At 40.6% G+C, this 57671-nt stretch carries 50 protein-coding genes and 1 pseudogene (1 of these 51 cut by a window edge); 42 read left to right on the top strand and 9 right to left on the bottom strand.

All coding sequences use genetic code 11. The annotated features are described in order from the left end of the window. Positions 1 to 1323: the 5' portion of an anthranilate synthase component I family protein gene (locus tag F944_RS04695; RefSeq protein WP_004987469.1), read on the bottom strand. 9 nt of this gene lie to the left of the window's left edge; 1323 of the gene's 1332 nt are visible here — the first part of the coding sequence; the start codon lies at positions 1321 to 1323; its stop codon lies beyond the left edge, outside the window. 262 nt (positions 1324 to 1585) lie between these two features. Here F944_RS04695 and filA point away from each other — a divergent pair, with 262 nt between their 5' ends. From filA to filF, 6 genes are all read left to right on the top strand, one after another. Beyond that, positions 1586 to 2500: a putative pilus system protein FilA gene (filA, locus tag F944_RS04690; protein ID WP_004987467.1), complete on the top strand. Its 915-nt coding sequence runs from the start codon at positions 1586 to 1588 to the stop codon at positions 2498 to 2500. Between the two features lie 196 nt (positions 2501 to 2696). Then, complete coding sequence (gene filB / locus F944_RS04685) at positions 2697 to 3530, top strand: putative pilus system C39 family peptidase FilB (RefSeq protein ID WP_004987466.1); 834 nt, start codon at positions 2697 to 2699, stop codon at positions 3528 to 3530. Positions 3531 to 3559: 29 nt separating this feature from the next. Beyond that, on the top strand, positions 3560 to 4729 hold the full coding sequence (gene filC, locus F944_RS04680; protein ID WP_004987464.1) for a putative pilus system protein FilC: 1170 nt from the start codon (positions 3560 to 3562) through the stop codon (positions 4727 to 4729). 14 nt (positions 4730 to 4743) lie between these two features. Then, a complete protein-coding gene (gene filD, locus F944_RS04675; RefSeq protein ID WP_004987461.1) occupies positions 4744 to 6408 on the top strand; it encodes a putative pilus system OmpP1/FadL family transporter FilD in 1665 nt (554 codons plus the stop codon). Between the two features lie 2 nt (positions 6409 to 6410). After that, positions 6411 to 7664, top strand: a complete 1254-nt coding sequence (filE, locus tag F944_RS04670) for a putative pilus assembly protein FilE (protein WP_169331938.1) — start codon at positions 6411 to 6413, stop codon at positions 7662 to 7664. Between the two features lie 19 nt (positions 7665 to 7683). Then, complete coding sequence (gene filF / locus F944_RS04665; protein WP_004987459.1) at positions 7684 to 9615, top strand: putative pilus system protein FilF; 1932 nt, start codon at positions 7684 to 7686, stop codon at positions 9613 to 9615. Positions 9616 to 9699: 84 nt separating this feature from the next. Here filF and F944_RS04660 read toward each other — a convergent pair whose 3' ends face one another. Further along, complete coding sequence (locus tag F944_RS04660; RefSeq protein WP_010588995.1) at positions 9700 to 10248, bottom strand: NUDIX hydrolase; 549 nt, start codon at positions 10246 to 10248, stop codon at positions 9700 to 9702. A gap of 121 nt (positions 10249 to 10369) precedes the next feature. On the opposite strand from F944_RS04660, the gene F944_RS04655 reads away from it, so the two are divergent. The 9 genes from F944_RS04655 (at position 10370) to F944_RS04615 (ending at position 18632) form a co-directional block, all read left to right on the top strand. Continuing rightward, a complete protein-coding gene (locus F944_RS04655; protein ID WP_004987457.1) occupies positions 10370 to 10975 on the top strand; it encodes a CoA pyrophosphatase in 606 nt (201 codons plus the stop codon). Positions 10976 to 11010: 35 nt separating this feature from the next. Continuing rightward, positions 11011 to 11538, top strand: coding sequence for a gamma carbonic anhydrase family protein (locus tag F944_RS04650; RefSeq protein WP_169331939.1), 528 nt, complete (start codon positions 11011 to 11013; stop codon positions 11536 to 11538). Between the two features lie 125 nt (positions 11539 to 11663). After that, positions 11664 to 12344, top strand: coding sequence for a tRNA (adenosine(37)-N6)-threonylcarbamoyltransferase complex dimerization subunit type 1 TsaB (gene tsaB, locus F944_RS04645; protein WP_004987455.1), 681 nt, complete (start codon positions 11664 to 11666; stop codon positions 12342 to 12344). Further along, positions 12344 to 13168, top strand: a complete 825-nt coding sequence (locus tag F944_RS04640) for an undecaprenyl-diphosphate phosphatase (RefSeq protein ID WP_010588997.1) — start codon at positions 12344 to 12346, stop codon at positions 13166 to 13168. The genes tsaB and F944_RS04640 overlap by 1 nt, the downstream gene beginning before the upstream one ends. Before the next feature lie 22 nt (positions 13169 to 13190). Beyond that, positions 13191 to 13991, top strand: a complete 801-nt coding sequence (locus F944_RS04635; RefSeq protein WP_004987450.1) for a class I SAM-dependent methyltransferase — start codon at positions 13191 to 13193, stop codon at positions 13989 to 13991. Positions 13992 to 14110: 119 nt separating this feature from the next. Next, positions 14111 to 15547 (top strand): C13 family peptidase, encoded by a 1437-nt coding sequence (locus F944_RS04630; protein ID WP_004987447.1) that lies wholly within the window; start codon positions 14111 to 14113, stop codon positions 15545 to 15547. Beyond that, a complete protein-coding gene (fghA, locus tag F944_RS04625; RefSeq protein ID WP_004987446.1) occupies positions 15516 to 16352 on the top strand; it encodes an S-formylglutathione hydrolase in 837 nt (278 codons plus the stop codon). Before F944_RS04630 ends, fghA begins: the two co-directional genes overlap by 32 nt. Before the next feature lie 141 nt (positions 16353 to 16493). Next, the gene (locus F944_RS04620) at positions 16494 to 17585 is read left to right on the top strand and encodes a YjgN family protein (RefSeq protein ID WP_004987445.1); all 1092 of its coding nucleotides are present in this window, start codon (positions 16494 to 16496) and stop codon (positions 17583 to 17585) included. Positions 17586 to 17603: 18 nt separating this feature from the next. Then, complete coding sequence (locus F944_RS04615) at positions 17604 to 18632, top strand: M48 family metallopeptidase (RefSeq protein WP_010588998.1); 1029 nt, start codon at positions 17604 to 17606, stop codon at positions 18630 to 18632. Positions 18633 to 18677: 45 nt separating this feature from the next. On the opposite strand, the gene F944_RS04610 is transcribed toward F944_RS04615, so the two are convergent. Further along, the gene (locus F944_RS04610) at positions 18678 to 18953 is read right to left on the bottom strand and encodes a DUF2218 domain-containing protein (RefSeq protein WP_004987443.1); all 276 of its coding nucleotides are present in this window, start codon (positions 18951 to 18953) and stop codon (positions 18678 to 18680) included. Between the two features lie 194 nt (positions 18954 to 19147). Here F944_RS04610 and rpe point away from each other — a divergent pair, with 194 nt between their 5' ends. The 9 genes and pseudogenes from rpe (at position 19148) to F944_RS04565 (ending at position 26911) form a co-directional block, all read left to right on the top strand. Then, complete coding sequence (gene rpe / locus F944_RS04605) at positions 19148 to 19834, top strand: ribulose-phosphate 3-epimerase (RefSeq protein WP_004987442.1); 687 nt, start codon at positions 19148 to 19150, stop codon at positions 19832 to 19834. A 682-nt stretch (positions 19835 to 20516) separates the two neighbouring features. Beyond that, positions 20517 to 20918 (top strand): hypothetical protein, encoded by a 402-nt coding sequence (locus F944_RS04600; RefSeq protein ID WP_227546608.1) that lies wholly within the window; start codon positions 20517 to 20519, stop codon positions 20916 to 20918. A 46-nt stretch (positions 20919 to 20964) separates the two neighbouring features. Beyond that, a complete protein-coding gene (locus F944_RS04595; RefSeq protein WP_004987440.1) occupies positions 20965 to 22830 on the top strand; it encodes a copper resistance system multicopper oxidase in 1866 nt (621 codons plus the stop codon). After that, the gene (locus tag F944_RS04590) at positions 22817 to 23695 is read left to right on the top strand and encodes a copper resistance protein B (protein WP_004987437.1); all 879 of its coding nucleotides are present in this window, start codon (positions 22817 to 22819) and stop codon (positions 23693 to 23695) included. The genes F944_RS04595 and F944_RS04590 overlap by 14 nt, the downstream gene beginning before the upstream one ends. Positions 23696 to 23777: 82 nt before the next feature. Then, positions 23778 to 24731: a cation diffusion facilitator family transporter gene (locus tag F944_RS04585; RefSeq protein ID WP_004987436.1), complete on the top strand. Its 954-nt coding sequence runs from the start codon at positions 23778 to 23780 to the stop codon at positions 24729 to 24731. 8 nt (positions 24732 to 24739) lie between these two features. After that, positions 24740 to 25291: a hypothetical protein gene (locus F944_RS04580; protein WP_004987433.1), complete on the top strand. Its 552-nt coding sequence runs from the start codon at positions 24740 to 24742 to the stop codon at positions 25289 to 25291. 124 nt (positions 25292 to 25415) lie between these two features. Beyond that, positions 25416 to 25736 (top strand): DMT family transporter, encoded by a 321-nt coding sequence (locus F944_RS04575; RefSeq protein ID WP_004987432.1) that lies wholly within the window; start codon positions 25416 to 25418, stop codon positions 25734 to 25736. Between the two features lie 11 nt (positions 25737 to 25747). Continuing rightward, positions 25748 to 26233, top strand: a complete 486-nt coding sequence (locus F944_RS04570) for a methylated-DNA--[protein]-cysteine S-methyltransferase (RefSeq protein ID WP_004987431.1) — start codon at positions 25748 to 25750, stop codon at positions 26231 to 26233. A gap of 40 nt (positions 26234 to 26273) precedes the next feature. Beyond that, a pseudogene (locus F944_RS04565) lies at positions 26274 to 26911 on the top strand (nuclease-related domain-containing protein). Positions 26912 to 26962: 51 nt separating this feature from the next. On the opposite strand, the gene add reads toward F944_RS04565, so the two are convergent. Both add and F944_RS04555 read right to left on the bottom strand, forming a co-directional pair. Then, positions 26963 to 27979, bottom strand: a complete 1017-nt coding sequence (add, locus tag F944_RS04560; protein WP_004987428.1) for an adenosine deaminase — start codon at positions 27977 to 27979, stop codon at positions 26963 to 26965. A gap of 175 nt (positions 27980 to 28154) precedes the next feature. Beyond that, the gene (locus F944_RS04555) at positions 28155 to 29438 is read right to left on the bottom strand and encodes a carbohydrate porin (protein WP_004987427.1); all 1284 of its coding nucleotides are present in this window, start codon (positions 29436 to 29438) and stop codon (positions 28155 to 28157) included. Positions 29439 to 30148: 710 nt separating this feature from the next. Between F944_RS04555 and F944_RS04550 the strand changes: the two genes are divergently transcribed. The 4 genes from F944_RS04550 to F944_RS04530 all read left to right on the top strand — a co-directional run bounded on the left by F944_RS04550 (position 30149) and on the right by F944_RS04530 (position 35507). After that, a complete protein-coding gene (locus F944_RS04550) occupies positions 30149 to 30856 on the top strand; it encodes a hypothetical protein (RefSeq protein ID WP_004987426.1) in 708 nt (235 codons plus the stop codon). A gap of 284 nt (positions 30857 to 31140) precedes the next feature. After that, positions 31141 to 32279, top strand: a protein-coding gene (locus F944_RS04540; RefSeq protein ID WP_104794622.1) for an IS3 family transposase whose coding sequence is annotated in 2 segments (ribosomal slippage) — positions 31141 to 31399 and positions 31399 to 32279 — 1140 coding nt in all. Because the reading frame shifts where the segments join, the coding sequence is not laid out codon by codon here. Positions 32280 to 32344: 65 nt separating this feature from the next. Next, entirely contained in the window at positions 32345 to 33679 is a 1335-nt protein-coding gene (locus tag F944_RS04535) for an ATP-dependent nuclease (RefSeq protein ID WP_227546664.1), read from the top strand. Beyond that, positions 33666 to 35507 (top strand): UvrD-helicase domain-containing protein, encoded by a 1842-nt coding sequence (locus F944_RS04530; protein ID WP_004987421.1) that lies wholly within the window; start codon positions 33666 to 33668, stop codon positions 35505 to 35507. The genes F944_RS04535 and F944_RS04530 overlap by 14 nt, the downstream gene beginning before the upstream one ends. A gap of 123 nt (positions 35508 to 35630) precedes the next feature. Here F944_RS04530 and F944_RS04525 read toward each other — a convergent pair whose 3' ends face one another. The 3 genes from F944_RS04525 to F944_RS04520 all read right to left on the bottom strand — a co-directional run bounded on the left by F944_RS04525 (position 35631) and on the right by F944_RS04520 (position 40070). After that, complete coding sequence (locus F944_RS04525) at positions 35631 to 36914, bottom strand: ribonucleotide-diphosphate reductase subunit beta (RefSeq protein ID WP_004987419.1); 1284 nt, start codon at positions 36912 to 36914, stop codon at positions 35631 to 35633. A 141-nt stretch (positions 36915 to 37055) separates the two neighbouring features. Next, the gene (locus F944_RS16700; RefSeq protein ID WP_171063255.1) at positions 37056 to 37187 is read right to left on the bottom strand and encodes a preprotein translocase subunit YajC; all 132 of its coding nucleotides are present in this window, start codon (positions 37185 to 37187) and stop codon (positions 37056 to 37058) included. 57 nt (positions 37188 to 37244) lie between these two features. After that, positions 37245 to 40070: a ribonucleoside-diphosphate reductase subunit alpha gene (locus F944_RS04520; RefSeq protein WP_004987414.1), complete on the bottom strand. Its 2826-nt coding sequence runs from the start codon at positions 40068 to 40070 to the stop codon at positions 37245 to 37247. 546 nt (positions 40071 to 40616) lie between these two features. Between F944_RS04520 and bfmR the strand changes: the two genes are divergently transcribed. Further along, positions 40617 to 41333, top strand: a complete 717-nt coding sequence (gene bfmR, locus F944_RS04515; RefSeq protein WP_004987412.1) for a response regulator transcription factor BfmR — start codon at positions 40617 to 40619, stop codon at positions 41331 to 41333. 42 nt (positions 41334 to 41375) lie between these two features. Next, a complete protein-coding gene (gene bfmS, locus F944_RS04510; protein WP_004987410.1) occupies positions 41376 to 43037 on the top strand; it encodes a sensor histidine kinase BfmS in 1662 nt (553 codons plus the stop codon). A 31-nt stretch (positions 43038 to 43068) separates the two neighbouring features. Here the strand turns inward: bfmS and F944_RS04505 are convergent, their stop codons facing one another. Continuing rightward, positions 43069 to 43425, bottom strand: coding sequence for a hypothetical protein (locus F944_RS04505; protein ID WP_004987409.1), 357 nt, complete (start codon positions 43423 to 43425; stop codon positions 43069 to 43071). Positions 43426 to 44108: 683 nt separating this feature from the next. Between F944_RS04505 and ndhC the strand changes: the two genes are divergently transcribed. From ndhC to nuoM, 12 genes are all read left to right on the top strand, one after another. After that, entirely contained in the window at positions 44109 to 44660 is a 552-nt protein-coding gene (gene ndhC / locus F944_RS04500; protein ID WP_004987406.1) for an NADH-quinone oxidoreductase subunit A, read from the top strand. Positions 44661 to 44666: 6 nt separating this feature from the next. Further along, positions 44667 to 45344 (top strand): NuoB/complex I 20 kDa subunit family protein, encoded by a 678-nt coding sequence (locus F944_RS04495; RefSeq protein WP_004987404.1) that lies wholly within the window; start codon positions 44667 to 44669, stop codon positions 45342 to 45344. Positions 45345 to 45431: 87 nt separating this feature from the next. Next, positions 45432 to 47219 carry an NADH-quinone oxidoreductase subunit C/D gene (gene nuoC, locus F944_RS04490; RefSeq protein ID WP_004987402.1) on the top strand — a complete coding sequence of 596 codons (1788 nt, stop codon included), beginning with the start codon at positions 45432 to 45434 and terminating at the stop codon, positions 47217 to 47219. A gap of 12 nt (positions 47220 to 47231) precedes the next feature. Then, positions 47232 to 47741: an NADH-quinone oxidoreductase subunit NuoE gene (nuoE, locus tag F944_RS04485; protein WP_004987397.1), complete on the top strand. Its 510-nt coding sequence runs from the start codon at positions 47232 to 47234 to the stop codon at positions 47739 to 47741. Next, on the top strand, positions 47738 to 49069 hold the full coding sequence (gene nuoF / locus F944_RS04480) for an NADH-quinone oxidoreductase subunit NuoF (protein ID WP_004987395.1): 1332 nt from the start codon (positions 47738 to 47740) through the stop codon (positions 49067 to 49069). The genes nuoE and nuoF overlap by 4 nt, the downstream gene beginning before the upstream one ends. 11 nt (positions 49070 to 49080) lie before the next feature. After that, positions 49081 to 51762, top strand: coding sequence for an NADH-quinone oxidoreductase subunit NuoG (nuoG, locus tag F944_RS04475; RefSeq protein WP_004987393.1), 2682 nt, complete (start codon positions 49081 to 49083; stop codon positions 51760 to 51762). A 3-nt stretch (positions 51763 to 51765) separates the two neighbouring features. Then, positions 51766 to 52782, top strand: a complete 1017-nt coding sequence (gene nuoH, locus F944_RS04470; protein WP_004987391.1) for an NADH-quinone oxidoreductase subunit NuoH — start codon at positions 51766 to 51768, stop codon at positions 52780 to 52782. A gap of 18 nt (positions 52783 to 52800) precedes the next feature. Next, positions 52801 to 53343: an NADH-quinone oxidoreductase subunit NuoI gene (gene nuoI, locus F944_RS04465; protein ID WP_004987388.1), complete on the top strand. Its 543-nt coding sequence runs from the start codon at positions 52801 to 52803 to the stop codon at positions 53341 to 53343. Continuing rightward, positions 53343 to 53858 carry an NADH-quinone oxidoreductase subunit J gene (nuoJ, locus tag F944_RS04460; protein WP_171063253.1) on the top strand — a complete coding sequence of 172 codons (516 nt, stop codon included), beginning with the start codon at positions 53343 to 53345 and terminating at the stop codon, positions 53856 to 53858. Before nuoI ends, nuoJ begins: the two co-directional genes overlap by 1 nt. 2 nt (positions 53859 to 53860) lie before the next feature. Further along, positions 53861 to 54169: an NADH-quinone oxidoreductase subunit NuoK gene (gene nuoK, locus F944_RS04455; RefSeq protein ID WP_004987386.1), complete on the top strand. Its 309-nt coding sequence runs from the start codon at positions 53861 to 53863 to the stop codon at positions 54167 to 54169. Continuing rightward, the gene (nuoL, locus tag F944_RS04450) at positions 54166 to 56061 is read left to right on the top strand and encodes an NADH-quinone oxidoreductase subunit L (RefSeq protein WP_004987385.1); all 1896 of its coding nucleotides are present in this window, start codon (positions 54166 to 54168) and stop codon (positions 56059 to 56061) included. Before nuoK ends, nuoL begins: the two co-directional genes overlap by 4 nt. 1 nt (position 56062) lies before the next feature. After that, a complete protein-coding gene (gene nuoM, locus F944_RS04445) occupies positions 56063 to 57670 on the top strand; it encodes an NADH-quinone oxidoreductase subunit M (protein WP_004987384.1) in 1608 nt (535 codons plus the stop codon). The last annotated feature ends 1 nt before the right edge of the window (position 57671 follow it).

The raw sequence follows: 57671 nt of genomic DNA, 5'->3' as shown, positions 1-57671 counted from the left end.
GATCTGCCATGTATTGAGTAAGTCGAGCATGGCGGACACTTTATCAAAACATTCCTGATATTCTGCATCGCAATCAGACGCAATGGTAATTCCACCCCCCGCCCAAACCGAAAGCTCATCCTGAAACTTTTGAATGCTGCGAATCAGGATATTCCAACGACCAGAACCATCAAAATTAAAATAACCGAGTGAACCACAATACGCTCCACGTGGTGCCCCTTCGAGTTCTTCGATAATTTGCATCGCACGGATTTTAGGTGCTCCAGTGATAGAGCCACCCGGTAACGCGGACATCAATACTTCAAACGGATTGACGTCTGGCTTTAATGTCGCTTCAATTTCACTGACCATGTGATGAACCTGATTAAAACTTTCAATTTCAAACAGTTTATTGGTTTTGACCGAACCTGTTTCTGCATAAACACTTAAATCATTACGAAGCAAATCCACAATCATGACGTTTTCAGCTTGATCTTTTTCGGAAGCTTTTAATTTTTGTTTCGATGCAGCATCCAGTTCAGGATCATCAAAACGCGGCATCGTACCTTTAATTGGACGTGTAATAAGTTGCTGTTGATTAAATTCAATAAATAACTCTGGAGAACAACTGAGCAATTCAAAATCATCCAGTTTTAAATACCCTGCGTAAGGTGCATCGGTAAGGCTCCAAAGGTGTTCAGCACGGCTTAACAGTGAACCTTGCGCTTTGGCGATAAATTCTTGAGTTAAATTAATTTGATAGCAATCACCTGCTAAAATATAATCTTGAATCCGTTGAAATGCTTGACGATAAGTTGCGGGTGACCAACGTGGGCGTAGTGTTTGTTGTAAAGATAAAGTCTCAATTTGAGTCTTTTGATTGAGTAAGATTTCAAGTTGTTGCCATTGTTGTTCAGCATCATCCGCATCACTATAAAAATACCAATGATCATCGTGAAACTTTAAAAAGCTATCGTACTGCCCGATATAAAAAGAAGGCTGTAAACGTTCTTTGACAGGAGTAAATTGATGGGCTGCATAATCATAAGAGATGAAGCCAATATAGCCACCTGAAAAAGTTGCTGCTGTTTGAGGATTATTTGCAGAATGGAATTGAATAAAATTGTCAATAGTGAATTCATCCATCATTTCATATTGATAAATTGAATTAATTTTAAAATATTTAAATTGTTTATTGTTATAAACTACATAATGTCGAGGGTTAAATGCTATCACTGGATGATTTTGATCCTCTAGAAAAACCAGTCCATGTGTAGAGTGAAGTTTGAATAATATTTCAGAAGTAGATCTAATATTTTGATTTAACTTACAAAAAAACTTCACTGAGACAAGCCTAAAAATATGAATAAAGATGAAACCGTGATTTTACTACAGAACGCCAACAGACATAAGCTACCGAACCGTTTATCGGGTAGTTCATCAAATTTGATTAACAGCAGTTGAACAAAAATTAACAGAGTTGTAATTTAGAGAGGCAAATTCAGCTACTCATGGATAGGACGTTTCTACTGGGGAAATTCAAAAAACCGTAGAAACATAGAGTAGTGAAAACCAAAAAAAATAAATGCTCTTGGGAGAGTACGGAATGAAAATGTTTACTAAACTTGCTTTGGTGTCTTCAATTGCGATCAGTGCAAATGCAATGGCAATGCAGTCAATGGATGATGCTGCGCTTAGCTCGACCACAGGTCAAGATGGTCTGAATATTGGTATCGGTATTTCTAAAGTAACCATTGATCAATTAGCGATCCATGATAACGATGGTTATTCTGATACAACTAAAGGTGGTACAAGTACTGGTGGTGCTATCGTAATTAAGGCAAATGGTGATGGTACAAACGGTACAATTACACATGGTATTGAAATTACACCAAATACTGCATCTCTTTTAACATCGCATAACCTTGCTGATTTAGTTATTGATACCGATGGCGGTGGTGCTAATGGTGCATTCTTGAATATTGCGGCGCAAGTTTCTGGTTTGAATATCAAAATTGGTGAAATTGGTATTGCGAAAAGTAAAACCTATACAGCAGGTTCAGTAGCTCGTGGTGTTGAAACTACAGGTTATAATAAAATCTTGAATGGTTTGACTTTGAAAACTGGTAAAATGGATGCCAATATCCAATTAGGTACAGCTCCACAAGGTGCTATGATTAATCTTAAAACAACTATGGTTGGTGGTCTAGAGCTGGCTAACCTATCAATTCATGACGGATCAGCAGGTGCTGGTGGCGACATCGTACTGGATAGCATTAAGGTTGCTTCTACTGGTAGCACAACAGGTGACTTAAATGTTGATGCATCTGTGAAAGTATTAACGACTGGTCTGCAAATTACTTCAAATGACGCTGCTGGTAATGATATTTATATTAAAGGTATCCATCTAGGTAGCTCATCAGTTGGTTCAATTGGCGATGTTGAAATTAGTGGTGTAAAAACTTTCTATGGTGCTGCTGGTACTACAGCGGGTTCACAAATTACAATTTCTGGTCACTAATCTCATTTAGATTTATCCATAAAGAAAAACGCGCATTGATGCGCGTTTTTTTATTTACATCAGTTACAAAAAAAGACGCATTCTGTCAAAAAAATAAAAAAAAAGGTATCTTCAACAGACAAGGAACGTAGAGTACTTACTCTAAAAATAATAGCAACGTAAGGGCATCAGATGCCAAAAGTAGAAAAGTCAGATTATGTTAGAGATTACATTGGGGTCGGCACTGATTTATTACTTTGCGACTCAAGCCTTTGATATTAAGGAAAAGCCGCCGGGTACTGTCAACTACACAGAAGTTCTCGATTCACGTGAACCTTCATTCACTCGTTTTCACCGCGAACAGGTCAATATTAAACCTGCGGTTGAAGATCAATTCCGAGGCATCGTCCGTCAAGCCTATGACTATAGTTGTGGTTCGGCCGCATTAACGACTTTGTTAAATGGTTATGTGGGTACTCGTTTAACCGAGCAGCAAACCATGAACGGGCTTTTACGCTTTGGTGAATATAACCGTATTGTAGAACGTCGAAGCTTTTCACTATTGGATATGAAGCGTTTTGTGACTGCGTTAGGTCTAGAGAGTGGGGGATATCGGGGGGAGTTCTCTGATCTGATTAAACAAGGACAACCTGCAATTGTTCCAATCTCTTATGCGGGATTTAAACATTTTGTCGTTTACAAAGCTTATAAAAATGGACGCGTTTATGTAGCTGACCCCGCTTTGGGAAACATCAGCTTTGATCAGGAAAGATTCAAAGAGATTTGGGAAAATAACACTTTATTTTTAATTAATGTTCCTGAAGCTCAAAGACAAAATATGTTGGCACTACAAGATGCTGATATGCGTCATGTGGAAGATGCAACTGTTAATAAATATGCACTTGTTGATATTCAATATCCGACTTTTTATATGGAAAAGATTGCAGATAGAGCATCAACTGTACGCAGAGGGCCTGATTTAAATAAAGAATCAGATACTTATGGTCAGAACATTAATACTTTTATGCGCTTGTATTACAAGCGTAAATAGTCAGAAAAAAAATAAGTGGTAGGAAATAGATGATGAGAGCTCAATGGATGAATAAAACTCTACTTGCAGTCAGTATTCAAATTTTTATGATGGGTGGTGTATATGCGGCAGATGTAAAGGCACAGGATGTGCCAACAGCATCTAAGCCAGCAACTGCATTTACAGAACCTGATCCAAATGCAACAGCTGTACAACCTGAGGATGCACCTGCGATTGAACCTGCTCCAGTTGCTCCATCTCATACAGCTCAAACTGTTCAGTCAAACGGTGCAGCTGAGGCATTACAGAAACAAGAAGGCGATGCAACACAGGAAAGTAACCTGCAAGAAGTATTTACTTCAAATGAGCGTCAGTACTCTTTGATCAAAAGAGGCGAGATCTCGACATATTATGATATCGATTATACCTACTATCGAGATAGTCAGTTAAACCTTGCCATTCAGGATGGTAGCGTTGCACAGCTAAGAGTGGATGAAGATGCAACCCATACCCTGACCAATACCTTTACCTTGCAATACGGTCTACGCGATAATTTGACATTATCGACCTCGCTTCCATTTGTTGCGAAATCAGATAATTTAAAAGATACGACCACCGCAGGATTGGGTGATATTTCATTTGGTGCACGTTGGGAACCGTTTCCTTTAAAAGCAGGTCGTTTACCTCTGATTTTATTTGGTAATATTTCGACTAAAACAGGTGATAGTCCATATGAAGTCAATCCAACCAAGGATTTATCAACAGGTAAGGGTTATTACTCAGCAGGGATTGGCGCAAGTACTCGTAAATATATTGATCCAGTCGTATTATTTGCCTCGGTTTCTGCCAACTATGGTTTCAAAGAAACAGGTTTAAATCAGATTCGTGGTACACGAATTATCGATGAGTTTGATCCTGGGATTAGTGGTGGCTTTGCTTTTGGTTTCGCGTATTCGTTTAACTATGACGTGTCTTTGACGATGTCCTATCAGCAAAGTTTTAATACTCAAAGTGAGTTCACCTATAACACTGGTGAAACTTATAAACCCGCGGATCAAACCAGTGCAACATTCTCGATTGCACTCGGTGTACGTGTTTCACCAGATACCATTGTAAATGGTACGTTGGGAATCGGTCTAACTGAAGATGCGCCTGATGTTTCATTAGGTCTATCTTTCCCATTGGATATTGTTGGTTTTGCCAAGAAAATTCGTAACTAAAGGGAGTAGTCGGTATGTTATACCCAAGACTACGCCCGTTAGCTGCTGCAATTTTCTTAACGGGCTTTTCAAGTGTGGCTTTCGCTCAGCTTGGACAAAACTTATCAGTTGATATTCGATCATTATCTTTGGGAAATGCGGTGACGGCTGATCCTCCCGGGATTAGTGCGATTCACTTTAACCCAGCAGGGTTGGCTAAAATTGAAGGTTTACAAACTGATGTACAAGGCATTGTTGCAAACTTTAACGTAAAACGCGATTTATCTGCCCCAGCAGGTTATAACGTATTTGGTTATTCAGATGACCCATTAGTGTGTAATGACGCGCCTGAAAATCCATCCAGTTTATGTACAGACTTCAAAGGTACAGTGAATGCTGATGTTGAATATGCCAGTATTTATGTGCCTATCTTAAAAAAGATGGTGGATTTAGGTGAGGGTGTTCCTATTGCTGCACCTACAGCAGGTATTGCCTATAAACCACCGGGTTCAAAAGTCACATATGCAACCGCAATTTATGCACCCTTGATCGTAGGTTATGGTTCTGAAAATGGCAATCCCGGCAATTTTATGGGGCAACAGGTTGCATTTGAGCGCATTACCTATCTATCACCATCATTTGCATTCCAAGTCAATGATGAGTTGTCTCTAGGTGCATCATTGGGTATGTCTTATCAGGCAATTTCCTTAAAAACAGATTTACGCTTCCCTAATGAATTGATTGGTGTGTTGCGTATGGTGGATGATGTGGTCTGTTCGCCATTTCGTGATAATTCAGACATTATTACCGATCTTTTACTATTAGGTCTATGTAATGCCAATGAAGGTCTCAATCCATTTGGTAAATTTGGTCAACTCAAAGCGACCATGGAGCAATCATTAGCGCCAAGTTATAACTTGGGCTTAATGTGGGAACCTTCGGATGATTTTGCTTTTGGTATGGTGTATCAAAGCGAAAGTAAAACAAGAATGAAAGGCAAATATTATATTGATAATGCCAATGCTCCGCGTGAATTGATTCGAGCTTTGAACTCATCTGCGACGGGCCAAATTTTTGCTGCTATTTTAGGATTTCCATCTTACATTCCAGCCAGCGAATCAGGTTTGGTTTCGATGGATTTAAAATATCCTGCGCATTTTCAGGCAGGGATCAAGTATAAAGTTTTTCCAGACTTACAAATTAATTTTGATGTGGGCTGGACAGATTATAAGCAGTGGGATCAATTCAGATTTGAATTTGATCGTCAAGTTTCGGCGCTTAAAATTGCAAAATTACTTTCGAGTGGGGTGACGGATAGTACTTTATCTGTACCTTTAAAATTTACCTCTCCATGGAGTTGGGGGATTGGTGTGGAGTACTCGGCAACGGATCGTTTGAAGCTACGTGCTGGGTATGAGCCTCGCGCTTCTGCAACACCAGATGATAAGCGTAATACATTGATTCCAATCAATAATGCACAATTATTTGGTTTGGGGTTAGGTTACCGATTTGATGCGGATACAGATATTGATTTGACCTTAGCTTTCTTACGCAGTCGTGACAACATTCCTGCATGTTCAAGTTCGTTGTCAAATGCTTGTGGGATTGATAATTTAATCTTGAACCCTTATGCAGGATTAAACGTTCGTACTAATACACAAGTTACGATTTTAGGGATTAACTACAGAACAAGATGGTAAGTATGTTTAAAAGTAAAAAATCAATGGCGTATGTTTCAGGGGTATTGTTTTCATTAGGAACAGTACCGATGGGATATACTGCCGATTTTTTTACAATTATTGGGCCGGATGGTCGTCCTTTGGTGATTCCACGTGATCCCGTGGAATCTAAAAAGGCAACTTATCGGAAAGTAGTTGCCGAGCCAGATGATACGTCTAAGGTGGTTGAATCTAAACCAGTTCAAGCGACTCGCTCAGAGTCTATAAAAATCATTCAACCACAGGTTATACAACCAGATCATTTACAAAAAGAAGCTGTTCCTATAACAGCAAAAAGTGTGACTAAAACTTTGCCTGAAACAATTGTTCAGCAAAAAGAATCTTCTGAAACAAAAAATATAGTGCCTGCACAAGTTCAGTCAAAGCAAAAGCAAGGAAAACAAGCACAGCCTGCACAGTCAGCTTATACTCAGACTCAAGCCAAAGTATCCTCGACAACGCCACAAACTCAAAAAGTAAAGACCGAAACTCATTTAAACTCAACTGATCAGCCACCTCATAATGAAGCTGATCAACACATCGATGAGTTGAATGGCGAAAAATATATTGATAGCGAATATTTAGAAGAGAAAGAGTTTAATCTTGAAGGTAAAAAACGATTTTACGTGATGCCTGAAGGCATTGTTGATGCCCGACTTGGTGCGGTGCGTATGCAGCCAGAACAGCGTGAAAAAGGGGTAAGTAAGTCTTTTTTACAGTCGATGTTGAAAAAGAATCAAAATGAAAAAGCAGAAGAAGTATTGGCCTTATCTTCAACCTATTATCGCATGCCGAAAGAGCAAGTGGTTGAAAGTCTAGAGACAGCATGCTTTACAGGTAAGAAGATGAAAGATGCCAAACTCTTCAATGTTGAAAAGCAAATAGGACTATGGCCAAGAAAACCTATCAAAGACACTTTTGATTATGATGTGGTTAAATTATCTGCGCCATTGAAACAACTGAAACTGACCTCTTATGCTACGACTGAACAGAATCCAACATTTTACTGGCCTTTTGTGGTATTTCTGGATCAGAAAGGATGCATACTTGAAGGTGTAAGTGGCTACAAAAATCAGGAATTTCCAGCCACCATGTTGCAACATGCGGCAATTGAAGGAACGATAAGACTTCCAGATCAGACATCTTATATATTGTTGACCCCATTGGCTTCAGCATTAGATGTTCAGGAAAAATCTTTATCAAATCAAGGACAAATAAAATTAACGGCGATCCGTTAGGTAATAAAGTGATTGTATTATGAAAAAGCAAATATGGATTCCTTTTACATTAACAGCTCTCATGGCTGCTTTAAATGGTTGTGGTGGAGAGGGTGGCAATATTCATGTTGATCCTCCAGGAAGTACAGGCGTTACTGCAAGTACCAGTTGTTCTACCACTTCTACGGATTGTCTTGAGTTTGTTTTTGATTATCCAGTAGCAGGTTTAAACTTTGATTGTAGTAGCGATACAACGAATCACTTTATTACTCAAAATAGCTCTAATGCGGTCTCTGGTGCGTGTAAATTAGGTGATACTGTAACATTCTCGATCAAGGGACAGGGAACGGATAAGCAGATTAAATTAGGTGCGGTCGATTTAAAAACGATCACTTCTTTGAAAATATCAGATGCTCCTATTTCTTTAGTTGATATAGCTATAGCGATGGTTGGTAAAGCCCCTGCCAGTCTAGATCCAAATGATGAAACCATTAAAGTTGCGATGGGCTTAGTTAAAATTTTTCAGGCTGCGGGAGCGGTGAACGAAAAGAATGCGATTGGTGATCTTCAGCCGATGGAGTTAGATGAAGATTATAAAAGTAATCTGAAAAATATTAGCCAGTCGATTGATGTGAGCAATTTTAAAGATGGTAGTTATGCGGCACTATTAAAACCATGGGTTGATGTTTCAGAAGTCAGTGATCAGACCGCTTTCGATATTGTGGTGAAAATGCTGAATATGCAAAATGCGGGTAGCTTCCAATCTGACTTTTTACCATGGCCACTCCCTGCCGAAAGTGGTGTCGATCAGCAATATATTGAAGGTTTCCATGGTAAGAGCTTATTAGGTAATGAAATTATTGCCAATATGTACTTATTGTCTGATCGTACTGGACACACATTTGGTTATGGTTTGCAATGGAAAGGCAAGCCTGATGATAAGACCAGTGAGGGGACGATCATCAGTGATTCCTTAAAACGTCTGACACTCATTAGTAAAATCGCACCAAAGAAAATGAATGCTGAGGCGCAAACGAACTGGATTAATCCATTAACTAAAAAGTTGGCAAATAGTCCTTTTGTATTTTCTATGGCGGATCAAAGTGGTGATCCACTCAAAATTACCCAAGGCCGTTTAATTAACGGTTACATCATCACAGGAACAGAGGCTGTCTATAAGCAGGCAACTGGTTCTAAAGAGGGTGATGCGGCCAGCTATGGTAAATGGACGCAGCAATTTAGTCCAGAACAGTTTGATGGCAGCATTGATGTCTCTAAAACCAATCCAATTACCTATCTCGACAAGAAAATCTTAACGACACCAAATAATGTGAAGTCGGGCGAATATTATGTTTTCCCAATGTATGCAACTTTGAATTTTAAATTTAGTGATACCAGTGTTAAGGATGTCAAACTGGGAATTGTGATTGATGAGAATGGTGATATTCGTTCGGATATCCGACCTGATGCTACAGCGAATGATATGTCGGGTACTTGTGCGAGCATAAATCCAGCGACAATGGTGGACAGCAATGGCGTTCAACAGTTTAGAATTGGGACTACGGGTACAGGTAATTATGCTGAAACCGATAAATCATTAACTATTCGAATGATTTTAACCAATGCAAAATTTGGATTACTGGAAGGAATTATTTTAGGATTGAACCAGAATCTCTCTGTTCGAGCAGGAAGTGATACAGGACAATCCTCTCAAACATTGACTTCAGGCGGCGTAAAAATTAACTTACACAACCTATTAACCGATCATAATACGACGCGTGGCGTGAATATTACGAATTTTAGTAATGCAGAAGCGAACTGGATTAATATTCATGCGGCTTATCAAAAAGTCTATAACAATATTAAAGATATCTCGCCTGCACCAACTCCTGTACAGCAAGACTTGGCCAAACGTGTTAATGGTACTTTAAGTATCGATTTGCCAAGCTGTTATACGATTAAACAAAAGTAATCAGTTCTAAAATTAAAACAGGGGAATCATCATGATTTCCCTGTTTATATCGACTTATCTCTAGGATTTTTAAATATTTTAAAGTTAACCTGTATGATCTAAGCGTGTACCTAATGTTTCCAAATGAACTGGAAATTTTTGTATTTTTCGGTCTTCAAAATAATGTCTTAATGTGCGTTCTACACTTGGAAAAGCCAATTCCCCCCACGGAATCTCATGTTCTTCAAATAAGCGACATTCAATACTTTCTTCGCCAGCACCAAAATAACCTTCTTTCAAGTTTGCTTTAAATAGAACATAGATTTGGCCAATGCGGGGAATGTTGTACATGCAATATAAATGTTCAATGTCGATCTCAGCCTCAGCTTCTTCGCGAGTTTCACGTGCCGCACCTTGTTCCATGGTTTCAAATAACTCCATGTATCCCGCTGGCAGTGTCCATAACCCATAACGAGGTTCAATGGCACGACGACATAACAAGACTTTATTTTCCCAAATAGCCAAAGCGCCACAAATCAGTTTTGGGTTTTCATAATGAATATTCCCACAATGTGTACATACACGACGAAGCTGATGGTCGCCTAACGGAATTTTATCTTCAGTTTCATGTCCACAAACGGTGCAAAAACTCATAATGATCATCAACGATAAGGATGCCTCAGCATAACTGAAATTTTGGACTTTCGCATCATTTCTATACGAAGCCACGCATTTTTCAGCTATGATGAAAAGATAAGAAAACAGAGAGAGAAGCATGGTAGAGCAGGAACTCACGCATCTTTTGCAGCAACGCTTACGGTTCTCAAAACGTACTTCGCCTGCACAGGCTGCAGTGTTAATTGCGATTACCAATGAACACCATCCTAAAGTTTTGTTGACGCGCCGTTCCACCCAATTATCCAATCATGCGGGTGAAGTTTCATTTCCAGGTGGGAAACGTGATGCTGGTGATACCAGTAATATCGTAGTCGCATTAAGAGAAGCTCAAGAAGAAACGGCTCTCAATCCTTTCGATGTTGAGTTGATTGGTGATTTACCGATGCAACGTGCGCGTAATGGGATGCTAGTTAAACCCATTGTAGGACTCATTCCTCCTAACGTTGATTTGATTGCTCAACCGACCGAAATTGATCGCATTTTTTTTGCATCTTTAAATCAACTCCTCAGTGCGCCTGCAACGCCATATGAAGTGAAATATGCACATCAATCACTATATTTTCCAAGTCTACAAGTAGAAAATGAGGTCATTTGGGGATTAACTGCAAGAATGTTAATTTCATTGTTTCATTACGGGTTGAATTATCAGAAAGACTGGCCTTTTCTTCTAAATTCGCCACATTTTCAGCCCCGCAAATTTTAATTCCACCACCAACTAAACAGGATGCTGCCATTATGATGTACAGCTTTGAAGGACATTCACCAAAAGCATTGATTGAACCGTGGGACGGATGGATTGCAGACAATGCCACAGTGATTGGTCAGGTGGAATTAGGGCAACAGGTCAGTGTCTGGTTTGGCGCCGTGATTCGTGCAGATAATAGTCCAATCCGTCTAGGACATTTTACCAATATTCAGGAAAATGCTGTATTACATACCGATGCAGGGATTGAGCTTCATATTGGAGATTATGTCACGGTTGGACATCAAGCCATGTTGCATGGTTGCACGATTGGTGAAAATAGTCTGATTGGGATCAATGCTGTGGTGTTAAATCATGCGGTCATTGGTAAAAATTGTATTATTGGTGCGAATGCATTAATTCCAGAAGGTAAGGTGATTCCAGATAACTCAGTGGTCATGGGTTCTCCAGGTAAAATTGTTAAAACACTGGACGAAACTGGTGCTGCAAAATTACGTCTGAGCGCTTTACATTATGCAGAACACTATAAAAGATTTATGCAACTCAAGCCGTTTTCATTTTAGTGCGTGCTTTTCGTTGTATTGCTAGAGCACAGTTTTTTGTATCAGCAAAACTCAAATTCTCGCCTAAATTAGTGTTGTAGAGTATGATAGCCCACGTTTTTTAAAAGATAATGGCGTGAAGTTGCATGAACGTGCTGGCATTGGAAACGGCAAATGATCATTGTTCAGTTTGTTTGATTGATGAATCAAATGAGCTTTTTTTTCAACTGGATACGCAAGCGAAGGCGCAAACACGTACCATCTTGCCGATGATTGAGCAGGCATTGCAACAGACACAACTCAGTTATAGCGATCTAACTGCGATTGCATTTAGTCGTGGGCCAGGTTCCTTTAGTGGTGTCCGTATTAATGCGGCAGTAACGCAAGCTCTGGCTTGGGCCAATGATTTGCCTGTGATTCCAGTTTCTACTCTGCAAGCTTTGGCACAAGCGGCTTATCGTGAATTACAACTCAGTCAGGTGACGGCGGTTTTGGATGCGCGGATGCAGGAAGTGTATCTGGCAAATTTTAGCTGTGATACAGATGGCATCATGCAACTGCAAGGCGAAGAACAACTGTTAAGTTACGACATGGCAACGTCTTTTGCCCAGTTTAGCTGTGTGGGGTCGGGAGCTAAACTTATTTCCTCTCCAATTTCAGAACAACACAGTATGATCAGCCCGTCTGCCCGAGATATTGCAATACTCGCCCGATATTATGCCAAACAAAAGCACTGGGTTAGTGCTGAGCAGGCATTACCCGTCTATTTAAGGGACAATGCTTGGAAAAAAATTGCAGAACAAGGTAAGCCGAACGAGAAAAAATGATGGATTTTTTACTGCTTTTAAAAGCGGCGATTATGGGAATTGTGGAAGGAATTACAGAATTTCTTCCAATTTCAAGCACTGGACACCTAATTTTAGCCTCTGAATTATTAAATTTTTGGACACCTGAGAAAAGTGCAGTTTTTGTGGTTGCGATCCAGATGGGCGCAATTGCCGCGGTGATTTATGAGTATTGGTCACGCCTTTGGGGTGCAGCTATTGGTATGGTGACAGGTGAAGCCAAAGGGCGTCATTTGGCGATTAGTCTGATCATCGCTTCTATACCGATTATCTTGGTGGGTCTCACTTTTGGGCAAACCGTAAAAGATTTATTATTTAATGATATTGCCGTTGCCGTGGGATTGATCGTGGGCGGTTTGATCATTATGTGGATCGAAAAAAATCCACCCAAAGTCAATGCGGTTGAAGTTGAAAATATCACCTTTAAGCAAGCCATCTGGATTGGTTTAATTCAAGTATTGTCTTTGATTCCGGGGACTTCACGTTCTGGTGCGACGATTATTGGTGCGATGTTTTTAGGTGTATCGCGTAAAGCCGCCACCGAATTCTCTTTTTTTCTTGGAATTCCTGTGATTATTGGTGCAGGGTTGCTTGATTTATATCAAAGTCATGATGTATTTCAAGGACAACAGGACTGGATCGTTTTAGCTGTAGGACTGCTGGTTTCATTTATTTCCGCGCTATTATTGATTCGTGCTTTGGTGGCTTATGTGGCAAAACGTGACTTTATGATTTTTGCATGGTATCGAATTTTTTCTGGGCTCATTATTTTACTTTTTGCTTTTACGGGCTGGAAATTGTGGTAATCAGGAGTTTTAGTTAATCATCATGCAATTATTTTCTACTGCCTCTTATTTAAATGCTGCGCATCACTATCAGCAAGTCTTGTCTCAGCGAGGGGTAGAGATTGATGTGTGTGAAGTGGAACAGCTCAATGCGCGTTTTTTTAGACAGCATCCTGATTTGGCACTTTGTGTAGATGAACAAGGTTTGTGGTTATGTGCCAATGGCATGCGAATGCAACCAGACTGGAAAGCGGAAGTTTCTCGTTTAAAACGCGCCAGTATTAAGTCAGAAATGATTGCACGTGCCTGTCAACTTAGCGAAGCGCCACAATTGATCGATGCGACAGCAGGTTTAGGTCACGATAGTTTACTGATGGCGCATTTGGGTGCAAAGGTGACATTGCTCGAACGACATCCGATTTTATTTACGTTGCTTGAAGATAGCCATTTTCAAGCACAGAATGATCCATTTTTAAAACAGATTGTTGATCGGATACATTTGGTTTTCATAGATTCTGCGGATTACTTGCAGTCATGTATTCAGCAGCATCAACAGGTAGATGTGATCTATCTTGACCCTATGTTTCCACAGCGTGATCAACATCAACAGGCCATTAAAAAACAGGCACAGGTTAAAAAACAAATGCAACTTTTGCATTTACTTTTACCAGAGCAAGGTGAAATGGATTTAGGCGATGCGTTACTGCCTTTGGCGAAACAAGTGGCGAAACGGGTCATTGTAAAACGTCCGCGACATGCTATTTTTCTTAATCAACAAACGCCCGATCATCAATGGTTGGGGGATGCTTGCCGTTTTGATGCGTATTTTCAGCTTGCTCTGTGATGAATTGTGATCATTGCTTCAATAATATCCAAATATTTGTTATATAGATAAAAGCATTATTGATATAATTCCACGCAAGCATAAACTGATTATGCATTATCACTCCTGAATAATTTTCTATGATTGACCTGAAGCCCTCCATCAATTTTTGGCATGATTTCAAAAGCAACCAAATTGCTGGGATGTGGTTATTTTTAGGGTCACGCCGTTGTTTACAAATTGTCCATCCCTCGATTTTTCAATTGTTGGTCTGGGGAGTGCTTGGCGGCGCGGCTAATACATTATTTAGCTGGTTGGTCGCTGGGCAGGATGGTCAGTTTAATTCTCAAGGTTTAGTGAGTTATGCGCTTTGGCCGTTTCTTGCTCTTATTGTCGGGATTTTTCTTTCACAGCGAACCAATAACGCCCGCTTGATGTTGGTGCCTGCCATTTTATGGTTAGTGCTGGATACCAATATCGCCTTACTGCAAAGTTTTATTCAGTTTCTGGGACAGCTCGATTACCTCCCTTACATTACTTATGACTATTTACCGACACTCTTTATGGTGTTATTTGTCTGGCAAAGTTTGGCTGTGGTTTGGGTATTTGCACGTGAGCTAAAATGGCCGTGGTGGGAACGTGCTTTGATTATGATTGCCACGCTAGTCACACTGGTGGTTTGGCAAGGTTCGGTACGTAGTCAGCCGATCTGGAAAGTTGAAGATGTTGCGCCGACGTTTACTGAAGATGCTTTTTATGCCCAGAGTCGCTTACTCAATCAGTCGCTTGAACAGATCCAATATGGTGAGTTTGCGCAAAGCCACTGGTATTTTCTCGGTGTTGCGGGTGCTAGCTATCAAGATGTATTCAAGTCGGAAATTATGCGGATCAAGGAGCAGTTTGATACACGTTTTGGCACGTTTGGCCGTTCGATGATGTTAATCAATAACCCAGATACCCGCACAGAGGTGCCTATAGCCTCTCAAACAAGTATTGGGGCAGCATTACGTCGTATGGGCCAGCAAATGAATAAAGAAAGCGACGTTTTGTTTTTATACATGACTTCGCATGGTGCGCCCAACGAATTTGAAATGGAAAATGCGCCGTTGGACTTGCATCAGGTCGATCCAAAATGGTTACGTGAAACTCTTGATAAATCAGGGATTCGCTGGCGAGTGATTGTGATTTCGTCGTGCTTTTCTGGAAGTTTTATTCCTGCACTTCAGTCACCTGATACGCTGATTATCACAGCTTCTGCGGCAGATCGTCAGTCGTTCGGCTGTACCAATGAAGCGGATTATACTTATTTTGGTCGTGCCCTGTTTGATCAGGCGATGCGTGATCAACATACGATGAAAGATGCATTTAAGCAAGCTCAGGATACTGTTGCCAAGTGGGAGTCTGCACAAGGCTTTGAACCTTCAGAACCACAATGGGTCATGGGTAAAAATATGGAATTGATGTTGCCACAACTTGAACAACATTTATTCCCTCAACAAAATCTCCCTCAAACTACGACTGCTGCCAAACACGAGGATAAAAAACATGCAAATGTTGCAAAAAAATCGCTGCTTTGATGGTGAACAACGTATTTATCAATGCCCATCCAACGCATTAAAAGGTACAAGTAAATTTGGGGTATTTTTGCCACCAGCGGCATTGAAAGGCGAACAATGTTCGGCATTGTTTTATCTTGCAGGTCTGACTTGTACTGAGGAAACCTTTGCGATTAAGGCGCATGCACAACGATTGGCTGCTCAACTTGATCTGATTTTAATCACGCCAGATACGTCGCCACGTGGTGAAGATGTGGCTCAAGGGGATCATTGGGATTTGGGGTTGGGTGCAGGGTTTTATATTAATGCGACTCAAGCGCCGTGGGCAGAACATTATCAAATGGAACGTTACTTGCTTGAGGAACTTTATCCTTTAGTGCAAGCGGAATTTCCTGTGATTCAAGATCAAATCGGAATTTTTGGCCACAGTATGGGCGGGCATGGTGCCTTAACACTTGCACTCAAATATCCTGAAAAGTTTAAATCAGTTTCTGCTTTTGCACCGATTTGTGCGCCAAGTCAATGCCCGTGGGGTGAGAAAGCTTTTTCAAATTATTTGGGCGATGATCGTGGTGTCTGGAAACAACATGATGCAACCGCTTTAATTGAACAAAAAGGGGCATTATTTGCTGAAATCTTGATTGATCAGGGTTTAGATGATCAATTTTATAGTCAGTTAAATCCCGATTTATTCGAGCAAGCCTGTCATAAGGTGGGACAAAAACTGAGTTTAAGACAGCATGCTGGATATGATCACGGCTATTATTTTATTCAGAGCTTCATGGATGACCATTTGCAGTTTCATGCGGTTCAATTGAAAAGTTAAATTTACAAATAAGAACTATTTTCATTTAATAGCCTCGTCTGACTAGAAATTGCCCTGTAATATGAGTAACATATCGGGGCTTTATTCATTTTACTCTGTAAAATTTGTTCAAACGATCAAAAATAAAATATTAGGCAAACAATGCAAAACTCAGAATCATTTCCTTTAAATCAAGATGAATTAGATTATCCTTCTGCACCAGTACCTCCTGAAAAAACAGGATTAGAATATTCAGGTAAACAGTATCGCTTTCAGTTTCATGGTCAGGCGATGGAATATTTTGGTATTTGGATCGTAAATATTGTATTAACCATTATTACTTTAAGTATTTATGCACCTTGGGCAAAAGTACGCCGTCTTCGCTATTTTTATGGCAATACCGAATTTTTTCATCGTAAGTTTGATTTTACGGGTATCCCTACAAAAATCTTATTTGGACGTTTGATTGCGATTGGAATTTATGTGGCTATTTCAGTCATTTCCCAATATTCAATGACGGCTACGTTGATTGGTATAGCGATTTTATATCTGGCGGTACCGTGGTTAATTCGTGCTACTTTGCGCTTTACAGCTAGAAATAGTAAATATGCCAATAGCCGATTTTACTTTGCAGGAAGTTCTAAAGATGCGTATGTGCTGTTTTTAAAATCTATTTTAATTTATATTTTTACACTGGGTATTTTTACTCCATATTTGATTTATTTATATAAACGTTATTGTATCAATCACTTGTATGCTGGACAGCTCAACTTTCAATTACATGCCAAATGGGCTGAATATATGAAAGCCGTTTATTTTCCAGTATTAATCTTTTTGGTGATTTTAGCAGTTGCAGGTGGGCTGGCTTTCGGATTAATACGTTCAGGTAATTCGGCGGGAATTTATATGGCAATTGCTGTATATATCTTTGGTTTATTGTTTATTGGACCATTGGTGGTTGCCAGAATATTTATTACGACATGGAATAATGTGTCCATCGGTCAAAGTGTGTTTGCAACTGACTGTAATCAGTGGCGTTATACTTGGATTGTTGCAACTAACTGGATTGCCAAAGCACTGACTTTGGGATTAATGTCGGCGTGGGCTGCGGTGCGAATTTATAAATATCAGATTGAGTCACTTACTTTAACCTTAAATGACGACCCTGATGAAATGATGAATTTGGCACAACATGATATTAGTGCCGTTGCAGAAGAAATTAGCGATATTTTTGATATCGATATTTCTTTATAACATCGATAAGTGCTTATGATGTCTTTATCTACTTCTGTTATTTTTTATGATGGTGTGGTATCCAAACCACGCCAAGCTCAGATTTCTCCATTCGACCATAACAGCGTACAAGTTCGTTATGAGGAGGATGGTGAATCCATTCGCCAATATCAGTATCAGGACATGATCTTGATTGGTGCTTTGGGTGAACTAAGACCCGTGATTGAGCTGCCTGATGATGCGCGCATAGAGTTTAGTGACGAATTACCAGATTGGTTTGAACTGGGAAATAAAACACTGCATCATTCCATTTGGAAACTTGAACGTTCACCTACGCTGATTTTGTGTAGTGTGCTTTTTATGGTGGCCTTTGCATTTGGGATTGTAAAATGGGGGATTCCACAAGCTGCACATATTGTCGCGTATCAGTTACCAGAACAGAGTTTAACTCAGCTTGGCAATGAGGCTGAACGATATGTACTCGATTGGACAACGCCGAGTCAGTTGCCAAAGTCACGTCAACAACAGATTCAAAAAGAATATTTGGCCTACGTCGCAGAAGGACAACCTGCTCAACTGGTTTTTCGTGGAGGCGGTCAAATTGGAGCGAATGCCTTGGCATTACCCAATCACACCATTATCTTGACCGATGAGCTAGTGCAACTGGCAAAGAATGATCAGGAAATTATAGGTGTTTTGGCGCATGAGCAAGGACATTTAATCAAACGCCATAGTTTGCAACAGGCTTTATCTAGTTTGGGACTAAGCGTGTTATATGTTGCGATTACTGGGGACAGTTCCGATCTGTTCACCACCATGCCGTTGGCTTTGGCAGGAGCAAATTATTCAAGAAATTTTGAGGCTGAAGCAGATCAATACGCTTTGCAAACTATGCATCGTCATCAAATTCAGGTTATTCATTTTGCCAACTTTCTACAAAGACTGGGTGATGAAGATGAAAGTCAGGATCAGAATTCACCATTTAAATTTCTTTCAACCCATCCAGCAACGCCTGAGAGAATTAAAGCTGTTAAAGCCTTTGAAATGAGACATCAGTCTCAATCATAAGTGTTCATTTAAGTGGTCTGAGCAATAGGAGAACAGCTTTTTCTCCTATTGCCGTGTCCAATCTGCCTGAAATTCTTGTTGTGCCATACGGTTTAAATGATCGAGGACTACATCTTCCAAACGAATATCTTCTGCATTTTCACTGCTGATCAGCACATCTAAATGTTGTTCAAGCGGTGTCAAAGTCACAGTTGCAGTCGGCATAAAAATTTTATAATCCTGCTCTGACTCCGCGACTTCAAATTTATGTTTCCAATGATTGAGCAGACGTTTTGCAATTCGTCGTGCTTCTGGGGTACTAATCGAGGTCGAGCTTTGCATAAACGCTTACACCTATAAAAGATGGTTGAGAAAATAGGAATTACCCTAACAAATTTAACGCTGAAATCGATAGAGAAAATAAAACAGAGTGTTATTTTTTTGCAATTGACCGCAATGCTGAGTTTTGAGTTTGATCCACAGCAAAGTCAGTTTTTGTTATAATCACGTTTTGTTTGCTATTTGCCAGGTCCCGCATGTCCAAGCCTTATTTAATTGCACCCTCTATTCTCTCTGCTGATTTTGCACGTTTAGGTGAAGATGTTGAAAAAGTATTGGAGGCAGGTGCGGATGTGGTGCATTTCGATGTGATGGATAACCACTATGTACCCAATTTAACTTTTGGTGCAGGGGTGTGTAAGGCCTTAAAAAATTATGGGATCAAGGCGCCCATTGATGTGCATCTGATGGTTTCGCCAGTCGATCGTATGATTGGCGATTTTATTGAAGCAGGCGCGGATATTATTACGTTTCATCCTGAAGCTTCCGATCATATCGATCGTTCCTTACAGTTAATAAAGGCTGGAGGGGCTAAAGCGGGCTTGGTCTTTAATCCTGCAACACCTTTACACTATTTAGATTATGTATTGGATAAAGTTGATCAGATTTTACTAATGAGTGTTAACCCTGGATTTGGTGGTCAAAAATTTATTCCGATGACTTTAGAAAAACTCCGTCAGGCACGTCAACTGATTAATGCCAGTGGTCGCGATATTCGTTTAGAAGTCGATGGTGGGGTTGGGCCTGCTAATATTCGTGAAATTGCGGAAGCGGGTGCAGACATGTTTGTGGCAGGATCAGCGATTTTTGGAAAACCAGATTATAAAACGGTCATTGATGAAATGCGTGCTGAATTAGCGAAAGTTGGTGCACAAAACGCTTAATCCTTCTTTTCGATATCATCATTATTACGCACAGTATGAGCATTTATATGGTGCGTAATATTTTATTTTCCTTTTTTCTTAGATATACAACAAAGCCCGCTGTATTGCATTCTCAGTAAAGCGTTGACTATTGTCTTTACTCATAGCGCAAAACTATTCGTCTTACGCCAGAAATAAAGTAATACTTTATTTACCGCTCATGTGGATAACTTTGTTTATAACTCTCTGGATAACTATGTTGATAAGGCGGTGGATAAGCTGCTGATAGAATAATCAAAACGATATCAATCGTTTAAAAAATCCATAAAATCTGTATAAAACTCATTCGATCTGATTTATTTTTATGCGATTTAAGTCATTTATTTTGCTTTATTTTTAATCTGTGAGTCATGTCACGGTTATTGATTAAAAAATAGAAAATGATCAAAATAAATCCTCATAAAATGTAGATAAAAAACGTCAAAATCGGCCTATTTTATCTACTGATGCTCATCAACGTTCCAGAATTGAAAAACAGTTTTATCCTTGATGGATGGGGATAAAATGATTCAGATTTGTATCAAGTCATAAACTTGGTTATGCTGTGTTTATATATCGACTGATCAATGTATTTTTGAGGATATTCAGTTTGCATCTAGCTCAGCGCAGACAGACTTGGTTTGTGTTGCTTATGGTTTTTATCATGAGCTGGAGTGGTGTGGCTGTTGCTTCAGTCAAAAATATGCATGCCTCTATGATGCAACAGACTGCTCAATCGATGTCGCATGTTTCTGATCAATCATCGTGTCATCACATGGGCATGCAAGCTACAAAAGCAGCGCATGCGTCGCATGATTTAAAACATGCCAATACAAGTATGCTGCATTGTGATCAACCAACTTCCTTACATGCTTCTAACGCCGCACAGTCCTGTCAGGATTGTCATCAGTTACATTGTCAAAATCTAAATACGTATGTTGAACATGTGATTCCAACATTGCCGCAACAAACTGTCTTTGCTGCCATCTCAGATTCTCATACGGATTATAGAGGCCAGCATTTTTCTGGTTTCTGGCAAGAAATTCTCAGACCACCCAAAGCCTAATCTCAAATTCAAACTAAATATTCAGTTTTAAATTTTGAGGTTAGTCATGTCTATTTTATTAAAAAATGTCCTTTTTACAGGACTGTGTTTGGCTATTTCGCCGTTTAGTCTAGCGGCGGTCAAAGAATACCATTTGGATATTGCTGAAAAAACCGTCAATATCACGGGAAAACCTGTTCAGCGAATTACCGTTAATGGTCAGTTTCCTGCTCCCAAACTTGAATTTGAAGAAGGTGATGAAGCGGTTATTCATGTTCATAATAGCCTGAAAAATCAGGATTCTTCGATTCATTGGCATGGTTTATTGTTGCCCGGCATTATGGATGGCGTACCTGGGTTTAATGGCTTTCAAGGCATCAAACCTGACGGTTCATTTGAATATCGTTTTAAAATCCGTCAAAACGGAACGTATTGGTATCACGCGCATAGTAAGGGACAAGAGCAGGATGGCTTATATGGCGCTTTTATTGTCTATCCTAAAGATAACAAGCCATTGACAGCACAGGAACAAACTAAACGGGATTATGTGGTGATGCTGTCAGATTTTCATGATTCATCGAGTGAAACATTGATGAAAAATCTGAAAAAGTCTGCCGAATATTATCAAAATCAGCGTGAAACCTTGGGCGATGTATTGCAACAGGTCAAACAACAAGGGCTGAAAGCCACGTGGCAAGATCGTAAAATGTGGAATCAGATGCGGATGCTGAAAACCGATCTGTCAGATGTCACAGGCTATACTTTCTTGGTCAATGGTAAAACGCCAGAACAGAACTGGACTGGCGAATTTACTTCGGGTGAAAAAGTTCGATTACGTTTTATCAATGCATCTGCGATGTCATTTTTTGATGTGCGTATTCCCAACTTGAAAATGACCGTGGTCAGTGCTGATGGGCAAGCTGTCAAGCCTGTCCCAGTGGATGAATTTCGAATTGGGACAGCAGAAACTTATGATGTGATTGTTGAGCCGAAAGCCGCGCATTATCAAATACAGGCTGAGTCGATTGATCGGAGTGGGTTTGCATTGGCAAGTCTGCAAAATGTGGCGATGCCTGCACCACAGCAGATTACCATTCCAGACGCACGACCACGTGCATTGCTCACAATGCAAGACATGGGACATGGCAACATGTCTGATAGTTCAGAACATACAGATCACGCTGCTATGTCAATGCCAATGTCGCAGAAGATGTCTCATACATCCGAACCTTCATCAACCAAATTGTCATCGATGCCAGATATGTCAGAACACATGGATCATGATGCGATGTCACATAAACAGATGACGCAAGAAATATCACATCAGCAAATGACGCATCAGGAAATGATGCAACATGAGACCTCTCATCCGCAAACCCTATTCGAGTCAAAGCAAACCGTACAAGGTTGGGCCAATGCTTCGACTCCACAAGGTGCAAAGGCATTGCGATATCAGGATTTACAATCACTCACCCCACAAACAGATACGCGTCAGCCGACCAAAGAATTAGTGATTCGTTTGGGCGGAAATATGGAACGTTATATCTGGACCATGAATGGCAAAAAATATAATGAGGCTGAACCTTTACAGGTCAAATATGGAGAGCGAATTCGGCTGAAATTTATTAATGACAGCATGATGGCACATCCAATGCACTTGCATGGCATGTTTGTACAATTGGAAAATGGTCAATCTATACAAAATCTTCCAAATAAACACACCCTCATTGTGCCGCCCGGTAAAACAGTGACAGCACTTTTGACCGCAGATGAATTAGGTGAATGGGCGATTCATTGTCATTTGTTGTACCACATGTCGGCGGGCATGATGAATAAACTGATTGTGGCAAAAGTCGATCAATATACACTGCCTAAAGTTTTATCTGAAAATACTGAACAACCTGTTCAAGGAGATCAACATGCGCACCACTAAAATGATGACTGTGTTGATGTTCTCAACAGGCTTTATGATGAGCTCATGGGCTTTTGCTCATGAAGGACATGACATGATGATGTCCAATATGTCGATGTCGGATGGTCAAGATCATACTGAAATGCCAATGCCAGAAAAAAATAAAGTGCAGACAAATAGTGAAGTACCTTCAAATGTGAGTGTTGATGATCATTCAGATCATGATCATCGCCGTGAACATGGCGGACAAATTTATCAGGCAACGAAACTGGACAATCAATGGCGATTGGATAAACACGGGCAGGGCGAGTTTAATACTGAACTGGAAACCTGGATTGGCACAGATCAAAATAAACTTTTCATCAAAGCTCACAGTGAAAAGTCAGAATCTGAGAAAGCTGATTATGCGATTTCGGCATTATATAGCCGAAACATTGCTGATTTTTGGGATGCTCAAGTCGGCTTGCGTTATCGCAGTGAAGCCTTTGAGGCACATCGTCAGGAAGCGGTGGATGCAGCATTTGGTCTACATGGTTTAGCCCCATATTTCTTTGAAACTGATGCCTATATTTATGTCGGTCAAGATCAACATGTCAGCTTAAGTCTGGAAACTGAGCGCGACATTTTGCTGACGCAAAAGCTCATTACTCAACCTTATCTTAAAGCGGATGTTTTAATTCGGGATGAATCTGATAATGCAAAGAAGACAGGCTTAAGCTCTTTGCAAACAGGCGTTCAAACCCGTTATGAGATCAGCAAAAAAGTAATGCCGTTTATTGATGTCGCCTATCGTTATGAAAAAGGGGATCGTGAAACCAGTCGTCAAGTTGCAACCAGTTCAGAATCGGGCTGGCTGTATGGTGCAGGGATTACTTTCAAGTTTTAATTGATTCGTCAAAATAAAGCTGTATAGAATGTCATCACAATTAACCTGATGACATTCTTTTTGCATCTAATCTGGTGCGTCAATGAGCCTAAAACAACAGTACCAACGCTTTTTACTTTCAAATGCTTTTTTTCAATCGCAACGGGAGTTACACACAGACGGCAATTTACTTGCAGATGATGAATATGATTTTTCAGAACAAGACAATATTCAGTCGGAATGGGTGAGTTATTACTATATTCCCCAACTGGATATGGCGCATGAACGTGAATTGCGCAAGGCTTTGGTGCAATGTCATCAGGTCAAATATATTGAGATGGATCATCAAACTCAACATATGGCCATTTTCCATGATGGTGAAGTAGAGGTATTGACCAGTTTATTAAAGAACAAAGTGAAACAGGCGGATTATCAACAAACGCTATCTAATTTTGTGCCTGTCACCACCACCTTAAAACCCGTGATCAAAACCACGCAAATCCTGTCGTGGCTATCTTCGATTTATATTATTTTGTGTCTGGTCACTTTGTGTATGGCAATTCTGGCGACCTCGTTTAGTCTCTTGGCGATGAGTTTGTTGATCCTGATGGATGCCGTGATTTATTTGGTCGCCAATAATGCCATCGTGATTGAGCCTTTGCTTCGAAATAGATTAATTCAGGCATTGGCGTGGTTTGAACTGGTCGCAGCCACTGCTTTAATGATCGGCATTGTATATGATTATTTTAATGCACAGGTTGCATTGGCGGGATTTGTGCTGTTGCAAGGATTGGTGATCCTGACAGCGACTATTTTATCGCGTTATTTGATTGCTAAAGACTATATTAAAAATCGACCTTTGCACTGGAGTCATTTAGTGCGCAATATGGATGTAACAATTGCAATCACGTTGGTGATGGCTGGTGTGCTACTTCAACTCACACAGAACATAAGTATTGATTTGATGATGGCCATGTTGGTGATATTTTTAATTTTTTTACGAGTGTTTAATATTCTGATTTTAAATAAACTCGCACTGAAACCATCAAAATATTGAGTACACAAATGCGTAAATGGATGTACTTTTTATTGATCATCGCGGTCGCGTGGGGCGCTTGGACAACATGGATAAAACCAGCGCCCGATATTCAGACCTTTAGTTCAGATCACAACATTCATATTCAACAATTACAGCCTTATGAAGGAACATTCAGGGTTTTGTCACGTGAGGACTATCACGCTGGGAGAGAGGCTCAATTTTCACCGATGGATATTGCGGTGGGATGGGGCGAAATGGCAAATCCCAGTATTTATAAACAGATTGATATTTCACAAGGCAATCGTTGGTACCATTGGCGTATTGATTCAATTCCTCCAATTTCATTGAATGATATTTCGACACACAGTGCCAATATGCATCTGGTTCCTGCAACGCCAGAGATTGCCAAACAATTACAGCAGCTAAAAAAAGATGATTTAGTTTTCCTCAAAGGTGCTTTAATCGAAATTCAGTCAAGCGATGGCTGGCGTTGGCGAAGTTCCTTATCACGTGAGGATACGGGTGCGGGGGCGTGTGAGTTGATGCGAGTGGATCAAATTATTTGGCGTGAACAATGACGTTTCAAAATCAAAATTGGTCATCCCGATTAAATTGACTATAATCATCGTTTTGGAGGAACGACCTCCCCCAGATGAGGGAAACAATGTCAGGACGACCTGACGCCTGATTATGGAGCATAAAATGGCTTGGGCAATCTTAATTTTGGCGGGACTTTTTGAAGTCATCTGGGCATATTCGATGAAAATGTCAGACGGTTTTACCCGTTTGCTGCCAAGTGTCATTACCATCGTATTTATGGTATTGAGTGTCATATTATTATCAATTTCAATGCGGAGCTTGCCGCTTGGTACGGCTTATACAGTCTGGACAGGAATTGGTGCCATTGGTTCTTTTATCGTGGGTATTTTGATTTTGCATGAACCTATGGGAGCAATGCGCATGATGGCTGCGATTTTAATCGTCTCAGGTCTCGTGCTCATGAAACTGTCATCACCTACTTAAGGTTATTTGGTATGCAGTTATCTTATTGTTATATGGCTTCGCCTGTGGGACAGCTTAAATTAGTGGCGAATGAGCAGGCTTTGGTGGCTATTCTTTGGGACAATGAAAACCCAAAAAGAGTACGTCTGGCTGAATTAATTGAAGATGTATCCCATCCGATTTTATTGAATACCCAACAGCAATTAATCGAGTATTTTTCAGGTCAGCGCAAGGTATTTGATATTCTACTTGATTTTGAAGGAACAGATTTTCAGAAACAAGTCTGGAGTGCCTTACTGACGATTCCTTATGGGGAAACTCGCAGTTATAAACAAATTGCCCAGCAACTTGGTAATGAAAAAGCAGTTCGCGCTGTAGGGGCTGCCAATGGTAAAAATCCGATTTCAATTATCGCACCTTGTCATCGTGTAATTGGAGCGGGAGGAGCATTGGTAGGGTTTGCAGGCGGTTTAGATAAAAAAGAAATTTTACTGCGTTTGGAATTGAATAATATTTGAATTAGCTAAACTGTCACCTCTATAAAATAAGGATAATGAGATGTTTTTATATATCGTTTTTTTCATTGTTATCATGGGGATTGTTGCTTATCTATCTTCGCCTGCATTTAAAGGGAAAATGGGTGAGAGTATGGTGATTGATCATGCGAAACGACATTTAGGCGAAGAATATATCATGCTGAATAACTGCACGATTCCCGATGAGCAAAACGGAACAACACAAATTGATCATATTTTGATTAGCCCATATGGCGTTTTTATTATAGAAACTAAAAATTATACAGGCTGGATTTTTGGCAGTATTAATCAAAAACAATGGACGCAAAAAATCTATAAAAAAGTTATCGTTTTCAAAACCCAATTCATCAGAACTTCAAGCATTTAAAAGTATTGGAGCAAATTCTTGAAGATGTGGTTGCTCCTGAATATCTACATTCAGTCATTGTATTTACATCACGTAGCGAGTTTAAAACCGTCATGCCTGAACATGTTTGTCGGGGTAAAGATTGGATCACACATGTGAAAAAATTTAATCAGGAGGTGATTCCAACTATGAAACAAAAACGCATTAAATATCGGATCGAAAAAGAAATATTGGAGCCTTCATGGAAAACCAATCGTACACATATTGCTAACTTGCAACAGAAAAATTCAGTGACAACGAATATATCTCAATAAATGGCTACATTTCATAGCCATTTATAAGATACGGTTTGTACGTTTTAAAAATTATGCGACTTCATGTTGACGAGCCAAAGCCTGATTTTTTAATAATTGCTTTTCCTGTTCAGATAAAAAAGCCACTTTGAGACCATTTTCCTGCGCAGTTCGGATTTGATCTTCGGTTAAACCTGCTTGTGGTGCTGCAACCTGATATTCATGCTGAATTTCAATGCCTTCTACCGCAGGATCATCGGTATTGATCGTCGCCAAAATCCCATGTTGTAAAAAGTCCTTGATGGGATGTTTTTCAATTGAACTGACCGTGCTGGTTTGTACATTTGATGTGATGCACGATTCAATCCCGATCTGATGCTCAGCTAGATAATCCATCAGCTTTGGATCATGAATAGCTTTGACACCATGCCCGATACGCTCTGCCCCAAGTTCCTGTATGGCTTGCCAGATACTTTCTGGACCTGCGGCTTCGCCTGCATGAACGGTAATATGCCAGCCTGCATTTCGAGCCTGTTTAAATTGATCCAGAAAAAGCGTTCCGGGAAATCCCAGTTCATCACCTGCCAAATCCAAAGCTGTGATATGGGTTTTATGGGTGAGTAAGGCATCGAGTTCAGCCTGACAAGCGGCTTGTCCAAAAGTGCGACTCATAATACCAATCAAATTTGCCTGAATCCCTAAATCACGGCAACCCTGTTGTACGCCGTCAATCACCGCCTCAACCACACCTGCTAAAGGCAGATGATGAGTCATGCCCATATAACCCGGAGAAAAACGTAATTCGACATAGTCTAGACCTTGTTGCTTGGCATCCTCAATATTTTCATAGGCGATCCGTTGGCATGCCTCCAGACTTGCCAAAACCTTGACACCCCAGTCCAGCTTTGCCAAGAAACTGAGTAAATCGGGTTGATTATCCATGACTTGTACGTGTGGACGTAACTCTTCGAGCGTTTGAGCGGGTAGGGCAATATGATATTGCTGTCCCAAATCTAAAATGGTTTGTGCGCGAATATTGCCATCCAGATGTCGATGAATATCGGTGAGGGGGAGGTTTGTTGAAATCATCGGCATTACCTCTCTAGCATTGTTTTATTGTGTTTTTATCTTGGCAGAGATGGATTAAATAAAAAAGTAAGGCGATGTTATTTTTTGCTGATAAGTTGAAAAATGACCATTCATGCATGTTCAAAATAAAAATGCCGTGAGCTTAGAATCACGGCATTTTAAATACAGAATAAATTTAGAAAATCACTTTAGTGGTCAAACCAAGTACCAGTGCATTATCCACTTGATCGGTCGCACCCGGTTGAATGACATATTGCACCACAGGGCGTAACATCAACCACGGTGTGACATAGTGCGAATAGTTCAATTCAATATTGTATTCAGCATCTTCATTAATTAAGGCTTTCTTGTTGTAGATACCATCCCGATAACGATCATTGACATGAATGCGATTGACACCTAAGCCTAACATATCAGTGGGATGATCATCTAATAAGCCCAGATAACGAATCCCGATTTGTTGAGTATTATCAATTTTATTCACAGTGGTGTCATGGAAGGAAATATTGGTAAATCCGTATAAACCCCGTTTGCCGCCATCCACAGAAGTGAATTGTTGATCTGCGGTAAACCAACCTGCATAAGCATGGTCTTTCTGCTCACCTGTAATGACATCTTTGTTTTGGGTTTTATCGGCATTGTTATAAAAAACACCTAGACGATAGCTACCCGGTAAATGGTTAATCCCTTGTTTAGGTTGATAATGCAGTTCAACAGGGACAGTGACACCATCCATGTGGTCGGATTTTAAATTCCAACCCTGATTCTCTTTGATATTGGTCGGGTTAAACTCAAATACACCTACTTGGGCAGAGAGTTCAGGGGTAAATCGATATTTTACAATTCCCGCCCATTGCGCCACGGGTTCGTTATACCAGACATTACCCATCCATTTTCCGTTTTGTGCGGTACAAAACGAGGTACTTTGGAAGTCACATCCCATCGTATTAAAGTATGAACCCATACCGATACGACCAACGCGAACACTCCAACCCGTATCTGTAAAAATCTTTTCAATCGAGAGTTGAGTTAAGCGAGAGTCGACATTGCCGCGACCCCAAGTGGCTTGTGTATTGGCCATTTGTGGCGCACCCGGATACGAAATATTATCAACACTGGTACTTTGACCCTGACGAGCAGTGACAATGGCACGAACTGAAACGCCATTCCAACCCAACATTTTTTCCAGATCCAGACTACTGCCTAACCAGAGCTGACTTGCGAAGGTTGCACCATCTCGTGGTTTATAGCCACCATCTGCCAGATAGTCGGTATCGACATAAAGATTGGCATCAAAATTTACGCCCTGACTGGCGAGCTCTGTCCGTTTTCCATTCCAGTCACCAAACAAATACTTGCTTTGAGGACTGAAAGCATCATCCGCATGACTTAAATTAAAACATGTTATTGCTGTCACAAAGCTAGCAAAGCTTATTTGTTTCAGTCCCTGAATTTTCATTTGACTCAACCACGCATACTTAAAATTTGTCCATTCATTGTTTATCAACAATGAGTTTGAAAAATCTAACCATGTTTTAAAATTTAATCAACAAAAATTCACTTGAATTTTCATATTTAATATTTGACTGAACGGTTTAGTTTTTATGAATAATTTGATTTAAAGTTGTTATAAGTATTTCATTTAGAATTTTTTTTAGAAAATCTGAAAAAAGACCATATTTTCTAGAAGAATGGTGGTAGTCCATAATATATTTTTAAAGTCCCCAGTAAGAAACCTAGATTACTTACTGGGTGTATTATATTTCTTATTAATGACAACTGATGTGTCGCCTGACGGTCCGTTAGGCGACACATCCTCTATCATTTTTGAATTGTTAAACTCAAAAACTTAGCAATCTTTGCGACACATGATGAGAAAATATAACGACACAGCCCATGTCACTATCACAAAGAAGTGACACATTTGGTGTCATTTTGATAAGAGCACATAAATTCATGAAAAGCAGTAATTGTGAAACTTATGTAAAGTAATTTTAGTTTTTTGTTAAAAATACGTCTGTTTGTAATTAATATATAAAACGAACGGAGCTGATAGCTTATTTTTCAAACGACAAATTTTGTCGTAGAACTAGAGTGTTTAACTTATAAAAAATAGGCTCAATGCTACTATTCCAGCTCTAACCTTACCAAAACCTAAAAGAGAGAATTATGTCTGACAAAGTATGGACTACCACTATTATGTTTGATGAAAACTATCGAGTATTTGAATTATCTTTCCCTGGTTTATTTAACTATCCTGAGTTTAATAAACTAAATAAAATGGGAGCATCGGCAGAGGAAAAAGAGAAAAAAAATGAAATGACTCAAAAGAGTATAGAAATAATTAAAAGATACCATAAAGCTGAAAAGCTAGACCTAGCCAATGTGCCGACTATTTTATATGCACATGGTTTTAGCAAAACAGTTAAATTACCAAGTTTTTTTCGTACCCAAGATGGCTTTGTGATTGTCACTGAAGCATGTGCAAATGTACTAAAACAATTTCGTTTAGGGGAAAGTGTACTTTATCCATTGTCATTTTTTGATATTCAATTAAATGAACCTGTAAATGCTCAGACTTACTATTTTTTCAATATTGTTGAGCTAAAAAGCTATTTATGCCCAGAATACTGTACACAAGAGTTGGACAAACGTTCATATACCAAGCATGAAGGTTACCAACTTTTTAGCTTATACCATGCTGATTATGCTGATTATGCGATAGCAGTAGAGAAAGAAGTTTTAGCATGTGATGTCGATTTATGGCAAGATCCAGAATTAAATCACTCAATTTTTATGTCTGATGAACTCAAGAAAGCTCTAGATGAAGCTCAATTGAGTGATGCATGGCAATTATTTTTATGTGACCTTAAATAATAAAATAGATTAGAAATAACTAACATGGCTATTTCGTTTCAAGTACATCATATTTTATGAAGTCAGATTCTTAATTTTTATTTTTTATAATTAGATAGCTATTTGAGTAGCCACCAAAATTATTGACACACAAAACCATCTTTTGGACTGCCACCATTCTCCTAGACAAATATCGTCTATTCTTGGACTGCCACCATTCTCCTAGACAAATATCGTCTATTCTTGGACTGCCACCATTCTCCTAGACAAATATCGTCTATTCTTTTTGCATAGGAGAGAACCTTATGAGTGGACAACGATACACCCCAGAATTTAAAGATGAAGCTGTCAAATTGATTACTGAACGTGGATATTCTGTCACCGATGTTGCAGAACGTTTAGGTGTATCACAGCACAGCATTTATAAATGGCTAAAGGCAGTACAGCCTTTACATAATAACTCTGATGAACATGAACTGCTCGAAGCAAAGAAAGAAATTCTACGCCTTAAAAGTCAGCTCAAACAAACTGAAGAGGAACGGGATATCTTAAAAAAGGCCGCAAGGTACTTTGCAAGCCTGCCCGAGTAAAGTATCAATTTATCCTTGAATACAGCCATCAATTTAAGATTAAAACGATGTGTCGGGTTCTGAAGATTGCTCGTGCTGGCTATTACGCCTGGTTGCATGAACCTGAATCAGGCAGGACTATTGAAGATAAGCGCTTATTACAGCTCATCCGTTCTTCTTATGATGCCAGTTATGGTATCTACGGTTATCGTCGCATCACACTGGATCTTAAAGAGCTAGGTGAAAACTGTGGGCCTAATCGTGTGCTGAAGATCATGAAGAACAATGCCATTGCCGCTGTTCGAGGATATAAGAAGCATAAAAGCTATGGTCGTGGTCGTCCGCAGATTGTGCCACCTAACCATTTAAATCGAGAGTTTGTTGTAAACACACCTGATACCTCGTGGGTGACTGATATTACCTACATCCGCACTTGGCAAGGCTGGTTATATTTGGCTGTGGTTCTCGATTTATATTCAAGGAAAGTCATCGGTTGGTCAATGAAACCTACGCTTGCCAAGGATATCGTTTTAGATGCAATTCTTATGGCAGTATGGCGACGCAGACCCAATGAACCTGTGATCATACACTCAGACCAAGGCTCACAATACAGCAGCGGAGACTGGCAGAAATTCTGTCAGAAGCATAATTTGGTTCCAAGTATGAGCCGGAGGGGAAACTGTTGGGATAATGCTGTTGCTGAATCCTTTTTTAGCAGCTTAAAGAAGGAAAGAATTAAAAAGCGAATCTATAAAACACGAGAAATGGCTCGTGCAGATGTGTTTGATTATATCGAGATGTTTTACAATCGAATCAGGCGTCATTCGCATCTCGATGGGATGAGCCCAGAAGCATTTGAGGCAGCTTCAAAATGAAGCTGTCTCATGTCTAGGATACTGGGAGCAGTCCAGGTTACCCTGGAAGTAAAAATGATCCTAATATTAGTATTTCCAGTAAGATTGACCAAATTGAGACATTAGGTCATGAAAGTGCAATACGTTTTAAGATTAATAATGATGGTGAAGAGGAAATTAGAATTCCTGAGGGATTGAATGGACTAGGTTTCAGAAGGTTAATTTCTATTACTTTAACATTGATAGATTTTCGTGAAACTTGGTTACGCAAGAATAAATTAGATCAAGAGCCCATAGAGCCTTTACATTTAGTTCTTATTGAAGAACCAGAAGCTCATTTACATGCCCAAGTACAGCAAGTCTTTATAAAGAAAGCATATGAGACCTTGTGTCTAGGTCAACCTAGTCATTGTGGAACACAATTATTGGTAAGTACTCATTCAAGTTATTTAGCTCGAGAACTAGACTTTTCAAATCTGCGTTACTTTAAAAGGAAAAATAGTGATGCGATACCACATGCAGAAGTAGTAGATCTTTCTAGAACTTTTGATGAAAATTCATCACAGAATGAGAAGTTTGTAACTCGATATATTAGAACTACTCATTGCGATTTATTTTTTGCAAATGGGGTTATCTTAGTCGAAGGCGATGCTGAAAGGTTATTATTACCGCATTTCATTAAGAATCACTTTCCTAAACTTAATAGCAGTTATATCTCTATACTCTCAGTTGGGGGAGCGCATGCACATCGATTAAAAAATTTAATTGAAAAACTTGCCTTACCGTGTTTGATTATTACAGATCTAGATTCAGTTAGAATGGAAATTCAGACGGATGAAGATGGGAATATTAAAATGAATAATAATAATAATGCTGAAAAAGTAAAATATAAAAAGTGTGTACCTTTACCTAATGCAAATCAATTAACAAATAATGATACTTTAAAAACATGGTTTCCTATCAAGGAGAAAATTGATGATTTGTTAAGTTTAAAATATGAAGACAAAACTAATGGTAATATAAGGGTAAGTTATCAGACTCAAGTTTCTTTGAATTTTAATGATGAAAATAAAATAGTATTTCCTTACACATTTGAGGAGTCTATTTATTTTGAAAATAGAACTTGGATCAACACTATTTTTAAAAAAGATGTTGATAAAGATGATCCTCGTATAAAAGCGACTGGCGTTTTGTTAAAAATGATGAAAGCTGAAGGTTGTGAGGATTTTAATGATTTTAGACAGAGTATTTTTTCAGCCCTAGAAAGCAATAAAGTTGATATGGCTATGGATTTAATTTATGGTCTGGAGCCAAAGGATTTAAAAACACCAAGATATATTGATGAGGGGTTAACTTGGCTAGAAAATAAAATATTAGGTATTGACGATTTAGCGCAAGGAGAAGCTAATGAAGTCTGTTAATTCTTTAGTTTTAGAAGATTTAATATTTGATTATGTATCTTCATCTCCTCCACAAAGTTTCATTCTATATGCAGGTGCAGGTGCTGGAAAAACCCATACATTACATCAGGTATTAAATAAAATAAAGGAAGATATTCTTTTATCTCTTGGTAGAGAAAATAAAAAACTTGCTGTTATAACATATACAAATGCTGCCTGTGATGAAATTAAAGAGCGGGTAAATTTTGATAATAATTTTTTTGTCAGTACAATACATAGCTTTGCTTGGAGTTTAATATCACCCTTTACAAAGGAGATTAAAGATATTATTAAAGAGAATTTGAAGGAAATTATTAATGAAGAGGAAAAGGCATTAAAAAAATCTAGAGATTTAAATAATAAAACCAGTATCGGTAGACAAGAGAGAATTAGGAAGTCTTTAAAAAGATTGTCTTCATTAGAATCAACTAGATGCTTTAATTACAATCCAAATTATTCAAATGTTGAAGAAAGTTCATTAGAACACTCAGAAGTTATAGACATCTTTTCAAAATTATTAGTAGAAAAGAAGTCATTTAGAAAAATTTTGGTGAATAAATTTCCTATTCTATTTTTAGATGAAGCTCAAGATACCTATGAAAAAGTTATTGATGCATTAGTCCAAACGCAAATTGAATTTCATAGTCAGTTTGTAATAGGGTTATTTGGTGATAATATGCAGCGAATTTTTACTAATAATAAGAAAGATTTAAGTAAGTTTATTCCTGAAAATTGGAAACGCCCAGAAAAGATTGAGAACTGGAGATGTCCGAAAAGAGTAGTGACATTAATTAATAAAGTAAGATTCGATGCCGATAAATTTCAACAAGAATCTAAAGTTAATCATAATGGATTTGCTCGCTGTTTAATTGTTGATACAAATAAGCCGAATTTAGATAAATTGTTAGTTGAAGATGAAATATGCAAAACAATGAGAGAAATAACCAATGATGATAAATGGAATATAAGGTCTGAGATAAAAACCTTAATTTTAGAGCATCACATGGCTGCAACTCGTTCTGGATTTCATAAGTTCTATAAACCATTATATGATTCGGCATTACGAAGTAAATTGAGTGCCGCTGATACTCAGTCTTTAAGATTTTTAGTGGGTACTTTTTGTGAATTTATTAACTCTGTAAAATCTAAAAATAACTTTAATATCATAAGGATATTGAGGAGTAGTTCAGATATTTTTCTTGATTTCTCTACTGTGGAAGATCAGTTGAGTTATTTGAAAAATATAAGAGATAAAAAAAATGAGTTGTTTGATCTCTTGATGGATAGTAGTAACTCTATAAAGATTATTCTCAATTATATTTATCAGACTAACCTTTTGAACATTCCACCATTATTAATACAGGCATTAATTTTAGATAATTATGCTGTAGATGCAGACAGTAGCTCCTCCGAACTTATTGCGTATAGTCAAGCCTTAGATGCAAAAATAGATCAACTATTTAAATATGCATCTTATATAGATGGAAGTTCGGCATTCGATACTCATCAAGGAGTTAAAGGATTGCAGTTTGAGAGGGTCATGGCGATATTAGATGATGATGAAGCTGGAGGTTTTTTATTTAACTATGATAAATTTTTAGGTATTAAAAGTTTAAGTGATAGTGATAAAAAGAACGAAGCTCAAGGAGAGGATAATGCATTGTCTCGCACTCGTAGACTTTTCTATGTAATTTGTAGTAGAGCTGAGAAGAGTTTAGCTGTGGTTTGCTATACGAAAAACTCTGAGCTTTTAAAGGGTAAATTAATTGAAAAAGAATGGTTCGATGAAAGTGAAATACATTTAATTTAAATAAATAAAAAATCCGACTAAACGTCGGATTTTTTATTTCAGTGTCATTACATGTGTCGCGTAATGTCGTTACATGTGTCGTAAATGTCAACTCATGTGTCGCGTGACGGCGGAGATTTTAACTTACCAGCTCAACGCCCCACCAGTCTGATAATCTGTCACACGAGTCTCGAAGAAATTCTTCTCTTTACGCAAATCCATCATTTCAGACATCCATTGGAATGGATTATTTACACCTGGATACTGTTCAGGTAAACCAAGCTGAGCCAAACGACGGTTACAGATGAATTTTAAATATTCTTCCATCATCGCTGCATTCATGCCTAATACACCACGTGGCATCGTGTCACGCGCATATTCGATTTCAAGCAAGGTACCTTCAAGAATCATTTGAATGACTTCTTGTTGGAACTCGGCTGTCCACAAATGCGGATTCTCGATCTTGATTTGGTTAATCATATCGATACCAAAGTTCACATGCATGGATTCATCACGCAAAATGTACTGGAACTGTTCAGAAACACCGTTCATTTTATTACGACGACCCATACTCAAAATTTGACTAAAGCCGCAGTAGAAGAAAATTCCCTCAAGTACACAATAAAATGCAATCAGATTACGTAATAATTGCTGATCAGTTTCAGGTGTGCCTGTTTCAAATTTTGGATCACTCAAAGATTGCGTATATTTCAAGCCCCAAGCTGCTTTACGCGCCACACTTGGAATCTCATGATACATGTTGAAGATTTCGCCTTCATCCATACCCAAAGATTCAATACAATATTGATAGGCATGCGTATGAATCGCTTCTTCAAATGCCTGACGTAAAATGTACTGACGACATTCAGGATTGGTAATTAAACGATAAATCGCCAGAACCAAGTTATTGGCAACTAAAGAATCCGCAGTCGAGAAAAAGCCAAGATTACGTTTAATAATAATACGTTCATCTTCAGTCAAACCATTTTCAGACTTCCATAATGCAATATCATGGTTCATGTTGACTTCTTGCGGCATCCAGTGGTTGGCACACCCATCCAGATATTTTTGCCACGCCCATTCGTACTTAAATGGCACTAACTGGTTTAAGTCCGCACGACAGTTGATCATGGCTTTATCATCAACTTGTACGCGATTTGCACCCGTTTCAAGCTCTTCCAGACCCACTGTAATATCCAGATTTTTTAAGGATTCAGATGCTCGAGCCACCGAATCGGTTGAATCTGTTGATCGGCTGGTAGCGGTTCCAGCGGGTTGTACATTTGCCACACGCGGCGATGATGGCTCTGCATCAGATACCAGCGGCGCAGTTGGCGCTTTTTGCGGTTCGACGGGCGCAGACTTGTGTTCAGGTGCAGCCGGTTTTTGCGAATCATCTTCGAAATCGTCCCAACTCAGGATAGACATAATCAAATTCTCTCTTCGTTGTTAATATCTTTATCGACACCTTTCTACGAAGATGCCATTACTATACGCTTATTATGTGTAAGCAAAATTAAGTTTTGTCGATAGATGTTCTAAAATTATTCAATAGAACCTATATCCCCACTACTTATTTTGATTACGCTGTTGATTACGAATCTTAAAAAAAGCGTAAACCATAGGCGCGTAAAAGAATAAAAAGGCAAAAATCAGTACAGCTAGACCTAATGTGTAGTTATGACTGAGATGTAACATGATCTTTACCTTTTATTGTGCAAGGAAATATTGTTCTGATATTTCCTTGCGTGTTCGTCATTACTGACAAGCTTCACAGTCTGGATTGTCGATTGAACAAGCCATTGGCACTGGTGCCGCCGTCGTGAAACCATCTTCTGCTGTCACTTCAGGCTTTACTTCCTGAGCCACTGCTGCAACAGGGGCTGTAACCGTAGTTGCTTTAACTGCATTTAATGCGCCAGTATTGATGGTGGATTTCTCAGCCGAGGTTGCACCTAAAGCTCGGAGGTAATACGTAGTTTTTAGACCACGTAACCATGCCATTTTATAAGTGATATCCAGTTTCTTACCGTTGGCACCTGCAATATACAGGTTCAGCGACTGTGCCTGATCGATCCATTTTTGACGACGTGAGGCAGCATCCACAATCCAGCGTGGCTCAACTTCAAATGCAGTGGCAAAGATCGCTTTCAGTTCTTCTGGAATACGTGAAATCTTTTGTACTGAACCTTCAAAATGTTTCAGATCATTGACCATCACGCTATCCCAAAGACCACGATCTTTCAATGCGCGAACAAGGTAAGGGTTGATCACGGTGAATTCACCAGAAAGGTTAGATTTCACATACAGGTTTTGGAATGTCGGCTCAATCGATTGAGACACGCCACAAATGTTAGAAATCGTTGCAGTTGGTGCAATCGCCATAACATTTGAGTTGCGCATACCATCTTTTTGCACTTTGGTACGTAAAGTATCCCAGTCCAAACGTTGAGTACGATCCACTTCAAACATACGTTCAGGGCGTGTTTTACCAACAAGGTCTAAAGAGTCGATTGGTAAAATACCTTGATCCCAGAGTGAACCTTTAAAGGTTGAGTAAACACCACGTTCAAGCGCAAGATCACTTGAAGTTTGAATGGCGTAGTAACTAATGACTTCCATCGACTCATCAGCAAAATTAACTGCTTCATCAGAGCCATACGCCAGATTCATTTCGTATAAAGCATCTTGGAAGCCCATGATACCCATGCCAACAGGGCGATGTTTCAGGTTCGAATTTTTGGCTTGTGGTACAGCATAGTAGTTAATGTCGATGACGTTATCGAGCATACGCACGGCTGTTTTGATGGTACGTGCCAATTTTTCACGGTCTAAAGCGCCGCCTTGTACGTGTTGTACAAGGTTGATCGAACCTAAGTTACAGACTGCAATTTCATCCTGATTAGTATTCAGGGTAATTTCAGTACATAGGTTTGATGAGTGAACCACACCTACATGTTGCTGTGGCGAACGCAAGTTACACACGTCTTTAAATGTAATCCACGGATGACCTGTTTCAAACAGCATTGACAGCATTTTACGCCATAAGTCCTGAGCGCGAACTTTCTTGTAAAGGAAGTTTTGCTCTTTAGCAATCGCTTCATAATGCGCATAGCGTTCAGCAAACGCTTGACCTGTTAGATCATGCAAATCTGGAACTTCGGAAGGAGTGAACAATGTCCATTCACCATCTTCAAACACACGTTGCATAAAGAGGTCAGGAACCCAATTGGCGGTGTTCATGTCGTGGGTACGACGACGATCATCCCCTGTGTTTTTACGTAATTCCAAAAACTCTTCGATATCTAGATGCCATGTTTCAAGATACGCACACACCGCACCTTTACGCTTACCACCCTGATTTACGGCAACCGCAGTATCATTGGCGACTTTAAGGAAAGGAACAACACCTTGTGATTTACCATTGGTGCCTTTGATGTAAGAGTTCAGGGCACGTACAGGTGTCCAGTCGTTACCTAAACCGCCTGCCCATTTTGATAACATTGCGTTGTCACGCATGGCTCCATAAATGTTGTAGAGGTCATCACCAATGGTGGTTAAATAACAGCTAGATAATTGCGGACGCAATGTGCCTGAGTTAAATAGGGTAGGCGTCGATGCCATGTAGTCGAAGCTAGACAACAAGTCATAAAACTCGATGGCACGTTCTTCACGATTGGCTTCATTAATGGACAGCCCCATGGAAACACGCATAAAGAACAATTGTGGAAGTTCGTAGCGAATGCCATCTGAGTGAATAAAGTAACGGTCGTATAGTGTTTGTAAACCTAAATAAGTAAACTGATTTGATCGCTCTGGTTTGATTGCTGCTGCAAGTTTGGCAAGATCAAAGTTTAATAATTCTGGGTCGAGTAACTCAAGTTCAACCCCTTTTTTCAGGAAGATTTCAAGCGCATCACTTTCAAGCGTATCTTCAGGTAAACCTAAAAATTCAAGACCTTTGGCAACCAGTTCATTACGCAATAAACGCGCAGTGACATATGTATAATTTGGCTCATGTTCAATGCGGGTACGTGTTGCCATCATCATTGTCGTGGCAATATCGCTCGCTTTCACGCCGTTATATAAGTTTTTAACTGTTTCATCGACAATCGCTTGAACATCAATCCCTTCCAGACCTTCAGCCGCTTTCTCAACTTCTGCTGATAGCGCATCGAGATCTAATGGCTGGAGCTGACCATTAGCATCCGTAATCTGTAAAGTCGGGTGATGATTTGCACCGGCCTGTTGACGGGCATTAGCGCGTTGTTCACGATAGATGACATAGGCACGCGCAACTTTTTGTTCGCCTGTACGCATCAAGGCCAGTTCAACCTGATCCTGAATTTCTTCAATGTGAATCGTACCGCCAGAAGGTAAGCGACGATTGAAAGTATTCATGACCATTTCTGTAAGTTGAGTAATACGGTCGTGAATACGGCTTGAATCTGCACCTTGTTGTCCTTCGACCGCCAGAAATGCTTTACCAATCGCAACGGAAATTTTCTCTGCATCAAATACAGCAACTTCCCCAGTGCGTTTAATCACCTGAAGTTGGCCAGGAGTTGAAGTGATTACGCTCATGTCAGCATAGCTCCATTGTCATCTATAGTTATGTTCATTGGACCGTTTCAATCGGGCAAAAAGGTGGCTCGATATTTGAGGAATAAACACAAGACTTAGTGGTTAGTGTTTGTTTTAAACACAAGATACGGGAATTTTAATCTGATATCAATCTTGACATTTTATTAATTTTTTATTCATTCATTATCTGTCTGATTCTGCGATGCATAGCTTAGCAAAGTCCTAAAAAATTACGTATAGATAACTATGTGGATAACTCAAAAAACAGACATTTACAGGCTTAAAAAGCGGCTATAGAAATAATTTGTTTAATATTTATACGTACTATTTAGCGAATTAAGATAAGTGGTAATTTTTAAACCAAAATAATAAAATCACTGAAAATTCAACAGCTAATAAAATTGCAACAAAATACAACTGGCGTGTATCAGTTTGGTGAACAAGGACTTGTTTACAATGTAAACGTGTGTATATTGCTTTCTATGAAGCATGTCTATCTGTCGGATTTTAAACAGATACACTTAAATATATAAATAGGGGCATTGTATGAGCCAGGAAGAAAAGTTACCTAAGATTCTGATTGTTGAAGATGATGAGCGTCTTGCACGTCTAACACAGGAATATCTGATTCGTAATGGACTAGAGGTTGGGGTTGAAACAGATGGTAATCGTGCAATTCGTCGTATTATCAGTGAACAGCCTGATCTTGTCGTACTCGATGTGATGTTACCTGGTGCAGATGGTTTAACCGTTTGTCGAGAAGTGCGTCCTCATTACCATTCTCCGATCTTGATGTTAACTGCGCGTACTGAAGATATGGATCAGGTTTTGGGTCTGGAAATGGGCGCAGATGATTATGTGGCTAAACCAGTACAGCCTCGTGTATTATTGGCGCGCATCCGTGCTTTGTTACGTCGTACTGATAAAACGGTTGAAGATGAAGTGGCGCAGCGCATCGAATTTGATGATTTGGTCATCGATAATGGTGGACGCTCAGTGACCTTGAATGGTGATCTAGTTGATTTCACCAGTGCGGAATATGACTTACTCTGGCTATTGGCTTCAAATGCAGGCCGTATCCTGTCTCGTGAAGATATTTTTGAGCGTCTGCGTGGGATTGAATACGATGGACAGGATCGTTCGATTGATGTGCGTATTTCACGCATTCGTCCAAAAATTGGCGATGATCCAGAGAACCCGAAACGTATCAAAACTGTGCGTAGCAAAGGCTATTTATTTGTAAAAGAAACCAATGGTATATGAAACATCCATTGTTAGTAAAAATCTCCCAATAAGGTTGATCGAGTGTTTAAACACAGTATCTTCTTACGCATTTATGCTGGTTTGGTGGTCTTGGTTATGTTGGTGGCTTTATTTGGCTACTTGCTGGTTCAGATCATCAATTACCAACGTGCTCAGGAATATCGTGAATCCCTGACGGATGGTATTTCTTTTGTCATCAGTGAAGGTGTTGCTCGACAGCCGGGAGAACAACAAAAACTGGACTGGATTTCAGATGCCTCTGATTTACTTGAACTGCCAATTTATTATGTGGCGTCAAATAAAATTGAGCTTTCCAGAACAGAAAAGAAACGTATTGAAGAACAAAAATCAGTTGTTCGTTATGATGCTGAAAATAGCATTGCTTACGTCATTATTGGTTTGCCCGAAGACAATCAACATTTCCTCTATGTCAAAGTAGATAAAATTGGTGAGCGCCAAATGAAAGCGCTTCCCATCTTTATTTTGGACTACTTGATTTATTATCCAGGTCAGGAAAAAGAATACATTAATCGTATTCAAAAGCATTTTTCTTATCCAATCACCATTCAGGATGTTAAAGATATCCAACTGGATTCTGAGCAAATTGGTCGTTTGCGTCAGGATCAAAGTGTGATGTTGTATAAAGACAGCGCAACGGTACGCGGAACCACGATCTCCATTGTTTCTCCGATGCCGAATAATCCGACTGAGGTTTTGGTTTTAGGTCCAGTGCCTATGTTTAACTGGATGCCATTTCAGTTATCGGCAGGAATTACCCTATTTAGCTTATTTCTGTTGAGTTTAGGGGTTTATGGACTGATCTTACCGCTAGAGAGAAAAATCAGACAGGTACGATTCGCTCTAAATCGCATGAAGTCTGGCGATTTATCTTTGCGAGTGCCTATTGATGGTAGTGATGAGATGGCCAATCTGGCATCGAGCTATAACAATATGTCAGATCATATCCAGCGTTTGATTGAAGCGCAGCGCGAATTGATGCGCGCAGTTTCGCATGAGCTACGAACGCCTGTGGCACGCGTCCGTTTCGGGATGGAAATGCTGGCTGAAGAAGATGATTACAATTATCGGATTCAGCAAATGGAAATGATTGATAAAGATATTGAGGCCTTAAATACCTTAATTGATGAGATCATGACTTATGCCAAGTTAGAGCAGGGGACACCTTCGCTGGATTTTGAGGAAATTGCTCTGATTGATGTGTTGGATCAGGTCGCCGTTGAAACCGAGGCGCTAAAAACTCAAAAAGAAATTGAGCTGATACCCCCGCCGAATTATGTGATAGCAGATGCAGAACGTCGTTATTTGCATCGTGTCGTACAAAATCTGGTGGGTAATGCAGTACGTCATTGTGATCATAAAGTTCGCTTGAGTGGTGGTATCCGCGCAGATGGAAATGCTTTTGTCTGTGTAGAGGATGATGGTTCTGGTATTCCTGAAGAAGATCGGAAACGTATCTTTGAAGCTTTTGCCCGTCTGGATGATAGTCGTACACGGGCTTCAGGTGGCTATGGTTTAGGGTTATCTATTGTGAGTCGGATTGCGTACTGGTTTGGTGGAACCATTAGTGTGGATGAAAGTCCTGATTTGGGTGGTGCGCGTTTTATTATGCTTTGGCCAGCAAAACGCTTTAATCAAAAGCTTAAACAAAAAAATCTGTCAAAACAAAAAGAAAGCACTCATTAGAGTGCTTTCTTTTTGTCTGATTTGAATCAGTTTATTCTTGTAAGGTCGCATCTGGTGCAATTAGGGCTTTGCCTGCGCGTAAACTGGTTAAAGCATCTTGATCAAAATCGATTAAGAGAAAGTTATTTTCTGCATCGATTTTATAACCACTAATAATTTTTTGATCACCATTGATGGTTTCAATACGATATTCATCCGTAATGTTAAGAATACCTTCTAGATTGGTTGTGGTTGATGCGAGATCCTGACGAAACAGGTCATAAATATCACGTAAATCAAAAATTGCATTGTCTGCATCGGGATGCTTTTGCACATATTCTTGAATATGTCGAATGAGCAATTGAGCATAAAGAAAATAGTTTGGCTTATGTGTATAGTGCAGACTCATTGATTTTACTCCTTATTCTTTGTTTTTAGCATACACATTGGCTCAAGGTTGATGTGTATAAAGTTAATTAAAGCATGTAACTGAATTGCAAAGATTTATAGATCTAATTTTATATATTTTCCTCATTTAGAAATTCTGCTTGTTTAATCAGTTTTATTTCAATCCTAATTTGAATTGAAGTAAAAAATACCACTCGAGTTCAGCATGATCTACTTCTCAAAATAGCATGCTCTTTTGAACTTGAGATAGTCTTTTAGAGCTTTAATTTTCAGCAAAATCACCGTTTAATGTAGGCTGATTTTAAGCCAAGTTTGAGGTTGAGGGTATTTCTTGAGAAAATAGCAAAATAATTCAAAAAAATACATGATAAGTGATGGTTAAAGGTGTAATCATGATTTAGGACAAAATTGTCCGAAATATTGGTTAAAATGTAAGAAAATGAAAAAAATAATCATAATATGAGAATTGATTTGATAAACCGATAAATACCAGTGGATTTAGCGTTCAAGCCCTATATTTTCTAAAATTGTCCAAAAAATCATCCTAAAGACTAAGGTACTTCACCTAGCAACAGAAATTAGAAATCAGGTACAATTGGCGGGATTAATTTTATGTTTGGTGTATTTGAAGGCCAATACATACATTCTTTGTTAAATAATAGGCCTGCCAGGAGTTATCCCCGCATGAGTGCCATTACTCCATACGAATGGGCAACTATTGCCTTCGTGATCGGTGTTACATTTCTGTGCGTTTTTATGCTTACCGTTCCCTTGCTCCTAGGGGGTAAATCGTGGGGGCGCGCGAAGCAAGAGCAATTTGAATCAGGTGTTGTGAGCGCAGGTGGGGCACGTATCCGCTTGTCTGCAAAATTTTATTTGGTCGCGATTTTCTTCGTTGTTTTTGACCTTGAAGCACTCTACTTATACGCATGGGCAACCTCTGTCCGTGAAGTGGGTTGGCTTGGTTTTACGACTGTTGTAATTTTTGTTGTCGATTTATTGATTGCTTTGGTTTATGCATTTGCTGTAGGTGCATTGAACTGGGCACCAGCAGATCGTCGTAAATCAGCAGGAATTAAGGCCAAAGTGGGTTCTGCACAGATGAATATTGCTGATATTACCCGCTTCAATTCTATTGAGGAGTTGGTGATGGACCCTACAGGTCACATTCCAGCTCAATCCTCAGGTCGTATGAAGTCTATTTCAGCGACTCAAACCTCATCTGAACAGGAGTAACTCGGGATGAAATATACATTAACCCGTGCGAATCCGAGTGCTGATCAATATCCTTTGCAAGAACGCCAAATTGTCACTGATCCGCTTGAAGAAGAAGTCAATAAAAATGTCTTCATGACCCGTCTGGAAGATGTGATGCATAATGTGGTCAACTGGGGGCGTAAAAACTCAGTCTGGCCATTTAACTTTGGGACTTCATGCTGTTACGTTGAGTATGCAACCACCTTAACAGGTGTCCATGATTTATCACGTTTTGGTGCCGAGGTTATTCGTGCTTCACCGCGTCAAGCTGACTTGATGATTGTTGCTGGAACCTGTTTTGTCAAAATGGCGCCCGTTATTCAACGTCTTTATGAGCAAATGCTTGAGCCAAAATGGGTCATTTCCATGGGAGCTTGTGCAAATTCAGGCGGTATGTACGACATTTATTCGGTTGTACAGGGCGTCGATAAAATTATTCCTGTTGACGTGTACGTCCCAGGTTGCCCGCCTCGTCCTGAAGCATTGATTCAAGCATTAATGCTACTCCAAGACCAAATTCAATTAGAGCGCCGTCCACTTTCTGCCGTAATCGGTGATGATCTTAAGCCAGTGTATAAGCCAAAGATGATGCCAGAACGCGATCGCAAAAATGCTGAGCGTATTGCGGTGAAAAACCTACGCTCTATGGATGAAATTAAATAATTATTCATGATGAAGTTTTGATATATCGACTGGATATGTTTCATCAGAAAAATTGACTGAATTTGTATTAAATAGGAAGCCAAGCCAATGGCTGAAACTGACATTGCTATGCCAGAATCGACTCCAGTTGATTCACGCCCAGCATTTGCAATTGTAGAGGAACTCCAAACCAAGTTTGGTGAAAACTTCTACGTGCAACCGACTTGTGAAGAGTTTCCGACTGTCTGGGTTGAGCGCGCACGCGTACAAGATGTACTGATGTTTTTGCGTAAAGTAGAACGTCCTTATGTGATGTTGTTTGACTTATCGGCGGTGGATGAGCGTTTACGTACCCACCGTGATGGTTTACCTGCATCTGATTTCACGGTGTTCTATCACTTATTATCATTAGAACGTAATAGTGATATTCGTATCAAAGTGGCGCTGAACGAGAATGATATTAACATTCCAACAGCCACCAATATTTGGCCAAATGCCAACTGGTACGAACGTGAAGCTTACGATATGTTTGGGATCAATTTCGAAGGGCATCCGATGCTACGTCGAATTTTGTTACCAACTTATTGGGAAGGGCATCCACTGCGTAAAGAATATTCTGCACGTGCGACCGAATATACCCCGTATATGCAGAACAAAGCCAAGCAGGATTTTGAACAGGAACATTTACGTTTTGTCCCAGAAGATTGGGGATTAAAACGTGGAAATGCCGATGAGGATTTCATGTTCCTGAACTTGGGTCCTAACCATCCATCTGCACATGGTGCGTTCCGTGTGGTGTTACAGTTAGATGGTGAAGAAGTCAAAGACTGTGTGCCTGATATCGGTTATCACCATCGTGGTGTGGAAAAGATGGCTGAGCGTCAAACTTGGCACTCGTTCATTCCCTATACCGACCGTGTGGACTACTTGGGCGGTTGTGCGCAAAACATGCCTTATGTCATGGGCGTTGAGCAGCTTGCGGGTATTAAAGTGCCTGAACGTGCGCAATGTATCCGTGTCATGATGTCGGAATTGTTCCGTATCAACAACCACTTGTTATATATCGGTACGGCGATTCAGGATGCGGGTGGTATGACCCCAGTATTCTATATGTTTGCCGATCGTCAAAAAATCTATGACGCGATTGAAGCGATCACAGGTTTCCGTATGCATCCTGCGTGGTTCCGTATCGGTGGAACAGCACATGACCTTCCAAACAACTGGCAAAAACTGATTCGTGACATTCTCGAATGGATGCCAAAGCGTTTGAAGGAATATCATACTGCTGCACTTAAAAACTCAGTATTTGAAGGTCGTACCCGTAATGTTGCTCAATATGATGCAAAATCTGCATTGGCTTGGGGAATAACAGGCACTGGTTTACGCGCCACAGGTATTGACTTTGATGTGCGTAAATATCGTCCATACAGTGGTTATGAAAATTACGATTTTGAAGTACCACTTGAGTATGAAGGCGATGCCTATGCTCGTGTCATGGTGCATTATCGCGAAATCGAAGAATCGCTCAAAATCGTGAAACAATGTCTGGATAATATGCCATCTGGTCCGTATAAAGCGGATCATCCTCTGGCAGTTCCACCACCGAAAGATAAAACCCTGCAAGATATTGAAACTCTGATTACGCACTTCTTAAGTGTGTCATGGGGGCCTGTCATGCCAGCGGGTGAAGCATCTGTGATGGCGGAAGTGGTGAAAGGTGCGTCTAACTATTATTTGACGTCTGATAAATCAACCATGAGTTATCGTACTCGTATTCGTACACCGACCTTTACCCATCTACAGCAAATTCCATCTGTGATTAACGGTAGTCTGGTTTCAGACTTGATCATTTATCTGGCAACCATTGATGTGGTTATGGCCGACGTGGATCGCTAAGGGGTACGCATTATGATGATTTTGACTGATAAAAAGCCACGTGTGAATGTTGAAGGGATTTTGACTGCGGATGAAATCCACGAAATAGAACATCACATTGATCACTATCCGTATCCACGTGCGGCATCATTGGATGCACTGAAGTGCGTACAACGCCGTAATGGCTGGGTAGATGATGCACAGATGAATGCAATCGCGCAGTTATTAACGATTAGCGTTGCAGATTTGGAAGGTGTGGCGACATTTTATAACCGTATTTATCGCCAACCTGTGGGTCGTCACGTAATTTTATTGTGTGACTCGATTGCCTGCTTCTTGATGGGTGCTGAAACTTTGGCTGAAGCGTTCCAACGTGAGCTGGGTATTCAGTATGGTCAAACCACGCAAGATGGCCGTTTTACCTTATTACCCATTTGCTGTTTAGGTAATTGTGATAAAGGCCCAACACTTATGATTGATGAAGATACCCATGGTTTGGTAGATGTATCTTCGGTCAAACAGTTATTGGAGAAGTATGTATGAATACTGAACCAAAACCGATTTATGGCGAAGGTAATCCAGAAACTCATCCACTGACTTGGCGTTTGAGTAAACAGGAACATGTCCGCAATGCCGATGATTACGAAGCTTTAGAGGGTTATCAAGGCTTTAAGAAAGCCATTGAAATGAAACCTGCGGAAGTTTTGGAAGTCATTAAAGCAGCAACGGTCAAAGGCCGTGGTGGTGCAGGTTTCCCAGCAGGGATTAAATGGTCGCTCATGGCACCGAATGATGGTGGTCCACGCTATCTCATCTGTAATGCCGATGAAATGGAACCCGGTACATTCAAAGACCGTTTGTTGATGGAACGTCTTCCGCACCAATTGATTGAAGGCATGTTGATCGCTGCTTATACCTTAGAGGCAACGCAGGGTTATATCTTTATTCGTGGTGAATATATTGAAGCGGCTCAATACTTAAATGAAGCTTTGGAACAAGTTCGTGCCAAAGGTTATTTGGGTGACAATATTCTGGATACAGGCTGGAATTTTGAGCTGTTTGTGCATACAGGTGCTGGCCGTTATATCTGTGGTGAAGAAACTGCATTGATTAACTCGCTAGAAGGTCGTCGTGCTAATCCACGGACTAAACCGCCATTCCCGCAAGTTGCAGGAGCATGGGGGCGTCCAACCATCGTCAATAACGTCGAAACTTATAACAACTTACCCGCGATCATGTTACGTGGTCCTGAGTGGTATATCGGTTTGTCTGCGGGTAAATCCAAAGATCCAGGTACTAAAATTTATGGTGCCTCAGGTAAAGTTAAATTCCCAGGACTTTGGGAGTTGCCATTTGGTACGACTGCGCGTGAAGTGATTGAAGACTACGCGGGTGGTATGCGTGATGGTCTGAAACTTAAAGCATGGTTACCGGGTGGTGCATCCACTGACTTTTTAGCAGCTGAGCATATTGATCTTCCGATGGATTCTGAAAGCATCATGAAAGCAGGTTCGCGTTTAGGTACGTGCTTGTTGATGGTGGTGGATGAAACCCAATGTATGGTTTCTGCGGTACGTAACCTTGAAGAGTTCTTTGCGCGTGAATCATGTGGCTGGTGTACACCATGCCGTGATGGTTTACCTTGGGCGGTCAAAGCACTGAAAGCACTTGAAAATGGTGAAGGCAAGATGGAAGACATCGAGCATTTGTCTGAACTCACCAAAAAGTTGTGGATCGGTAAGACCTTCTGTGCCCACGCACCGGGTGCGATGGAGCCGCTTATGGGCGCACTCAAATATTTCCGTAGCGAGTTTGAAGCAAAAGTGACCAATCGTCCTGTTGCCCAAGCCAGTCACGTAGAACAAGTTTAAGGAATTCGACTATGGCTACAATTCATGTCGATGGAAAATCATATGAAGTCAATGGGTCAGAAAACCTGCTACAAGCATGTTTGTCCCTAGGCATCGACATTCCATATTTTTGTTGGCATCCATCCTTAGGTTCTGTGGGTTCATGTCGTCAATGTGCGGTGACTCAGTATGCAAATGCTGACGATACCCGTGGACGTTTAGTGATGTCATGTATGACACCCGCGGCTGACAATACGTTTATTTCAATCGAAGATAAAGAAGCGGTTGATTTTCGTGAGTCAGTGGTTGAATTTTTAATGACCAACCACCCGCACGACTGTCCAGTTTGTGAAGAAGGTGGTCACTGTCATTTACAAGATATGACCGTAATGACAGGTCATGACCGTCGTCGCTATCGCTTTACCAAACGTACGCACTATAACCAAGAGTTGGGTTCATTTATTGCACATGAAATGAACCGTTGTATCGCGTGTTATCGTTGTGTGCGTTACTACAAAGACTACGCAGGCGGGACTGACTTTGGTGTCTATGCCAATGCATCGCGTGTGTACTTTGGTCGTCCAGAGTCTGGCACTTTGGAGTCTGAATTTTCAGGTAACCTGACAGAAGTTTGTCCAACAGGTGTATTTACCGATAAAACTCACTCTGAACGTTATAACCGTAAATGGGATATGCAGTATGCACCAAGCGTGTGTCAGGGCTGTTCTTCAGGTTGTAACATTTCTCCGGGTGAGCGTTATGGTGAATTGCGCCGTGTAGAAAACCGTTTTAACGGTGAGGTCAATCAGTACTTCCTCTGCGATAAAGGTCGCTTTGGTACGGGTTATGTGAACCGTGCAGATCGTCCGCGTCAGCCACAGTTCCGTGTCGGTGAAGCGGTCAGTTCAGTTTCAGTTGATCAGGCACTGGATGAAGTCATTGTAAAACTTCAAGGTAAAAAAGTACTGGGAATCGGTTCTCCACGTGCCAGCCTTGAATCGAACTATGCATTACGTGAGCTAGTCGGACAGGAAAACTACTCAACAGGCCTGTCGCAAAAAGAGCAAAATCTGGTTGAACTTGCGGCTTCAATCATGCAAACCGAGGGTGTTTACAACCCGAATATGCGTGAAGTCGAAAGCTATGATGCAGTACTGATTTTAGGTGAAGACCTCACTCAAACTGCACCGCGTATGGCATTATCCGTTCGTCAAGCAGCGAAAAATAAAGCCAAACAAATGGCGGCGGATCGTCGTACTCCAGACTGGTTAGCAGAACCTGTACAACGTATTGGTCAGGATGAGAAATCTCCGATTTATATTTTGGCAGCGACTCAAACTCGCTTAGCGGATGTCGCAACAGGTGAAGTAGTTGCATCACCAAACGACATCGCGCGTCTTGGTTTTGCAATTGCGGCAGCTGTGAAAGGTGAAACCCTGAATGGTCTAGATGATGATGCCAAAGCCTTTGCTCAAAGTATTGCTGACAGCTTAAAAGCTGCGAAAAAACCTTTGGTGATTTCGGGTACAAGCTTACAAGATCCAGCGATTATGGAAGCGGCTGCGCAAGTCGCACAAAATCTAGGCAATGCTGGTCTTACACTGACTGTGCCTGAAGTGAACTCAATGGGTCTGGCATTGTTTGGTGGTCAAAGCTTAGAACAAGCCTTTGCACAAGATTATGACACTGTCGTGATCGTGGAAAATGACTTATTCCGTCGTTTACCTGCACCTCAAGTCAAAGCTGCTCTTGCCAAAGCGCAAACCGTAATTGTGTTGGATCACAGTGAAACTGAGACTGTGAAACAGGCCGATATCGTGCTTTCAGCGGCAAGTTTTGCTGAGGGTGATGGTACAGTGGTGAGTCAGGAAGGTCGTGCGCAACGTTTCTACCAAGTTTATGATCCAAGCTATTACAAGCCAGAGTATGCGATCAAAGAATCATGGCGTTGGTTACATGCTATTGAAACAGGACTCAACGGTAAAGTGATTAACTGGACTTTACTGGATGATGTGATTGAATCTGTGGTGAAAAATGTTCCTGTGCTTGAAGCGATTCAGGACGTTGCACCAGATGCAGGCTACCGTGTTCATGGTTTAAAAATTGCGCGTGAACCGCGTCGTTATTCAGGTCGTACCGCACTTCGTGCACCAATTTCTGTACATGAACCAAAACAACCTGTGGATGTCGATTCAGCTTTAACTTTCTCGATGGAAGGTTATGTGGGTCCACAAAAAGCATCATCATTGGTTCCATTTGCATGGGCACCGGGTTGGAACTCGCCACAATCTTGGAATAAATACCAAGATGAAGTCGGTGGTCACTTGAAAGGTGGCGACTCAGGTATTCGTTTATTTGATCGTTTACCAAAACGTCCTGCACGTAGCTTTGTTGCACCAGCAGCGATTACGGTCAATCCTGAAAGTTTCCGTCTGGTTCCAATGCATCACATTTTTGCATCGGGTGAATTTACCATTAAGACACCTGCCATGCAGTCTCGTATTCCTGAAGCCACTTTTGCTTTGGGTGAACAAGATGCAACTCGTTTGAATCTCAAAGATGGTGAACGTATTTCATTACAAGCGGGTGAAACCACAGTGAGCTTACCTGTTCAGGTGATTGAATATTTACCAACGGGTTATATCGGTTATCCAATTGGTTTGGCACCGACGGTGTCTTTGGCTGAACCTGTATCAGTCGCGGTAGGAGTGTAATTCATGCAACAAGAAATTATGCGTCAAACACCGCTTTGGGCTGAGAACTGGCCAATTGCTTATGCTGTGGTTCAAGCGATTGTGATTATGCTGGTAGTGGTTGTGATTGCAGCTTTAATGTCATTTATTGAACGTCGTCTTTTGGCACTCTGGCAAGACCGTTATGGTCCTAATCGTGTAGGGCCAGGCGGTATGTTTCAGATCGTGGCAGATATGCTGAAGATCATGTTCAAGGAAGACTGGACACCAAAGTTTGCCGATAAATTGACCTTTCGTATGGCACCAGCAGTGGCAATGGCAACTGCGGTACTGTCATTTATGGTGATTCCAATCAGTCCGACGCTTGGCGTTGCGGACATGAGTATTGGTCTATTGTTCTTTATGGCAATGGCGGGTATTGCAGTTTATGCCGTGCTGTTTGGTGGTTGGTCATCAAACAACAAATACTCGTTACTGGGTGGTTTACGTTCTGCGGCTCAAACCATTTCTTATGAAGTGTTTTTGGGTATTTCCCTGATGGGCGTTGTTGCCATCGCAGGTTCATTTAACCTGCGTGAAATTGTGGAAGCGCAACGCGATGTTTGGTTTATCATTCCGCAGTTTATTGGCTTTATGGTATTTGTGATCGCGGGTGTTGCGGTCACGCATCGTCATCCATTTGACCAACCAGAAGCTGAACAAGAATTGGCTGAAGGTTATCACGTTGAATATGGTGGTATGAAGTGGGGCATGTTCTTCGTTGCAGAATATGTGAATATCGTACTGATTTCTGCCTTGATCGTGACCTTATTCTTTGGTGGTTGGCTTGCGCCATTTAACCTTGAAATTCCGTTTGTTCCGCCTGTGTTCTGGTTCATTATTAAAACAGCGTTTTTTATGATGATGTTTATTTTGGCTCGTGGTTCTTTAATGCGTCCGCGTTATGACCAAGTCATGAATTTTGGTTGGAAAATTTGTTTGCCGCTGGCGTTAGTCAACTTACTCGTGACTGGTGCTGTGATTCTGATGAATCAGGCCTAAGACAGCAGGGAGTACAAAATGTATAAAGTTCTAGCTGGAGTTGGGTCAATCGTTCGTACCTTGTGGATGGTATTTACCCACATTACGCGTAAACGAGACACAATTCTTTATCCTGAAGTCCCAGCAGAGGAAATTGTACCGCCTCGCTATCGTGGCCGTATTATTCTGACTCGTGATCCAGACGGTGAAGAGCGCTGCGTGGCATGTAACTTGTGTGCAGTGGCTTGTCCAGTCGGCTGTATTTCACTGCAAAAAGCAGAAAAAGAAGACGGACGCTGGTATCCAGAATTTTTCCGTATCAACTTCTCTCGTTGTATTTTCTGTGGCATGTGTGAAGAGGCGTGTCCAACGACCGCGATTCAGCTTACTCCTGACTTTGAGTTAGGTGAGTACGTGCGTCAGGACTTGGTTTATGAAAAAGAAAATCTATTGATTTCTGGTCCAGGTAAATATCCTGACTATAACTTCTACCGTGTTGCGGGTATGGCAATTGATGGTAAAGGTAAAGGTCAAGCGCAAAAAGAAAGTGCACCTATCGATGTACGGAGTTTATTACCATGATGTGGCCATTTTATTTGATGGCTCTCGTGGCCATTGTCTCTACGATTCGTGTGGTGACCAATGCGAATCCTGTACATGCTTTACTCAGTCTGATTGTTTCATTACTTGCAGTAGCGGGTATCTTCATGATCGTGGGTGCGCCATTTGCTGGTGCGCTTGAAGTGATTGTTTATGCTGGTGCAATTATGGTTCTGTTCGTCTTTGTGGTGATGATGCTGAATTTAGGTCAGCATACTGTGGAACAAGAACGTAAGTGGTTGAGCTCTGAAACATGGGCAGTTCCAGCACTGATGAGCTTTCTGCTCGGTTTGACTTTGGTCTGGATGTTATCAAGTGATTACACGGTACCGGGACAAGTCATGGGTCGTGAAGTGATCGGTCCAAAAGCAGTCGGTCAAGCTTTGTTTACTCATTATTTATTATTGGTTGAAGTTGCCGCGATGTTATTGCTTGCAGCATTAGTTGCAGCATTCCACTTAGGTAAACGTGAACCAAGTGCAGAAGGGGAACTATAACAATGGGCAATATCCCTTTAGAACATGGTTTGATTGTTGCAACCATTCTTTTTGCACTGGGTTTTTACGGTGTAATGGTGCGACGCAATCTTCTCTTTATGTTGATGAGCCTTGAAATCATGATGAATGCTGCGGCATTGGCATTTGTTTTAGCAGGAAGTGCATGGGCACAACCTGATGGTCAGATTATGTTTATCCTGATTTTGACTCTTGCTGCGGCAGAGGCTTGTATTGGTCTTGCGATTGTCCTTCAGTTTTACCATCGCTTCCACCATCTGGATGTGGATGCTGCTAGTGAGATGCGCGGATGAGTACTTTATATTTAACGATTCTTTTTCCGCTGATCGGTTTTATTTTATTAGCGGTAGGGCGCGACAAGCTCTCTGAAAATGTCGCAGCCATTATTGGTGTCGGCTCGGTTGGACTCTCTGCATTGTTTGCTCTCATTGCCGGACTTGCATTTACCAGCAGTGGACAACCATTTTTTGTCCAACATTTGTGGACTTGGTTTAATGTCGGTGGTTTTGCACCGGGTATTACGCTATATCTCGATGGTTTGTCATTACTGATGACAGGCATGATTACGGGTGTGGGTTTCCTCATCCATATCTTTGCTTCATGGTATATGCGCGGCGAAGAAGGCTATGCGCGTTTCTTCTCATATTTCAACCTGTTTGTTGCCAGCATGTTGGTGTTGGTGCTTGGCGATAACTTGGCGTTATTGTTCTTGGGTTGGGAAGGCGTCGGTCTGTGCTCATATCTATTGATTGGATTTTATTATTCAAATCCAGACAATGGCTGGGCTGCGATCAAGGCATTTACAGTGACACGTGTTGGTGACGTATTTTTACTTATTGCATTGTTCCTGCTTTATCAACAGTTTGGTACGTTAAATACGCATTATATCGTTGAAAATGCGGCGACAGTGATGACACAAAGCTCATCGCTTTCAATCTGGACCGCTTTAATGTTGTTCTTGGGTGCGGCAGGTAAATCTGCGCAGATTCCATTACAAACATGGTTGGCCGATGCGATGGCAGGCCCTACGCCTGTTTCAGCACTTATCCACGCTGCAACGATGGTGACAGCGGGTGTCTATCTGACCAGTCGTATGCATAGCGTGATTGAAATGGCGCCAGCAGTGATGCAATTCATTTCAATTACAGGTGCTGTAACTTTGCTCGTCGCAGGTTTTGCAGCATTGGTTCAAACCGATATCAAACGTATTTTGGCTTACTCAACGATGAGTCAGTTGGGTTATATGTTTATGGCAGTGGGTGCAGAAGCCTATCAGGCAGGTCTGTTCCATATGTTGGCTCACGCATTCTTTAAAGCGTTATTGTTCTTATCTTCTGGTGCAGTGATTTTAGCGTGTCATCATGAACAAAACATTTTCAAGATGGGTGGTTTGCGTAAAAAGATTCCATTTGTATTCTGGTGTTTTGTCATCGGCGGCGGTGCACTTGCTGCGCTTCCAATCGTGACCATTGGCTTCTTCTCTAAAGATGCGATCTTAGGCGCAGTTTATGCACAATCTGTGATTGCAAACTTACCACTTTACAATACCTTGTATTGGGTCGGGGTTGCAGGTGCATTCTTAACGTCTATTTATACTTTCCGTTTAATCTGGGTGGTATTTTTTGGCGAAGAAAAAACAGAAGCACATGCTATTCATGGTGTGACTTACTGGGGACCTTTGGCTATTCTTGCATTCTTATCGACAGGTTTCGGTTACTTCTTACAAGCTCCAGTTTTGAAGCTTTTAAGCAGTGCTAATATTCCAAGTTTTGTGATTCCAGAAAGTTTGGAAGCTGCGGTTTCTCACGCAGAACATTTGGCAAGCGGTATTGCGATTGCGGGTTTAATCGTAGGAATCTTGTTGTTTGTATTTGCTTACGCGGCAGTTAAATCTTTTGCTCAAAGTGGTTTGGGTTCAGGTTTAGTGCATATTTGTCGTACTGCATTTGGTTTTGATGCCTTGTATAACATCGTGTTTGTAAAACCTTATTTGTTTATAGCAAGACTTTTAGGTCGAGATCCAATCGATAGCATGTGGCTGGTATTGCCTGCCTTAGTGAAAGGCGGCAACAAATTTACGAGTTCACGTCAAACTGGTTTAGTGCGTGAATACGCTTCCAGTATGTCGCTTGGTGTCGTCGTGCTGTTGATGATCCTTATCGTTATTCAGGTGGTGGGGAAATAAAATGGAAAACAATTTAATTTTACCCGCGCTGATTTTAGTTCCTTTCATTGCTGGTTTTGTTTGCTGGTTGGTCGACAAGCTCGATCAGCATTTACCGCGCTGGATTGCCTTAATTGGTATGCTCGTGACTTTGGGATTGACACTTGCACTATGGCAAAGTGGTCAATTTCATTATGAGCTTGGTGCTCGAGTTCCAACGTGGTCAGCAGAGTTTAATCTTCCTTGGATTCAGACTTTAGGGATTAATATCCATCTTGCTATTGATGGTTTATCACTCTTGATGGTTGGCCTGACTGCACTACTGGGTGTTTTGGCAGTTGGTTGTTCATGGGGTGAAATCCAGAAAAATGTCGGTTTCTTCCATCTAAACCTTTTATGGTCTTTGGGTGGCGTGATCGGGGTTTTCCTTGCAGTTGATTTGTTCTTGTTCTTCTTCTTCTGGGAGATGATGCTGGTTCCAATCTACTTCCTGATCGCACTATGGGGTCACCGTGGTGCAGACGGAAAATCACGTGTCTATGCGGCTACCAAGTTTTTCCTTTATACCCAGATTGCAGGTTTAATCATGCTGATTGGTATTCTGGGTCTGGTGGTCTATGGCTACATGATGACAGGTTCGATCGGATTTGATTACAACTACTTGCTTGCAGTCGCCAATACACTTGATCAGCAAGCACCTGCGGTTGCTTATGCCTTTATGATCTGTATGTTTATTGGTTTTGCAGTGAAATTACCTGTATTTCCACTGCATGGCTGGTTACCCGATGCGCATGCTCAGGCACCGACCGCGGGTTCAGTAGACTTGGCAGGTATTTTGATTAAAACTGCTGCGTATGGTTTACTCCGTTTTGTGATTCCATTCTTCCCAGCGGCTTCGGCACAATTTGCAGATATCGCGATTATTTTTGGTTTGATTGGTATTTTCTACGGTGCTTGGTGTGCCTATCAGCAAACCGATATGAAACGTTTGTTGGCGTATACCTCAATTTCGCACATGGGCTTTGTGCTTCTTGCGATTTATGCCGGTAATATCCTGACCTATCAGGGTTTAATGATCATGATGCTGGCACATGGTTTATCTTCTGCTGCACTCTTCATTATGTCTGGTCAAGTCTATGAGCGTCTACATACGCGTGATTTACGCCTGATGGGTGGTTTGCGTGGACAGCTTCAATATTTACCATTCTTCCTGATGTTCTTTGTGGCTGCTTTGGTGGGTATACCAGGACTAGGTAACTTTATTGGTGAATTCCTGATCCTTATGGGTTCATTTAATAAATATCCTGCGTTCACGATTATCGCTGCGGTGAGTTTGGTCTTTGCAGGACTATATGGTTTGATTTTGATTCATAAAGCATTGTTTGGTGAGCCAAACCCTGAACAAAAACAGCACTATGTTCAACCGCTTAAAGATTTGAATTTACGTGAGCTTGTTATTTTGATGGTGTGTCTGATTGGTTTGGTCTGGTTGGGTCTTTATCCTCAAACCTTCCTCGACGTATCGCACTCAAGCATGCAATGGTTAGCCAATAGCTATAGTCCTGTACAACCTGTGGTTGACTTGACTCAGCAAGCAGCGACTCAGCTTAGTAATGTGGAGATCCAATAAG

This window comes from Acinetobacter ursingii DSM 16037 = CIP 107286 (assembly GCF_000368825.1).
Taxonomy (GTDB): Bacteria; Pseudomonadota; Gammaproteobacteria; order Pseudomonadales; family Moraxellaceae; genus Acinetobacter; species Acinetobacter ursingii.
Note: the sequence above shows the minus strand (reverse complement) of the source record. Positions and strands in the feature narration are given on the sequence as shown.

Bases quoted from the DNA above. Each gene is read 5' to 3' on its own strand.
- bfmR (WP_004987412.1), top strand. From the start codon at position 40,617: ATGAGCCAGGAAGAAAAGTTACCTAAGATTCTGATTGTTGAAGATGAT.
- F944_RS04495 (WP_004987404.1), top strand. From the start codon at position 44,667: ATGAAATATACATTAACCCGTGCGAATCCGAGTGCTGATCAATATCCT.
- nuoK (WP_004987386.1), top strand. From the start codon at position 53,861: ATGGGCAATATCCCTTTAGAACATGGTTTGATTGTTGCAACCATTCTT.
- filE (WP_169331938.1), top strand. From the start codon at position 6,411: ATGTTTAAAAGTAAAAAATCAATGGCGTATGTTTCAGGGGTATTGTTT.
- nuoF (WP_004987395.1), top strand. From the start codon at position 47,738: ATGAATACTGAACCAAAACCGATTTATGGCGAAGGTAATCCAGAAACT.
- F944_RS04570 (WP_004987431.1), top strand. From the start codon at position 25,748: ATGCAGTTATCTTATTGTTATATGGCTTCGCCTGTGGGACAGCTTAAA.
- F944_RS04630 (WP_004987447.1), top strand. From the start codon at position 14,111: ATGATTGACCTGAAGCCCTCCATCAATTTTTGGCATGATTTCAAAAGC.
- F944_RS04555 (WP_004987427.1), bottom strand. From the start codon at position 29,438: ATGAAAATTCAGGGACTGAAACAAATAAGCTTTGCTAGCTTTGTGACA.
- F944_RS04525 (WP_004987419.1), bottom strand. From the start codon at position 36,914: ATGTCTATCCTGAGTTGGGACGATTTCGAAGATGATTCGCAAAAACCG.
- ndhC (WP_004987406.1), top strand. From the start codon at position 44,109: ATGAGTGCCATTACTCCATACGAATGGGCAACTATTGCCTTCGTGATC.
- F944_RS04655 (WP_004987457.1), top strand. From the start codon at position 10,370: ATGGTAGAGCAGGAACTCACGCATCTTTTGCAGCAACGCTTACGGTTC.
- filF (WP_004987459.1), top strand. From the start codon at position 7,684: ATGAAAAAGCAAATATGGATTCCTTTTACATTAACAGCTCTCATGGCT.
- add (WP_004987428.1), bottom strand. From the start codon at position 27,979: ATGATTTCAACAAACCTCCCCCTCACCGATATTCATCGACATCTGGAT.
- nuoC (WP_004987402.1), top strand. From the start codon at position 45,432: ATGGCTGAAACTGACATTGCTATGCCAGAATCGACTCCAGTTGATTCA.
- F944_RS04520 (WP_004987414.1), bottom strand. From the start codon at position 40,070: ATGAGCGTAATCACTTCAACTCCTGGCCAACTTCAGGTGATTAAACGC.
- filA (WP_004987467.1), top strand. From the start codon at position 1,586: ATGAAAATGTTTACTAAACTTGCTTTGGTGTCTTCAATTGCGATCAGT.
- F944_RS04580 (WP_004987433.1), top strand. From the start codon at position 24,740: ATGCGTAAATGGATGTACTTTTTATTGATCATCGCGGTCGCGTGGGGC.
- F944_RS04610 (WP_004987443.1), bottom strand. From the start codon at position 18,953: ATGCAAAGCTCGACCTCGATTAGTACCCCAGAAGCACGACGAATTGCA.
- F944_RS04530 (WP_004987421.1), top strand. From the start codon at position 33,666: ATGAAGTCTGTTAATTCTTTAGTTTTAGAAGATTTAATATTTGATTAT.
- F944_RS04550 (WP_004987426.1), top strand. From the start codon at position 30,149: ATGTCTGACAAAGTATGGACTACCACTATTATGTTTGATGAAAACTAT.
- nuoI (WP_004987388.1), top strand. From the start codon at position 52,801: ATGTATAAAGTTCTAGCTGGAGTTGGGTCAATCGTTCGTACCTTGTGG.
- F944_RS04585 (WP_004987436.1), top strand. From the start codon at position 23,778: ATGAGCCTAAAACAACAGTACCAACGCTTTTTACTTTCAAATGCTTTT.
- filB (WP_004987466.1), top strand. From the start codon at position 2,697: ATGTTAGAGATTACATTGGGGTCGGCACTGATTTATTACTTTGCGACT.
- fghA (WP_004987446.1), top strand. From the start codon at position 15,516: ATGCAAATGTTGCAAAAAAATCGCTGCTTTGATGGTGAACAACGTATT.
- F944_RS04615 (WP_010588998.1), top strand. From the start codon at position 17,604: ATGTCTTTATCTACTTCTGTTATTTTTTATGATGGTGTGGTATCCAAA.
- F944_RS04600 (WP_227546608.1), top strand. From the start codon at position 20,517: ATGAGCTGGAGTGGTGTGGCTGTTGCTTCAGTCAAAAATATGCATGCC.
- F944_RS04595 (WP_004987440.1), top strand. From the start codon at position 20,965: ATGTCTATTTTATTAAAAAATGTCCTTTTTACAGGACTGTGTTTGGCT.
- F944_RS04620 (WP_004987445.1), top strand. From the start codon at position 16,494: ATGCAAAACTCAGAATCATTTCCTTTAAATCAAGATGAATTAGATTAT.
- F944_RS04640 (WP_010588997.1), top strand. From the start codon at position 12,344: ATGGATTTTTTACTGCTTTTAAAAGCGGCGATTATGGGAATTGTGGAA.
- nuoE (WP_004987397.1), top strand. From the start codon at position 47,232: ATGATGATTTTGACTGATAAAAAGCCACGTGTGAATGTTGAAGGGATT.
- F944_RS04505 (WP_004987409.1), bottom strand. From the start codon at position 43,425: ATGAGTCTGCACTATACACATAAGCCAAACTATTTTCTTTATGCTCAA.
- rpe (WP_004987442.1), top strand. From the start codon at position 19,148: ATGTCCAAGCCTTATTTAATTGCACCCTCTATTCTCTCTGCTGATTTT.
- nuoJ (WP_171063253.1), top strand. From the start codon at position 53,343: ATGTGGCCATTTTATTTGATGGCTCTCGTGGCCATTGTCTCTACGATT.
- filC (WP_004987464.1), top strand. From the start codon at position 3,560: ATGATGAGAGCTCAATGGATGAATAAAACTCTACTTGCAGTCAGTATT.
- nuoM (WP_004987384.1), top strand. From the start codon at position 56,063: ATGGAAAACAATTTAATTTTACCCGCGCTGATTTTAGTTCCTTTCATT.
- F944_RS04575 (WP_004987432.1), top strand. From the start codon at position 25,416: ATGGCTTGGGCAATCTTAATTTTGGCGGGACTTTTTGAAGTCATCTGG.
- filD (WP_004987461.1), top strand. From the start codon at position 4,744: ATGTTATACCCAAGACTACGCCCGTTAGCTGCTGCAATTTTCTTAACG.
- F944_RS04660 (WP_010588995.1), bottom strand. From the start codon at position 10,248: ATGAGTTTTTGCACCGTTTGTGGACATGAAACTGAAGATAAAATTCCG.
- F944_RS04635 (WP_004987450.1), top strand. From the start codon at position 13,191: ATGCAATTATTTTCTACTGCCTCTTATTTAAATGCTGCGCATCACTAT.
- F944_RS04590 (WP_004987437.1), top strand. From the start codon at position 22,817: ATGCGCACCACTAAAATGATGACTGTGTTGATGTTCTCAACAGGCTTT.
- nuoH (WP_004987391.1), top strand. From the start codon at position 51,766: ATGCAACAAGAAATTATGCGTCAAACACCGCTTTGGGCTGAGAACTGG.
- nuoL (WP_004987385.1), top strand. From the start codon at position 54,166: ATGAGTACTTTATATTTAACGATTCTTTTTCCGCTGATCGGTTTTATT.
- F944_RS04650 (WP_169331939.1), top strand. From the start codon at position 11,011: ATGTACAGCTTTGAAGGACATTCACCAAAAGCATTGATTGAACCGTGG.
- tsaB (WP_004987455.1), top strand. From the start codon at position 11,664: ATGAACGTGCTGGCATTGGAAACGGCAAATGATCATTGTTCAGTTTGT.
- nuoG (WP_004987393.1), top strand. From the start codon at position 49,081: ATGGCTACAATTCATGTCGATGGAAAATCATATGAAGTCAATGGGTCA.